Raw genomic sequence first — 57671 nt, 5'->3', positions numbered from 1 at the left:
TTCCTGTTGCCTGAATTGCTTTTACCAAATCTTCCTGAACACCCGGCAAATGCAGATCGCTTCTGCTTTTTGCCTCGCCGCTCATGTCGCGTCTCTCGCCAATACTTAATACAACAACATCTGCTTGTTTTGCTGTTGCAACTGCTTCTGCAAATCCGTCTTTGCTTGTGCCTTCAATTTCACAACCTTTTGCGTATAATAATTTCGTGTTTTTACCGACTTTATTTTGCATTCCATCCCACTGAGAAACGATCCATTTGTTGTAATCGACTTCAGGAAGTTCAACAGACCAGAATCCCATGTTTTCTTTATATTCTTTAACCATCGGACCAATAAATGCAATCGTTTTTACACTTTTAGAAATGGGTAATGTCTGGTTTTCATTCTTCAATAAAACAATACTTTTTTGAGCTACCTCAAGTGCCGCCTTTCTGTGGTCCGGATTGTTTAACGCTTTTTCAGCACGTTTTTCATCAGAATATCGGTAAGGATCGTCAAACAGTCCCATTTCAAATTTCTTACGAAGAATTCTTCTTACGGCATCATCAACCAGATCAACAGAAACTCTTCCTTCTTTTACTAATTGAGCTAAGTTTCCTCTGTAAGCATTACTTTCCATATCCATGTCGCTTCCTGCCGTAATGGCAGAGTAAGCCGCTTCTTTTAAATCTTTAGAATAACCATGCGCTACCATTTCCCCAATAGATCCCCAGTCTGAAACCACGAATCCCTGAAAGTTCCATTTTCCTTTTAAAATATCTCTTTGCAAATGCGCATTTCCAGTTGCCGGAATTCCGTTAATATCATTAAACGAATTCATAAAAGTTGCTGCACCTGCGTCTACAGCGGCTTTAAACGGAGGTAAATAAGTTTCCATTAACATTCTTTCGCTCATGTCCACTGAGTTGTAATCTCTGCCGCCAACTCCGGCGCCATACGCTGCAAAGTGTTTTACACAAGCCATAACAGAATTTAAATCTCCTAATTTATTTCCCTGAAAACCTTTTACTCTTGCGTAAGCAATTTTAGAACCCAGATAAGTATCTTCTCCGGCGCCTTCCATTACACGACCCCAACGGGGATCACGACCTATATCTACCATTGGAGCAAATGTCCAGTGAATTCCGCTTGCCGCTGCTTCTGTCGCTGCTACTCTTGCTGCCAATTCAATTGCTTCCAAATCCCAACTTGCAGCTTCTGCTAACGGAAGAGGGAATGTCGTTTTGTAACCGTGAATAACATCCTGACCAAATAACAACGGGATTTTAAGTCTCGACTGCATTGCCAGTTCCTGATATTGTCTGGTATATTTTGTGCCGATAACATTTAGCATAGACCCAATTAAGCCTTGCTTAATTTCGTTTTGCTTGTTCGGATTAATTGTAATTGGTCCCGTTGCCTGATTGTCTCCGGTGTACTGGTTTAACTGACCAATTTTTTCTTCAATTGTCATTTTTTTCAACAGATCATTTACTTTCTGATCTGTTGTCTGCTGTTGTGCCGACGCAAAGAGCGAAAGCATAAACAGGGTAATAGTGGTTACTTTTTTCATTGTTTAAGTTTTTACCAAACGTAAGTTGCTACTGCACCAGCGTTTAGTGTGGTTGAGGTTTGCTTTTGGTTGTATTTTATATTAAAAGTCTCTGCCGTTGCTCCGTCATTTTCTACAATTAGAACTGTTTGTCCTAACGGAGTTTTAAAAGAAACATTGTGTAAATTTCCTACTATATTGCTTCCTATTCGTACAGAACCTTCCGGAACAAATTTAGAAGCGTGTGCGATTATATAATATCCTACTTCTCTTTTAACATTCTGATGCTGATCAATCATCAAAGCACCTTTACAAGTCGAACATCCGCCGGGAGTAAAAGGTTTGTAAAATTCATCATTTGCCAGTCCCCAGGAAAGTGCATTTTTACTCCAGTTGCGCATAGAACCTATCACGACATTTTTTACGCTCCATTTTAAATCGGTTTCAAAATTAGTTCCTGTTCCCGTATATTGCTCGGTAAAATACAAATCTTTATCTGGAAATGCATTATGAACCGTTGATAAAGCACTAATATCTCCTTCGTACAAATGAAAAGCCGATCCTGCTACAAACGTATTCGCTTTCGCATCTTTTAAAATCGTCAAAGGATATTCCGGTTTGTTGCAATTGTGATCGTAAACTATGATTTTGGTTTTGATTTTTGCTTTCGCGAAAGCGGGACCTAAATGATTTCCGATAAAATCTGCCTGCTGTTCTGCCAGCATTAATAAACTTGGATTATTGCCGGGATGCAACGGTTCGTTTTGAGGCGTAATGGCATCTATGACAATTCCGTGCGATTCCATTGCCTGTATGTATTTGACAAAATATTCGGCATAAACCTGATAATATTTAGGCTGTAAGCTTCCTCCCTTTGAGCTTCCGTTGTCCTTCATCCAGACTGGCGGCGACCATGGAGAACCCATAATCTTAATTTTAGGATTTATAGCTAAAATTTCTTTTAAAACCGGAATTACATCTTCTAAATCCGGACCTAAATTAAAATGTTTCAATTCTAAATCGGTTTGGCCTTCCGGCATATCATTATAAGAAAAAACTTTTTCATTCAAATCAGATGCTCCAATACTTATCCTTAAATAACTCAAACCAATTGCATCATTTTCGCTCGAAAATAATTCCCGCAGTAAAGCTTCTCTTTTTGCCTTATCCAGTTTTTTTATTGCCTGTGCACTGCCGCCTGTTAATGAAAATCCAAAACCTTCAATAGTTTGAAATTTTTCGGCAGTATTAATCTCAATGGTTTGATTCGAATTTGTTTCGGAACTAAAAACTAAATCCGGCTGTTTTTTAAGTTTTGAAGTTTCATCTGAAGTGGTAATCCATGATTCTATTGTGTTAGAATTGTTTAAACCACCTTTTGATGAGCCGCATTTTATCTGTACTGCGACTAAAGGCAGTAATAATAAAATTTGAAGTTTTCTTTTAATGTTTTTCATTTTAATCTATTTCTATTAAAACAGGTAAATGATCCGAAGGATATTTTAAATCTTTCGAATCACTTAAAACTGCATGTTTTTGAATATTGAGACCATTATTTTTAGAAATAAAAATATAGTCTATTAATAAAGTTACGGGTTCGTTATGTTTGAAACCGTTGAAAGTTCCCGAAGGTCCAAAAGGTTTTTCTTTAGAAACCTCTCTGGTGTCATTCATGAACTTTTTTATTTCTGCAATTTGTTTTGTTTCGGGTTCCGAATTAAAATCTCCCATTAAAAAAACAGGATATTTTTTTGTGTTTAAAGCGGCAATTTTCGACAAAACAAGTTCTACGCCTTTTACTCTGGCAACTTCTCCCATGTGATCCAGATGCAGGTTAAAAACCCAAAAAGTTTTCTTTGATTTTAAATCTTTAAATAATCCGTATGTACAAACTCTGTTGCAGGCGGCGTCCCAGCCTCTGGAAACTACATTAGGTGTTTCAGACAGCCAAAAAGTATCCGACTGTTCGAGTTTAAAACGATCCTTTTTGTAATAAATCGTACAAGCTTCTCCAAGTCCGCCCTCTTCTCTTCCTACTCCAAATCTATTGTAATTTGGCTGAGCCGATGCGATATCGGTCACCTGATTTGGTGTTGCTTCCTGAACTCCAAAAATATCCGGACTGTAAAATCTTATCTGAGAATTGAAATACTCTTTTCGCTTTGGCCATGCATTTTCTCCGTCTGACGCAACGTCGAGACGAATATTATAAGTCATGATTTTAAGGCTCTGACCATAAAACGCATTTCCTGCCAAAAGGATTGCCAATACTAAAATAAGTTTCTGTATGTTTTTCATGTTAAAAAATTTTAATCCCGTAAAGCTAGGTTTTCCGGGGCTTTAGAAAAAAAATTTAACTTTAAAAATAGGTTAATTATATACTCTTACGTAATCAACTTCATACGTTGCGCTTTTAAAATTTGGATCTACGGCTCCTCCAAAATTTCCTCCCATGGCAAAGTTTAAAATGACGAAGAATTTTTCATTGAATGGGGTTGTAGCTGAATTTTTATAGGTATAAAACAAATTATCATCTACAAAGAACTTGATACTTTCTGCACTCCATTCGGCGGCATAAATATGAAATTCTGTAGTTGAATTTGCAGCTGTTGTTGTTTTAGTATCGGGAGTATTTCCTGAACGTCCCGGAGAATGCAATGAAGAATGTATCACATTAGGGTTATTTCCAACCGATTCTAAAATATCGATTTCTCCACAACCTGGCCATGGCACTGTATCTATATTGTCTCCCAAAAGCCAGAATGCCGGCCAGGTACCGCCACCAGCTGGTAATTTTGCACGAACTTCTGCTCTTCCGTATTTGAATGAGAATTTACCTTTTGTCAGCATTCTTGTCGAAGTATATTTACTTCCCATATAATCTTCTCTGATTGCTGTAATTTTTAACGTCCCGTTATCTATTCTAACGTTTTCTTTTCGGTCTGTATAATATTGCAACTCATTATTTCCCCATCCGTTTCCAGTTCCGGTATTATATCCCCATTTAGAAGAATCAGGAGCACCGTCAACGTTAAATTCATCTGACCACATTAGTTTTCTTGCAATATAAACAGTTGTAGAAATGGTCGTGCTTACGAATTTGGTTCCGTTGTAAGCAGAAATTATTATAGAATAGGTTTTGGTCCCGGCGCCACTAAACTCATACGGCATTTCTCCGGATGTGATTTCTTTTAACTGCCCGTCAATTAATATTTTAAAAGAAGTCGCATTTGTTGCGGTAATTTTTAAGTTGATTTTTCCGCTTCCGTCACCGTTTGGATTTTCAGTTGTTTTCCCAACAACATCAACCTGAACATTCAGATTTGTTGGCGCCGCAACAACAGGAGTAACATCGTCTCCGCCTTCATTACTGCTGCTGCAGGACTGAAATACAAATAATAATAGCAATGTAAAAATACCGGCCCTGTTTACGAGATTGATTATTTTCATGGTTTATAATTTTAAGTTAGTGGTTAAATTGAAGTTTGAAGATAGATTATTTTTTACTTTCAGCAATTGTAAAGTCATGATAATTAAGATTTAAACTTGCTTTTTAATAAAATAATCTTCCCATTATCAGGAGTAACAAAGAAAGAAACGCCATTTGATTTATATCAAAATATTGTTACTTCCATGTATATGTTCCAACCGATCCCGCTTCAAGGGAAGTTGTAACCCATTTTCCATTAAATTTTATATTAAAAGTTTCTGTTGCTGATCCGTCATTTTCAACAATCAAAACTTTAGAACCAGAAGGTGTAATAAAAGCCGCATTTTGAAGATTTCCTCCAGAATTACTTTCGATTCTAACAGAACCCATCGGAACAAATTTTGAAGCATGAGCAATAATATAATACGCAACATTACGCTGAAAACTGTCGCTGGAAGTTATGGTAATTGCCCCTTTACACATTGTACAGCCACCATCTGTATGCGGTCCGAAATTGGCATTATTGGCAACATTCCATTCTAATGCATTTTTACTGTAATTTCTTGTTGAACCAATAATTACATTTCGAACATGCCACTTTAAATCGCCGGCAAATGATCCATCAGAAGAAGTCCATTGTTCTGTGAAATACACATTTTTTGTCGGATACGAGTTATAAACATTCGTTAGCGCGCTAATATCTCCGGCATATAAATGAAAGGCAGATCCGTCTACAAAAGGAAAAGCATCTGTATCGGCCAAAACTGCTTTTGGATAATTTGGATTATCGCAATTGTGATCGTAAGCGATAATTTTAGTGGTAAGATTTGCTGCCTTGAACGCTGGCCCCAGACTATTTTTGATAAAAGCCGCCTGATCTGCAGCAGACATATACATACTTGGATTGTTTCCATCGTGTAAGGGCTCGTTTTGTGGAGTTACAGCATCAATTGTAATTCCCTCTGCTTTCATCATCTGGATGTATTTTACAAAATATTTAGCGTAAACATTATAGTATTCTGTTTTCAGTTTTCCTCCTTTAAAACTGTTTACATCTTTCATCCAAAGTGGTGCAGACCATGGAGTACCTAAAATCAGGATTTTGGGATTAATTGCTACAATTTCTTTTAACATCGTAACTACAGCTTTGTCTTTTTCCAAACTAAATTTGGCTAAATCCAAATCTGTTTCTCCGGCCGTAAGGTCATTATAAGTAAATGGAGTTGCATTTAAATCTGAAGCTCCAATACTAACTCTGATATAACTTACTCCAATTGAATTTTCGCCAGTGCCAAATAATTCCTGTAATAGAGCAGTTCTTTTAGTTGCATTTAACTGATTGATAACCTCTACACTTCCGCCTGTGAGGGTGTATCCAAAACCATCAATTGTCTGATATTTTTGAGATTCTTTTACTTCAATATTGGTAAAAGCATTTGTTAGTGTACCAAATCCTAATGTACCGGATTGTTTTGTCAATAAAACACTCTGGTCTCCTTTCGTCAGCCAAAAATCTACATCGTTTGTTACGTTTACCGGAGGGTTTACGACGGGCGGATTTACAACTGGTGGATTTTCTACAGTATCATTTGAAGAAGAGCATTTAATTTGTGCCATTACAGCAGCCATAAAGAAAAATGCTTTTACAGAATTATTTAAAGTCAATTTCATTTTTTGTGGTTTTTAGTTAGCAGCACAATTAATATACAATAGTTTGTATGGCATGCGCCGGAATAGTTATAGCAGTTTTTGTGTTTTGATTTTCTAAAGAGTAGATAATCTCTTTGTCAGATTGATTCATTACAATCGTAATCAATTGTCCGTCAGAATTTTTAAAAGAAGTACTTAGTAAAGATTTATCATTTGTTTTTTCTAATACTCTTTTTGCGTTTGGTCTGATAAATTTTGAAAAATGTCCAATATAATAATACATCGGAGTATAAATTAATTCATCTTTTTCAGTATCGGCATGAATGGGTGCAAAACAGAAATTGCCAACATGATTTGGGCCTCCGTTTTGATCTAAAAGGATGTTCCAGTCTGTCCAGGCAACGGTTCCGTTATTAAAATCGTTAATCATGTTAAGACCGTAACGTTCTGCATTTCCCCAAAATTGATACTTTGCAGCATCAAATTTTTCAATACAACCTTCGGTAAAAATTAGATTCTTGTTTGGAAAAGCTTCGTGCACTTTAGCAACAGATTCAAACTGTGGCAGGCCTCCATTCCAGGTTTCATACCAGTGAAAACCAATTCCCCAGGCGTATTTTGAAACTTCAGGATCTGAAAACACAAGATTAGCTCGTTTTTCCAACATGTCTCCTCTGTTATGATCCCAGATAATAACATTTTTATTACTCAATCCTTCTTTTTGTAAAGTCGGTCCCAAATGATTTTTAAGAAAATCCCTTTCGGCTTCCGGAGTATAAATACAAGATTCCCAACTTTGTCTGGCCATTGGTTCATTCTGAATCGATAATCCCCAAACCGGAATTCCTTCTTTCTCGTAAGCTTTGATAAATTTAGTGTAATACAATGCCCAGGAATGTGCAAATTCAGGCAATAAAACGCCGCCGTGTAAAATATCATTATTGTTTTTCATGAAAGCTGGGGGACTCCACGGACTAACAAATAATGTTAGTTTTCCGCCGGCTGTTTCAATTGCTTTTTTAATTAATGGAATTCTATATTTCCGGTCGTGATCGATATTAAATGTTTTTAGATCTTTATCACCTTCTTCAATATAAGTATAACTTTCACTGCTAAAATCGCAGCTGTGAATGTTCGTTCTCGCTAAAGAATATCCTATACCTTTATTTTTATCGTAATAAGCATTTAGAAATTCTTTTTGCTTTTTTGGAGACAATTTTGAAAAAACTTCCGCACTTGCATCTGTAACAGCACCTCCTATTCCTAAAAAAGTCTGATCTGTTTTTTCCTTATCAACAACTATAAATACTGTTGCTTTATTTTGTTCTAAAGTATAGGTACCTGATATAAAATTATTTGATAATGATAATTTCAAATTGGTATTTTCGGCAGTAGTAAAAACCTTTATCTTATTTTTCTGCTGAGAAAAACAATTCAATTGCATGACAACAATTAAGGCTGAGAGATATATTTTGGTTGTGACTTTCATATTGCTAAAAATCAATTTTTAAATTACAAGTAAGAAAAGACTAATACGGATGATTCATATTAGTCCTCTTACTTAACTACAAAATATTAATAAACAAGTGTTTGTATAGCATGAGGCGGTATTTTAACCTCTGCTTTTTCAGCTCCGATAATTAAATTATAAGTCAACTCATTTGCCGATTGGTTCATTACAATAGTTGCCATTGTTCCGTCGGTATTCAAAAATGATGTGCTTAATAATGCGCTTCTGCTCACAGCAGTACTGATTCTTTTGGCATTGAGTCTAATGAACTTTGAAAAATGTCCTATGTAATAATAAGATGGAGTATAAATTAATTCTCCACTTTTCGTATCTGCATGAATGGGTGCAAAACAGAAATTTCCAACATGATTTGGGCCTCCATTCTGATCTAAAAGAATATTCCAGTCTGTCCATGCCACGGTTCCGTTGTTAAAATCGTTTATCATATTGAGCCCATAACGTTCTCCGTTTGCCCATAATTGAAATTTTGAGGCATCAAATTTTTCAACACATCCCTCGGTAAACATTAATTTTTTATCCGGATATGCTTCATTTACTTTTGCTACGTTATCAAACATTGCCGCACCGCCAGACCAGGTTTCATACCAGTGAAATCCCATTCCCCAAACATATTTAGACGCTTCAGGGTCAGAGTAAATTACATTGGCGCGGTAATTCATTAAATCCCGATTGTGATCCCAGACAATAATTTTTTTATCGCCTAAGTTTTCTTTTTTGAATGTTGGTCCTAAATAATTTTTAATAAAATCTCTTTCAGCTTCAGCTGTATAAATGCAGGATTCCCAGGTTTGAACCGCCATTGGCTCATTTTGCGTAGAAGTTCCCCAAATCGGAATTCCTTCTTTTTCATAAGCCTTAATAAATTTTACATAAAAATTTGCCCAGGTTTGATAGTATTCCGGCAAGAGCGTTCCCCCTTTGAGGATGTTATTATTGCTTTTCATAAAAGCATTTGGTGACCACGGAGCAACATAAGTTGTCAATTTTCCACCTGCTTTCTGTATGGCTTGTTTTATTAAAGGAATACGATATTGTTTGTCATGTTCTATAGAAAAGGTTTTCAGTTCTTTATCTCCTTCTTTGATATAAGAATAGCTTTCACTGCTAAAATCAGAACTTTGAATTGTGGTTCTTAGCAAAGAATAGCCAATACCCTTTTGTTGATCGTAGTAAGCATTTAAAAATTCTGCCTGCTTTTCTTTAGAAAGTTTAGCAAATATCTCGGCACTCGCATCTGTAATGGCGCCTCCGATTCCCATAAAAGTCTGGAACTGTTTTGCGGGCTGCACAAAAACCGAAGTTTCTGTTTCCAAAGGTTGTTTTGCAACAGAAAAACTTAAATGATCTGTAGTTGATATTCTCAACTTAGAATTTTCTGCAGTGGTATAAACAGTTATCTTTTTACCATTGGTTGTAAATTCTTTTTTTGCTTTTGGCTGTTGTGCAAATGCGGCAGCAGAAAACAAAATGCATAAAATTTTTAGACTATTTTTTTTCATTGGCTTCCCATTTTATCTTTTTAGAAATTGAAGTTTTGGAGAATCTAAAACTGATTTTCATCTTGTAAAGAATTTAAAAAATAGCCCATACTCATAACGATTATGGGCTATTTACAACCAAACTTAAACTTAAACTTATTTTTATTTACCTCTTAATTCAATTTTGGAAACTGTAATTCCGTCTTTAGTAAATGTATTACCTCCTGAACGAATTAGTAAATAGATTTTTCCTGATTCAGAAAATTTAACAACGTTTGAAACTGAACCGGTTGCATCATTTTTTACACATCCAACTCCAGATAATCTTCCTGAGAATTTTTCTTTTGCGCAACCGTCCCAAGTACTTAGTCCCATTACTTTATTGTCCTTATATTCTACTCCGGGCTGAGGAAATGATTTACCAGCGTAAACTTCAAGCCATGATTCGTCAGAACCGCTCGGACTGGAAACTGTCATATCAATTGTATATTCTCTGTCTTTTACAACATCAATGGCCTGATAAATTCCTTCTTGTGCCCAACCTCCCGGGGAATGAATTGTAGCACTGTTGTTAGCAAAAGACCAAAAAGCGGCACCAGTTGGACTTAAATTTAAAACAGTCCATTTTGCCTGATCAGCCGGAGTTGCAAAAGTTCCACCCTGAACAAGATTTCCCTTTGCCGGATCTGTCTGTGCTACAACAATTTGCTGAGATGTTGTTCCTGTTGCGGCTCCTGCTCCAAATGCTGTATGCGTTACTGTGTAAGTACCTGCATCAGGTAATGAAATAACCTGTTGCATTTTTCCTGTAAAAACACCATCTCCAAGATCCCATTTTGATAAGATAACTCCTGTTGGCTGTGCCGATAAAAGATAAGTATTCATAGCTCCTTCTACAGGAGTTATAGTAAATGATGCATCAACATTGGAGGCGACTAGAGGATTACCATTCACTTCATCATCGCAACTATTTAGTGTTCCTAATGCTAAAACAAGCATTAGGTATACACTTCTTCTGAAATTTATATTTAGGTTCATATATTAGGTTTTTGGTTATTTAGTGGAATTACTTTATTGATAATTAGGATTTTGTTTCAATTTAGTACCATTTAATTCTGTATATGGAATTGGAAAAATTTCATCTGTTCCGGCATCAAAACCTCTATCAGATAATGCAGCACTTGCATCGCCCCATCTTACCAAGTCAAAGAATCTGTGCCCTTCTCCCGCTAATTCTAGTCTTCTTTCATTTTTAATGGCTGCTAATGTTACAGGAACCGAAGGCAAACCAACTCTTGCTCTAACAGCATCAAGTAAAGCTTGAGCTCTTGCTCCCGATCCTAAAGCTTCTGCTTCCATTAAGTAAGTATCAGCAAGTCTAATGATGTAGGAATTTTGTCTGTAGTTTAACTCAGCGTTACCTCCACCTGTACTAACATCTGACTGTCTTGGTAAATATTTATTCAAAAAGTAACCTGTATCCTGATAAGCAGGGATGTAATCTGCTTTTCCAGCAGCTTTTAATGCTTTTAAGTCAAGAATTGTAGCTCCAAATCTTGGATCATTCTTCATTACATCATATAATTTTTCAGTTACAACGTTAAATGCCCATCCTGCAGGAAGATTTGGTGCATCAGAATTTGCCGGTCTTGAATATCCTCTAGGTCCAACCATTTGATTTAATGAGTTTCCTTCATCTCTTCCGGATCCCCAAAAACTCCAATCAGAATTACCTGCACTTGTGTGAGATACTTCTAAAAGTGACTCTGCATTAAATTTATTGGTAGTTACCCATAAATCACTAAAGTTTGGCAGCAATTTATTTCCATATTGATTTGTTGCTCCCGGAGTACCGTTTACTTCTGCTAAAACTGCTGCAGCCTGAGCATTTTTACCTTCAAATAAATATACTTTGCCTAAGATTGCCTGAGCCGTTCCTTTGTTAAATCTTCCAGATTCAGTTTTCGCATCAATTGTATTAGGCAAAGATGGAATTGCTTCTAACAAATCCTTTTCGATTTGTGCATAAATAACATCCGGAGTTACTTGTTCAGGAGTATAAATTGTTTCTGTCGTCAATGGAGTTAAAACCAAAGGAATGTTTTTGAACAATCTTACTAAATTGAAATAGTAAAGTGCACGTAAAGCTTTAGTTTCTGCAGCAAATCTACTTCTCACAGCATCGTTCATTGACGCAGCCGGCAATTTCGATAACAGGATATTCGCTCTTGAAATTCCTTGATAATGGTCGTTCCAAAAACTACCTGGAATACTTATAGAAGTTAAGGAATGTGTAGAGAAATTCTGAATTCCATTTCCATCTGTCGCACTACCGCCACCGGCATAAAAATCATCAGAACCTGCGTTTAACATTGCTACCAGATTTTCGAAACCACTAGTGTTTTTTCTTATCGGATCATAAGTTCCAACTAATGCAGCATAGCATTGTTGTTCGTTAGCAAAATACGTTTCCGTATCAAATTTCCCTTCTGGATTTATGTTTACGAAATCTTCTGAACACGATCCCAGAACCGCAAATGCAATTGCGATAGATATATATTTAAATTTTATAGTCTTCATAATTCTTTAATGTTAAAATTGAACGTTTGCTCCGAACAAAATAGATCTTGCTTGTGGATAAACTCCTTTATCTACACCGTAAACCTGACCTCCAATTTCAGGATCATATCCTGTATATTTTGTAAATGTGATTAAGTTTTCTCCTGTTAGGTAGAAACGAACCTTATCTGCACCTATTTTAGATGATAAATTACTTGGCATTGTATATCCAAGAGTAACTACTTTTAATCGTAAGTAGTTTCCGTTTTCAAGATAAAAATCAGACATGTTACTGAAATTCTTATTCGGATCATTATTTGTCAATCTAGGATAGTCATTTGAAGTACCTTCCCCAACCCATCTGTCAAGTGCCTTTGTCTGGTAATTTGCATTTAAAATATCAAGTCTTCTTAAACCCTGGAATATTTTACTTCCTGCAGATCCTTGAGTAAACGCCATAAAGTCAAAGTTTTTATAATCTAAGTTTAATGTCAAACCAAAAGTGTATTTTGGTAAGTTTGTTCCTAAAAACTGTTTATCATCATCTGTTATTGCACCATCTCCATTTGTATCAGTCCAACGGAAATCTCCAGGTTTAGCATTTGGCTGAATTAAACCTCCTGCAGCATTTTTGTATGCAGCAACATCTGCTTCATTTTGAAAAATACCCGCTGTTTTGAAACCATAAAACTCATTAAATGAATGACCAACCTGTGTTCTTGTTACAGGTCCCATAGATTGGAAGCTGGCGTCTCCAACAATAAAGTTAGTAGATGATCCTACGTAAGTAATTTCATTTTTGAGGTAAGCTACGTTTCCATTAACTCCCAGATTAAATTCTCCAAGTCTCTTTTTATAACCAAGTTCCAATTCAAAACCAGTATTATTCATATCTGCAATATTTGCAGAAGGTGCATCAACAACTCCTACGTAGCCAGGAATAACAATGTTTCTTAAAATTCCAGTAGTTTTCTTTTTGTAATAATCTGCAACAAAAGTAAAATCATTAAAAAGTTTAGCATCAAGACCTATGGTAGTCTGAGAAGTTTCTTCCCATCCTAAATTTGAATTTGGTAAAGTTGAGTTCCCATAACCAGTTGTAATAGTACCATCATTTCCAACAGAATAGTTATATCCTCCAACAACTAAAGCTCTGTATTTGAAATCATCAATATTATCATTACCAACAACTCCGTATCCTCCACGTATTTTCAAAGTATTAACTATATTGTTTTCTTTCCAAAATCCCTCTTTTGAGATTACCCAACCTAAAGAGAATGATGGAAAAACTCCCCATTTTTTATCTTCTCCAAAACGCGTTGATCCATCACGACGAACTATACCTGTAAAAAGATATTTCTCCATGTAGTCATAGTTAGCACGTAAGAACAAAGATGATAATTTATGTTCTGTAAAATCACTTGCTCTGTTTACTCTGTCTGTTTGAGGAATATCAAAATTAAAGGAAGCATCTTTATAACTGGTTATTGGCAATCCAAACATAGAAACTCCAATAGATCCTCCGATGTTTTCAACATATGCACCTTGACCCGCAAGAATGTTTACACTATGATCTCCGAATTTATTAGAATAAGTCAAAATGTTCTCAAGAGTCCATGCAAATGATTTATTATTATTTTGGCTATAGTTATTTTTATCCACTTTAGCATTTGGATTTAAGAAAAATACAGGAGTAAATCCCTGATCTCCCCAATAAGCCAGCTTTCCGCCAAGTGTAGTTCTAAATTTTAAATGGCTTGTGATATTAGCTTCTAAGTAAGCATTTCCAACGAAGTCATCTGACCAGTTAAAACCTCCTAATCTTGTCTGAATATAACCAAGGGGATTTGTCATTTCTTGTTGTACTAAAGAAGAAATTCCGTAAGGGTTTCCATTTGCATCTCTAACGGCGTTTGGATTGGTATAATATCCACTATTAGCTACAGTCGGATCTGTAACAACAAGTGGTGTAAGAGGATCCAAATTAATCGCAGAACTTAAAGGTCCACCAAATTCACTGTTTACATTTCCAATACCTGTAGATTTTTGATGCGTGTAGCCAAAAGTCTGTCCAAAAGTGAAATAATCAGAAATTTTATGTGTTGAGTTTAAACGGAAGTTTTTCTTCGCGTACTTGGAGATATCAGTAGCAACAATTCCTTCCTGATCCTGAATTCCAAAAGAAGCATAGAAAGTAGATTTTTCCCCCCCGCCACTAATGCTTAATTCGTGTGTATATCTAAAAGCTGAGTCATTAAAGATCGCATCCTGCCAATCTGTTCCTTTACCATAAGATGACGGATTAGCATATTTTATTGCACCACCATCAGCAATAGATTTTTCGTTCATAATAGTTGCATACTGAGTCGCATTCAACATATCTAATTTTTTAGCTGGACCAGAAATTCCGGCAAAACCATTATAATTAACCGAAAGTTTTCCAGATTTTCCTTTTTTAGTTGTAACTAAAATAACTCCCGTGGCAGCACGTGTTCCATAAATTGCTGCAGAAGCCGCATCTTTAAGAACCTCGATAGATTCAATATCGCTTTGATTAATAAAGCCTATTGCATTTGCATCTACAGCTATACCATCTACAACCCATAAAGGATCATTTCCACCTTCTCTAAAAGTAGTTATACCTCTAATACGCACTTTAGAATTAGAACCTGGCTGTCCAGAAGTAGCTGCAACAGAAACCCCTGCTACTCTACCTTGTAAAGATTGCTCCACGCGTCCGTTTGGAACTTTTTCAAGGTCAGCCGATCGTACACTAGAAATAGCTCCAGTTACAACAGATTTCTTTTGAGTACCGTATCCTACAACAACCACCTCATTTAACGATTGCGATTCAGGTTTTAACTGAATTGAGATCTTAGTTCTACCATTGACAGCTTCATTTACTGTACTGTAACCTATAAATGTAACTGTTAATGTTCCGTTTGAAGGTACCTGAATCTGGAAATTACCATCAAAATCTGATGCAGTTGATTTAGTTGTACCTTTTAATAAGACAGTTGCGCCTGGAACAGGCATTCCACTTTCATCGTTTATTATTCCATTTACTGTGACATCCTGCGCCATAGCAATAACCGAGAATAACAGAGATGAAATACAAAAAACAAGTAATTTTGTTAATTTCATTTTTCTAAAAATTTTGGTTAATTAATTAGTAATTTGATGCAATACTAATACTAAAATTTTACTTTTCACATTTAAAAATTATTACAAAAACACATCAAAATAAAAAATTTAATATTATAAAAACACATCAAAAAAAAGTTAATATATTGATTTACAAGATATATATAAAATAAATTATAATACTAAAGAAAAGTTAATTTTGGAAATAAACACTACATATTGTTAAAGTGACCACAACTATACAAAAGTTGGCTGAACTACAACGTGATAGTTGAAATTCAAGATAGTATTACTACTTATTACAAACATTATCAGCTACTTACCGTCACAAATCGAATTTTATCCAATAATAGCTATAATGATAATTTTACAATACTTTTTTTACATTATTAATATTTCATATTATCGGCAGAAAATTCTTAAAAAAATATTTATAGTAATAATAATCTGACTTTTTTTATTATTTTCAGAATAATTATGAATGCTATTTAAAGTAAAATGAAAATTTTAATGTCAAATAATATGTTTTGGATTGGAACAGTTCTTCAAGAAGTTATTATAGAACTTATATAAAATCTAACATAATACTAAAAGAGATTTAGGAGGTGGAATTCTATTTAATTCACTACGTTTATTCAAAAAAGTACTCTGCAAACAATTAGGAGATCTTAAATTTGAGCCAATAAGAAGGATTCTGGCAATGTTTCTGTCACTTGTATCAAAATGTCTTCAAAAAAAGGAGATTATTATGTACTACCTGATCAGCACATGCTAGTGCAATTTTAATAACAGCACATTATAATGGAGAATTTGTGGATTTGATCGGAATCATTTAATCCCTTCTATAAGAAGCAATTGATTTTGCATTATTAATGGTATAAAATGACTTGGCTTACTATACAATCAATTATATAAATATATAGCAGCTAAAGATTTATAATATAGAAGTCTTTAAAATGATCTTAAACTGAAACAATCTATTTATTAGATTATTTCCTTTATAACAAAAAAATAGCCCATAATCGAAATTATGGGCTACCCAGGCAATAAACTTAACTTAAACTAACCATAGTTTAAATCTTCTAATACTTCACTTTTTAATGAAGCAGAATGTTTGAAATCGAAAAAGAAAGTTTTGAAGCTTCCTTTTTCGATATAACTAACATGAAATTTTATTCAGGTTTGAATACGAATGTCCAACCAGTACTGTTTGCTTCATTTTTACTTAAATAAAGCACCATTCTTGTTTCTGTAAGTTCAACAATGGTGTAAACTCCATCTTTATTACCTGCAGCGTAACCTAACATTTTAGAACCTGTAATAATAAGTTTCTTGTTTGCAATATCCAATACAAAACTTCCTTTTTCGCCAGCAGCAGTAGGAGTTTCGTAGTGTGTAAAGTTGGCAGCACCATTCAGATCAAAATGCATTTTACCAGTTGCATCACTAGGAGCACAACAATCTCCGGCGTTCCACCAGGCTGTCATAGCGCTATCAGGATTACCGTCCGGAGACATAAACCACCAAAATCTTCCAGAACCCTGCGAACCATCAAAAACCCAGGTTTTACCTGTGTTAGTATTGGTACTAACTAAATCATACCAATCCTGATCTAAAGCTGTGTCAAGTCTGTCAACCTGTACATCTATTGTCTTAGTAAAAAACTCGCCACCCAATGTTCCGTTGAAAGTAAAAGTTGATTTTCCCGGAATAGGATAAACAACGGTCACTTCATTGGTTAAAGCTTTTCCCAAATTGTAATCCCAATAACCTGTAACTCCGGGACTTTTCATGCTCAAAGTAATCTTATTTCCTCCTGCAGGACTTTGTGTTGCTACTAATTCAACTCCCGCAACATCAGTGCTGTTAGTTAAATGCTGTTCGTCTACTATCGGGTCGCAGGCCGAAAAGACAAGCATAAATGCAGCAATTAATAAATATTTTATATTATGAATTTTCATCTTTTCTAATTATTAAGTTATTAAATATTACCAACCCGGATTTTGATTATACACCCCATTTAATAGTCTCATTTCTGTTTCCGGAATTGGCACTAATCCTTTAGTTTCAGGTCTGTATTTAACACTGTAATTGGCATCAACACCAGAATTCCTAACCTGAATTACATCGTTAAATGCAGTATCAACATCGCCCCAACGAACAAGATCGAACCAGTGTAGTCCTTCAAAAGCAAGTTCATGCAAACGCTCCTCTTTTATAGCTTCCAGCGAGTATCCAACCGGTGCAAGTTTTGCTCTTGCTCTTACCGTATTTAAACCGTCTGCTGTTTTAGTAATTTCAGAATGCATTAGCAATACATCAGCAAAACGCATGAGGATAAAATCCTGAGCGTGCATTAATTGCATATCTGTGTTAGCCCAGCCATACATTTGAACAAACATACCAACATTTGAACCTGTACCATTGTCGTGCTGAAGTGAAGTGTATTTCTTATTGAAAAAGCCTGTCTCGTGATCTCCTTTATCTTTAACATAACCGGCAGTTCCCTGATCTGCTCTTCCAACTTCAATGATAGAACCTCTTTTTCTAGGATCAAGATCTGACCAACCTGAATATAATTTCGGGTTAACCGTACACCATCCCCAGCCTTCACCAAACGGAGCTTGTGAGTTACCACGCATTGAGTTAAACAACGCAAGTCTATTTGTATAAATGTTACCATTAGTCCATCCCCAGTCTCCAAAAGAAAATCTTTGTACAAACATACTTTCTGAGTTTCCAGTCCCAAATGTTGGCGCAAGACCATCTTGTCCTACCCAAGACAAACCTTCAGTTGCAGCCCATGGCAGTACGTTATTTCCAGCACTTTTATTCACATAAGAATATGGCCAAAGATTTCTAAAATCTGAAACTAATTTATGTCCGCTATTAGTAACGCAATCATTTAAATAAGCAGCTACTTGAGTAGCAGTTAAAGCACCTCCATCAACTAGCGGTAAATCTGCAGTTGCTTGTTTTTCGATATTCGTCATGTAGCCAGTGTAAAATAAGAACACACGTCCTAAATAAGCCTCGGCCACCCATTTATTTGCATGTCCATAACTCGAAGTAGGAATACTCGTAATTGGTGTCGCTGGCATAGTCTCAATCGCCATTTTTAAATCTGAAGCAATATGAGCAAAAGTTTCAGTATAAGTAGCTCTGGCCACATATCTGTCGGCATCATACGTCATGATAAGCGGAACGCCTCCAAAAAACTTCGCCAATCTAAAATAGAAGAAAGCTCTCATAAAATAGGCTTCTCCAACGGCTTGTTTTTTAAATTCTTCAGCTTCTGCCGGAGTATTGAAGTACTTTGAGAAATCTGCTAAGGAACCTTTTTCGATAATAGCATTTGCTCTTGAAATCCCATTATAAGATTGTCTCCACATATCGCGGTAAGTATCTTCTGCCGGATCCTCAAAATTATCTACCCATTTTGCAGATTTATCATCTGGCCCACCGCCACCAAACATCATGTTATCCATAAGATTGGCTGCTACTTGTTCTTCACTGTGAACATTTGTTGTATATATGGCATTATAAACCCCGGCCATGGCTTCGTTTATATCCGTAGGCGATTTATAATAGCTATCTAAACTTTTTTCTGAAAGATTCTCGGTATCCAGGTATTCATCGCAGCTTGAAGCGACAAAAATTGCTGAAATTGCTATAAGAAATTGTATTTTTTTCATTGTGAGTGTTATTAATATTAAAAATCTGCACTAAATCCAAACATCACTGTTCTGGCTTGCGGATACAAACCAAGATCTATTCCTGAAGCCCAACTTGCATCGTGTCCAAATCGAACCTCCGGATCCATTCCATCATATTTAGTAAAAGTGTATAGGTTATTTACCGCAACGTAAAACTTCAGATTAGAAATAAACTTAATATCTTTTAATATTTCATTAAAATTATAACCTACTGTTAAATTGTTAATTCTCAAATAATCAGCATTATGCATGTAGATGTCTGAAATGTAATTTGAGTTTCTGTTTGATACATTACTCAAACGCGGCATTTTGTTTGAAGTTCCTTCACCATGCCAACGGTCAAACACATCAGATGTATAATTTTGTTTTGGGTTATCGGCAAAAGATCTGTATGACTGCATAATTTGCATTCCATATTTTCCTGCCATTGTGGTATTCAGGTAAACATTTTTGTATTCGAAATTTAATTGAATACCTAATTGGAAGTCAGGATTTGGATTTCCTAGATATACTTTATCTGCTTCGTCAATTACACCATCATTATTCTGATCCACAAAACGAACATCTCCTGGACGCTGATCATTAAAATAAGGCTGTCCGGAAGGACCAACATAAGCATCAACTTCCTGCTGATTTTGCAAAATCCCTGCAGTTTTAAAACCAAAGAATACCCCAATTGGCTGTCCCACTACTGCTCTAGAAACCTCACTGGTTCCCTGAGACAATACGTGACTTGGTCCATGAATAATACCGTCAGCATTTGCTACTCTCGTAACTTTGTTTTTGTTGGCAGCACCACTTAAAGTAACACCATATTTAAAATCTCCTATTTTATCTTTCCAGCTTAAAGAAACTTCAAATCCTTTGTTCTCAATATCTCCACCATTGATAAATGGAGCTCCAGCACCGGCAGTTCCCGGAAGTGCGGCTTCTACCAGCCAGTCTTTAGTCGTTTTGTTGTACCAGTCAAATGTTATTCCTAATCTTGAATCAAACAAACTTGCATCCAATCCAAAGTCTAACTGCTCAGAAGTTTCCCATCCAACACCCGGATTCGGAACTCTTGCAGGATAAGAGGTTGTTCCTGAAACAGGTTTGGTATCTCCAAAAAAGTATCCTGGAAAAGCATAAGCTATACTAGATGAATAGTAGAAATTATTAATAGATTGATTTCCATTTTGTCCCCAGCTTCCTCTCAGCTTCAAGAAATTAAGCCATTTTGAAGAACCAGCCATAAAATCTTCTTTTGTAACAACCCAACCGGCAGATACTGAAGGGAAATTACCATATCTGTTACCGCTTCCAAAATTAGAAGATCCATCACGACGTATTACCGCAGAAAGAAGATATTTCTCTTTATAATCGTATTGCGCTCTTGCGAAATAAGACATTAAACCTCCTCCGCCAGCTGCCCAGTCAAAACCAGTGGTATTAATGTCTGCTATCGAAGTAGGACTTTTGGTATTGTTTAGATATGCATATTTTGGATCATTCGGAAATGTTAAACCATTTCTAGAACCATATACATTTGTATTCACAACATTTTGAAGTAATTCTGTACCTATAACTGCACTAACATTATGATTGCCAAATTGTTTCGAATATGAAACAGTATTTGTCCATGTTGAGTTAGCTCCCAGATATTGAGATTGGGTAGCACCATCAATTGCATCATTATACAAAAGACCTAAATGATACGTAGGATTCATAGATCTGCTGTATCCAAACCAGGAATCTATACCGTAAACAGATTTAATTTTAAGACTTGATAGTGGTTCTATTTCTACAAAAGCATTTCCTGTAATTTTATAATCTTTTGGATAATTATAGTTACTTCTGTAGTACAATACCGCTAATGGATTTGTATGTCCGGTAGACAATCCATCCAAAGTGGGTGTAAAACCATACTCGTTTATGTTTCTGTCAATTGCAGTCTGCCAGTATGCAGGTTGTAATGGATTTTGTGTAAGCGCGTTATGCAAATCATTACCATAAATGTTTCCATTCGAAACGCCTCTGTTTTGAGTACTTGTAAAAGTTATATTCTCGCCAACAGTTATTATACTATGGCTTTCATTCTTTTTTAAAACCATTGTAGTATTTACTCTCGCAGTTAATCTTTTAAATCCAGCATCAACGATATTTCCACCAATAATACCATCCTGATCAAAATATGAAAGTCCTAACGAATAAGTAATATCTTCACTTCCTCCTGTTATATTAAGCGCATGACTTACAACCGGAGCATCTTTTTTAGACATTTCATTCACCCAGTTAGTTCCTTTCCAGCCACTTTGCAGCTTGTCCCAAATTTCATCACCTAATTGCGTTCCGGCACCAGGATAATTATTTTCTAACCAGGTATTGTTAGTCAGAATTGCATGCCAGTCATTTGGGGCAAGTCCGTCATTTACTCTTCCTTCATCCATAATATACATATATTCCTGTGCGTTTAAAGGGTCCAGGTTTTTATACGTATTTTGAATTCCATAGTAAGAATCATAACTAATTCTTGCAGGTTTTCCTTTGCGCCCTTTAACTGTTGTTACTAAAACAACTCCATTTGCTGCTCTTGAACCATAGATAGCAGCAGAAGCAGCATCTTTAAGAACATCAATAGATTCAATGTCTGAAGGGTTTAAATAATCAATATTTCCCACCGTAACCCCATCTACAATGTATAATGGGTCAGAGTTACCAACAGTTCCTAATCCACGAATTGTAACTTTTGTACCAGCACCCGGCGCACCACTGTTTCTTGTAATACTAATACCTGGTGCAATACCCTGGAGTGCTTCCATTGCAGATCCGGTGTTTAATTCCTGTAACGTTTCTCCCTTGAAGTTTGAAGAAGCACCTGTAATTAAAGCTTTCTTTTGAGTACCGTATCCAATTACAACAACCTCATTTAAGCTTTGAGATACTGCTTTTAAGGAAACATTTAATTTTGTTCGTCCGTTTATCATTTCATTGGCTGTTTCAAAACCAACGAAACTAACGGTTAAAGTACCATTTGAAGGAGCGGTAATCTGAAATTTGCCATCAAAATCAGAAGCGGTCGCTTTATTTGTTCCTTTAACTAAAATCGTAGCCCCTGGGACGGGTAATCCACTTTCGTCATTAATGATTCCATTGATCGTTACATCCTGAGCAAATGCGACAAATGAAAACAGTAAAGACGAAACACAAAAAATAAGTAATTTTGTCAATTTCATTTTTCTAAAAATTTTGGTTAATTAATTAGTAATTCAATGCAATTATAATGTTAAATTTTAATAAGCTGAATTTAAAATTCCCTACAAAAACACTTCAAACTATTTTTTATTACACTACAAAAACACAACATTTTTAGTATAATTATTTAATTTTCTATATTTTAGCTTTAGTAAAAATTTGTTATAAAAATGTTAATTAAAAAAAACGTATATTACATTAATTTAACAACAACTATTACGTTATATATTAAAAATAATTGAACAAATGATATCTATCACAATTGATAAATCAACAATGTAAAGCCATTATTACGCATTTCTAATAAAAATACATTTAAAATTTTATGAAATCCATAGTTACATCTTTTACTATTTTTTTAGTATTTTTCACACAAACAGTCAGTTTTTCACAAGTAAAAAATATTGGAATACCGGACATAAAAAATTATAAAAGATCAGAATACAAAGGCGGAACCCAAAACTGGAGTATCGATCAGGACAAAAATGGAAATATATATTTTGCAAACAATAGCGGTCTAATACAATTTGACGGATCCAACTGGCACAAATATTCATTACCAAACAAATCTGAGATAAGAAGCCTAAAAATTGATGCGCAGGGAAGAATATTTGTGGGAGGTAATAATGAATTCGGATATTTTAAGATCAATGATAAAGGAATACTAAAATACCATTCGTTATATAACTTACTAAGTCCGATTGACAAGGAAAATATTAATCTAATTTGGAGAATTCATATTTTTAATGGAGAGGTGATTTTTCAGTCTTTTAGTAAAGTATTTTTTCTTAAAAATAAGAAAGTCACTACTTTAACGGCACCGCATAAATTTCAATTTTCATTTCTGGTTAATAACCGCCTTTATTTTCAGGACAAAACTTTAGGTGTTCTGGAGTATAAAAACAGAAAACTTACGGCAATAAAAGGAACAACAGTCTTCAATGACAAAGAAATATGGTCGCTGTTTCCTTTATCTGCAAACAAACTTTTATACGCTACTTTAGAAAAAGGTCTATTTGTTTCAGAAAACGGAATTATCAAGCCATGGGCTACAGAAGCGAATGAGTTTATCAAAAAAAACACTTCTCTGGGAGGATCTATTATTAAAAATAAATTTATAATCTTAAATTCTGTACTAGACGGGGCCATTATTTGCGATTTGAACGGGAAAATAATACAACATTTAAATCGACAAAAAGGAATTCAGAACAATACTATTCTGGCTTCATTTGTGGATAACAAAAATAATATCTGGCTGGGACTGGATAACGGAATTACCTTTATAAATGAAAATTCTCCTTTCTCTTATTTCGATTATAGTTATAATATAGGAACAGTGTATGCTTCCACAACTTATAAGGGAAATTTGTATGTTGCTACCAATCAGGGCTTATTTTACCACTCTTGGGGCCAATCGTTTAAGGATAGTCCCTTTACACGCGTTGAAGGAACAATTTCACAAGTTTGGAACATTCAGGTGATTAATGATGTCTTGATTTGCGCAAGTAATAGCGGAGCCTTAATTATACAAAATAACAAAGTATCCAAGATACTTGATCAAAAGGGATATTTTGGATTCAAAAAAATTCCCGGTCATGAAAACTTTATCATTGGCGAAAGCTATAACGGCTTTTCCGTTTTTAAAAAATCCGGCACCGGATACGACTACCTTCATCAGGTAAAAGGGTTTGATGAAACTACAAATAACTTCTCTGTAGAAATCGATGAAAATTATTTGTGGCTGAAAAAAAATCCCTTTCTATATCAGGTAAAATTATCCGAGGATTTACAGCGATTCGATTTTATAAAGAAACACGTCAATATATCCGAAAAACTAAAAGGAATTAATAGTATCCAGAATATCAATAATAAGGTTTATTTTCAGGTCAAAAATCACTTTTTCAGATATTCTGTAGAGCAGGAAGCCTTTTTCGAAGATAAGAAAATAACAAATTTATTTAAAGGGATTCCAACAATTAATACCTTAATCGAAGATTCATCAGGAAATTTATGGTATGCCTTTAACGAATCGCTGGGCGTTTTTGTAAAAAACAAAAACGGCTCTTTTGTCAAAAAACAAGCTATTTTCTCAAACCTCACAGGGAATTTGGTCAACAATTATATTTCTGTAAACGCTATTGATCCTCAAAACATTTTCATCGGATTAACAGATCGTCTTGCACATTACAATTCGACTACGCCAAATACTTTTATGACCAAACCAAAGGCATTTGTAGAAAGCTTTTCTTTTCCGGGAGATACTATTTTAACTGGAAATCTGACTACTAAAGAACAATCCTTTAGTATACCTTATAAATATAACCGTGTGAAATTTACGTTTGCCTCACCTACATACGAAAATCAGGAAAATGTAATGTATTCCTATAAGCTTGAGCCTTTTGAAGAAAACTGGCGGGGATGGTCTTCGACAGCGATAAAAGAATATACCAATTTAAGAGAGGGAAATTATGTAATGAAACTAAAAGCCAGAAATAGTTATGGCATCGAATCTAACATTACTGAAGTTGCATTTACGGTATCACCACCCTGGTACAGACATTTCTTAGCGTATCTGTTTTATTTGATTTTAATTTTACTGGGCGCTTATTTGATCTCTGTCAGAATTAAATTAAAAATCAGAAAAAACAGGTATTACGAAACTATAGAGCAAAGAAGATTATACCTGGAAAAGGAATCGAAAATCAGACATGAACAACATGATCTGGAGAAAGAAATCGAAAAACTAAAAAATGACAAACTTCAAATTAAAATCTTAGCAAAAGATAAAGAATTAGTTAATAACTCGTTACAGGTTGTAAAAAAGAACAAAGTTTTAAACGGAATTATTCATAAACTTAAAGATATCGACACCAGCATATTAGATGAAAATTCAAAATCTGAGTTTAGCAAATTACATAAGAGTATTGTAAAAGAAGTAAATACAGACAAAAGCTGGAAAGACCTCGAAAAGCACATTAAAAATGTTCACTTTGAATTTTTAAAACGTCTTAAAGGACAATATCCTACTATATCTCCCAGAGAATTAGATTTGTCAACCTATTTATTAATGAATATGTCTACAAAAGAAATTGCCGAAATTATGAATATTTCGACTGGCGGAGTTGAACTTGCCCGTTATCGTCTGAGAAAAAAATTAGGATTAAACAAAAAAGAGAATCTTATTGGATTTCTAATGAGTATTTAAAAAAAAGCCATTCGTAATGAATGGCTTTTTTTTATGAAATATATTCTAAAGTACGTTCCAGAGCCATCCCCCTCGAACCTTTAATTAAAATGGTACTTCCATTGAATTTAAAAGTTTTCAGATAGTCAGCAAAAGCATCAAATGTTTCGAAGAACTTTACATTTTCGCTGGCTGTACGATTCGTATAAAATGATTTTCCAATTAAAAAACACAAAGCTTTATCCTGATCATTTAGATTATCAACAATAACTTTATGTTCGTTTAAACTTTCGTCTCCCAGCTCGAACATATCTCCCAGAATCATGATCTTATTCTCTTTGTCCAACTGGAGAAAATTGGTAATTGCAACTGCCATACTACTCGGATTAGCATTGTAGGCATCTAATATAATCTCATTTGATCCTTTTTGCATCATTTGAGATCTGTTGTTGGCCGGAATATAATTTTCTATAGCACTTTTTATATCGCTTTCGTCTACTTCAAAATACTTTCCTATTGCTACCGCCGCGTTAATATTATTGGCGTTGTAAAGTCCGATTAAATGAGACTCAACTTCAAAATTATTATAGTGAATTGCTACAAACGGATTAGCTGTAATTTCTTTAATATTTAAATCTGCACTTTCTGTATTAACCCCAAATGTATATGCTTTTATTCCGTTAGATTTTTCAATCTGGATTGGGTCCTGCAGATTTACAAAGACCATTTTCTGGTTTGCAGCCAAATATTTATACATCTCGCTTTTACCGGCAATCACACCTTCAACACCACCAAAACCTTCTAAATGTGCTTTTCCGAAATTGGTGATATATCCAAAATCAGGTTGTGCGATTTCACATAAAAATTCAATTTCTTTTTGATGGTTTGCACCCATTTCCACAATTCCGATTTCAGTTTCTTTTGAAAAGGAAAGCAAAGTTAGAGGCACACCAATATGATTGTTTAGATTACCAATAGTAGCTTTGGTTTTAAACTTTTTTGCCAATACCACGTTAATCAGCTCTTTGGTCGTTGTCTTTCCGTTACTGCCTGTTAATGCAACTATCGGAAGTCCTAAATAGTTTCGGTGAAATTTTGCCAATTCCTGAAGTGTCTGCAAACTGTCTTCGACCAGGATCGTTCTGTCATCAATAAAATAAGATTTATTGTCGATAACAACAAATAAAGCACCTAAATCCAGAGCTTCTCTGGCAAAGGTATTCGCGTCAAAATTTTCTCCTTTAATGGCAAAAAACATAGAATTCTTTTCAATTTTTCTTGTGTCAATTGAAAGAGAACTGCATTGTAAAAACAAGTTATGAATGTCCTGAATATTCATCTGTAATTTTTTAAATAAGTCATAAAAATAGAAAAAAAACAATAAAAAAATTCCAAATTCCAAACTGAATATTCAGCTTATGGAATTTGGAATTTTTTATTGTTAGAATTCCTAAATATTAGTTTCTAGGAGATTTTCTTTTTTCAGATTTTGAACCTACTCTGGACATTGCACATCTGAAACCAATGTAATCAGTTGCCATATCCTGAGGGAAGTATCTTCTTTGAGCAGGATCTAACCAGTAAGCTCTGTCTCTCCATGAACCTCCTTTGTAAACTCTTACATTATCATCAATTAATGTAGTACGCTTACTAGAGTTATCAAATTTTCTAACCATTTTACCTAAACTGTCAGTCGTAACATTATGTTTAGGAGAGTTGTACATTTCCTGATCAGCTTTTTCGCCTGACTCAGAATCACCAAAATCAAAATATCTTGAAGATTGTTTATCACCATCTCTGTAATTGATGTTGTTACTTGTACTGAAATTTGTTCTCAAATAAGTTTCATTTTCATCAACTGGAACCTGAGCAATTTCTCCCGGTAAATTTGTAGCAACTTTTTTACCATTACTTAAAGTTTTGTATTGAATACTATCTTTAGTAACGATTACAATTTTTCCGTCTTTACCAATTTTATTCTTAAGATATTGATTTCCTCTATAGTAGTTAAAATCATTTCCTTCGTTATCAATTATAGGTCTGTAAACGTCGGCAACCCATTCTGCAACGTTTCCTGCCATATCATATAGACCGAAATCGTTTGGAGCATAGCTTTTCACAGCATTTGTAATATCAGCACCGTCATCAGACCAACCTGCAATTCCACCGTAATCACCGTTTCCTTGTTTAAAGTTAGCCAATTGATCTCCTCTGTTTTTACGTTTGCTAGAACGCGTATAATCTCCGGACCAAGGGTATTTCTTTTGTCCTTTGTAAATATTATATTCTCTTTGTCCAACATCTGCTGCAGCAGCATATTCCCATTCTGCTTCAGTTGGAAGTCTGTATTCTGGTAAAATAATTCCAGAAGAACGTTGTGCATACACATTTTTCTCTTCCGGTACTACACCGTCTTTACCTGCTTTAGGTCTTTTTCCTCCAGGATTCTTTTTTAATACAATTTCTTCACTACCACCACGTGCAGTACTAGGAGACATTAAGTATCCTTCTGTATTAAATGCATTGTCAGCACTAACATCATTGGTTTTAGCTCCTTTTTGAAGGTAACCGTTTTTCTCAAGAACAGCTTCATTTACACGGTCTGTTCTCCATTTACTAAATTCAACTGCCTGAATCCAGTTTACACCAACCACAGGGTAGTTAGCATAAGACGGGTGTCTTAAATAGTTGTTAGTCATCGTTTCGTTATATCCTAAACGATTTCTCCAAACTAATGTATCAGGCGATGCACCTTCGTAAATATTTTTGTAATTTTCTTCTGTTGGAGGGAAAACTTTCTTTAACCACTCCAGGTATTCTAAGTACATACCGTTTGTAACTTCGGTTTCATCCATATAGAATGATTGAACGTGTTGTTGAGTTGGTGTGTTATTCCAATCATGCATAACATCATCCTGTACTTTACCCATAGTAAACGTACCTCCTTCAACAAAAACCAAACCAGGACCAGCCTGTTGTTTTTTTCCTGCGTTTCTGGCAGCAGTTCCATTCTGACTGTCTACATCCCAACCAGTGGCTCTGGAAGCGTGAGAGGAACTCGATTTTTTGCTACAACTAGCCGTGCCCAACATCAATACCATTGACATCATTAACTGCAAGACTACAATTTTGTTTACTTTCATACTCATTCTTAGGTGATAAATTTAGGTGCTGCAATATAATAATTAACATTTAATTAGCAACATCTGTTCTAATAATTTTATTTAGCTGTTTTTTTACCAGAAAATAACCTTTAGTTACGAACGCAAAAATATACTTTTTATTATTTACTGTAACATGAAATACTATATTTTTACTTACTATATTTTTTTTAAATAAAACCCGTATTTTTGAGTGATGAAACAAGCTTTATTTCTTTATCTTTTTTTACTCCCAATTATCTCATTTTCCCAGATAAATGGGAGCATTACAATAAATTGGCAAGATAAAAAAGAGATGAATTACGGGGAAAACAAAATGATAATTCCGCACTTTACAGGAAGCAGTTTTCGCTTTGACGGCACAAAAAAAAGCATAACACTGCTCCAGAATTTAAACCAGCAAGGCATTTCAAACGGCAGCTCAGTCCAAATTACCAACCCAATTTACGAGTCTGTTTCGAGAACAGATTTAGGAGATTTGGCTATTGAAAACATACCTCAAAATCTAAATGCATCGCTGATTATTACCAACTCGAGAGATTTAAAGCACACATTTCTGTTTTTAAACCCGATTGTAAAGGATGGAAATGGCTACAAACGTCTTACATCATTTTCTTACTATATTAGTAATTCTTCTGCAAGAAGCTCAAACCCTTCTACTTATCAAAAACCAGCTGCAATTGCAAATTCTGTTTTAGCATCGGGAGATTGGTATAGATTTTACATTGAGAAGTCTGGTGTATATAAAATAAATAAATCATTTCTACAAAGTTTAGGCTTAGATGCCTCTAAAGCTGATCCTCGAAGAATAAAAATCTATGGAAATGGCGGAAGAATGCTTCCTCTGGCCAACAACACCTATTATCCTGAAGATTTAACCGAGAATGCCATTCAGGTTATTGGCGAAAACGATGGCATTTTCAATAACGAAGACTATATACTTTTTTACGCAGAAGGTACAGAGAACTGGAACTCCGAAAGCCAGACTAATTTAAATCTATTCGACAACAAGTCCTATTATTATGTAACCTTTTCAGGAAACGAAGGAAAACGTATTGCAAACCTAAATCAACCAATCGGAATTGCGGGTTTAGAACTGAACACGTTTGATGACTATCAATTTCATGAAATCGATCAAACCAACATTGTTCATCTGGGTCGGCAGTGGCTGGGAGAATCATTTGATATTAATCAGGAACAGGAATTTTCATTTAACTTTCCAAATCTTGACACCACCATTCCTGTAAAAGTCGAAGTTAGCGCGGCATCGGCATCGTTTACAAACACATCATTTGCGATTTCATCGAATGGACAAAATATCGGATCAATAAGCTTTCCTCCCCTTTCTACAGATTCAGAAACCAAATATTACACCGGAAAACTGCCTGCAAACACAACTTTTACCGGATCAGATAATATTAAAATAAAACTTACCTATAATAATAATGGCGTTCCCGGATCTAAAGGATATCTGGATTACATTAATATAGTGGCAAAGCGAAAACTTACCGGAACCGGAAAGCAATTTTTATTTCAATATAATAATGCCGGTTCGACCGCAGGAATTGTCAATTATACTATTACAAATGCAGCTGCTATAAATCAAATTTGGGATGTTACAGACCTATATAATATATCAAAAGTTGAAAATGCCAGTCAGGCTTCTTTTAGTTTTAAAGCAAACCTCGGTGAAATTAGAAAATACATTGCAATAGATCCTGCCGATTATTATATTCCTTTAAAGGAAAATCAGTCCAAAATTGCGAATCAAAATTTAAAAGGCACCATTTTCAGAAACAATCAAAATGCTTTTCAGGATATAGATTATGTAATTGTTACACCAAAATCGCTGTCTTCTCAGGCAGAAAGATTAGCAACTTTTCACAGGACAGTTTCCAATTTAAATGTAAAAGTAATTTCATTAGAAAATATCTATCAGGAATTTTCATCGGGGAAACAAGATATTGCCGCGATTAGAAATTGTATTAAATACATCTATGACAATGCATCTTCGCCAGATAAAAAAATCCGTTATTTAAATTTATTCGGTGATGCTTCTTACGATTATAAAGACCGCGTTACCAACAACAGTAATATTGTACCTATATATCAATCTCTCATTAGCAGTAGTGTCGGAGAAGCTGGATTTGCTTCTGATGACTTTTTCGGATTTATGGATCTTGATGAAGGAGTTGTTATACCTTACTCTGGCGGAATAGACATTGCGGTTGGAAGAATGTTGGTTGCTGACAATGCGCAGGCACAGGAAATGGTCAACAAAGTAATGGACTATTATGATGCAAAATCGTATGGCAACTGGAGAAACAATGTGGTCCTGATTAGTGACGATTCTGATAAAAATGGCGATCAGACGCTGCAATCGAATCAAAATGCACTTGCTGATCAAATCTCAGCAGAAAAACCTTTTTTTAATATCGAAAAAATATTTCTCGATTCGTATACCCAGGAAGCTTCTGCCGGAGGAGCAAGATATCCGAAAGCCAGAACTGATTTTTTCAATGCTTTTGAAAAAGGCGCTTTAGTCTTTAATTATTTAGGACATGGCGGCGAGGACGGATTGGCCAGTGAGCGAATTTGGGAGAAATCAGACAGTCAGAATTTAAACAATCAATATAAATATCCCTTATTTATAACGATCACTTGTGAGTTTTCCCGCTTTGATGACCCAACAAGACCAACTGCGGGAGAATATATTTACTGGAACCCAAAAGGAGGAGCTATTTCAATGTTAACTACAATTCGCGAAATAGGTCAGACCAATGCAGAAGATTTCAACAAAACTTTAAATAAAAACCTTTTATCGTATGGCTCCAACCAATATAACACGATAGCAGAATGCTTAAGAATTTCTAAAAACGAAAATCCCAGCTCTGCAAGTAATGTCGTTTTTTATATCGGAGATCCTGCTTTGATGCTGGCAATTCCGAAACCCCGAATTAATTTAACTAAAGTGAACGACATTGTGATCTCACAGGCTATTCCGGATTTAAAATCGTTATCAAAAATTAAAATTTCAGGAGAAATCACAGATGAAAACAATTCTATTTTAAGTAATTATAACGGAGAATTGGCTACTGCTATTTTTGACAAAATGATTACGAATACCACTTTAAATAATGATGGCTTTAGTCCTCCAATGCAATTTAAAACTTTAGGAGAAACTATTTTCAGAGGAAATGCTTCGGTTACCAACGGGCAGTTTGAATTTAGCTTTGTTGTTCCGAGAGACATCAGAATTCCTGTCGACAACGGAAGAATTAGTTTTTATTCGAAAAAAAATGAAGTATTAGAGAACCAGACCGGTTATAATACTACGATTAAAATTGGCGGAATAAATGAAAATGCTCCTCAGGACAATATAAGTCCAAAAGTGAAGTTATATATGAACGACGAAACTTTTGTATCCGGGGGCATTACAAATGAATCTCCGTTTCTTTTGGCGTTTTTAGAAGACGAAAACGGAATTAATACAGCAAGCGGAATCGGTCATGATATTGTAGCGATTTTAGATGGCGATGTAAGTAATCCTTATATTTTGAACGATTATTATCAGACAAAATTAGACGATTACACTAATGGAAATCTTCGTTTTCCGCTTAGAAGCTTAGCTCCCGGATTGCATACTATAAGTTTTACAGCCTGGGATGTCTACAACAATCCCGTTACAAGTGAGATTCAGTTTACAGTTGTAGGAGATGATTCATTATCATTGTCTCACGTTCTTAATTATCCAAACCCTTTTTCTACTTATACGCAATTTTGGTTTTCACATAATAAACCGTACGAAGCATTGGACGTACAGGTGCAAGTTATGACCATTACAGGAAAAGTGGTATGGACCAAAAATCAGACAATAACAACAGAAGGTTTTTTATCCAGAGACATTACATGGGATGGAAGAGATGATTTTGGAGACAGAATCGGAAAAGGAGTGTATATTTACAAACTGACTGTAAAGTCTAATTTAACAAATAAAAAAGCAGAAAAATACGAAAAGCTTGTCATCCTATAATATTAATTATATTTGCACCACCAAAACATTAGTCCCATAAATGAAAAAACTATCACTTTTACTAATTTGTTTTTTTGCTGTTTTTAGCACGAAAGCCCAGGAATCAAGACCAATTGTTACAGGAGTTCCCTTTTTATTAGTAGCTGCAGATGCCAGAGCAGCAGGTTTAGCCGATCAGGGTGTCGCTACTTCAGCAGACGTCTTCTCTCAACAATGGAATCCCGCAAAATATGCATTCTCAGAAGATGCGCAAGGGCTTTCTATTAGTTACACCCCTTATTTAACAGACCTTGCAAACGACATTTCATTAGGTCAGTTAACCTACTACAACAAAATCAACGAAAAAAGTGCTTTTGCAGCAAGTTTTCGTTATTTCGGTTTTGGAGGAATTGAATTAAGATATACCGGAGATCCAAATGAAGCCGTTAGAGAAGTTAATCCAAATGAATTTGCTCTGGACGGATCTTACTCATTAAAATTAAGCGAAAAATTCTCTATGGCAGTTGCCGGGCGCTTTATCAATTCAAATTTAAAAGTGGCTTCAGAAGAAGTAGATGCTTCATCGGCCAGTTCTTTTGCTGTTGATGTTGCTGCTTTTTATCAATCAGAAGAAATCGCTTATCAGGATTTCAACGGTAGATGGAGAGCCGGAATTAATTTCCAGAATATGGGTCCGAAAATAAGTTATGATAATGATGATGTAAGCTCCAACTTCCTGCCGGCCAACTTAAGATTAGGTGGCGGATTTGATTTTATTTTTGATGATTATAACAAATTAACTTTAAGTGCTGAAATCACTAAACTTTTAGTGCCAACACCTCCGGGTACAGGAACTGCAATAGATAGTAACGGAGATGGTGACTTCGACGATCCTGAAGACATATCCCAACAGGAAGCTACGAATATTGGATATAGAGATTACAATGATATAGGCTGGTTTCAGGGGATCTTTAAATCTTTCGGAGATGCTCCGGGAGGATTCAGCGAAGAAATAAAAGAAGTGACTTACAGTGTGGCTGCAGAATATATGTATCAGGATTCCTTTGCAATGCGTTTAGGATATTATCATGAGAGCCCTGAAAAAGGAGCAAAACAATTTTTCTCTTTAGGAGCAGGATTTAAATACAACATTATGAAAATTGATGTTTCTTATTTATTCTCGGCATCAAAAATCAAAAATCCGCTTGAAAACACACTTCGTTTCTCTTTAACATTTAACTTTGGAGACAAATACGAGACTTATTAACAGATTACATTCAAATAAAATAATTCAATCCAAATTCCGGCATTTTAGGAATTTGGATTTTTTTTCCCTAAAAAACAAATGAGAGAAATCAACATAACAACTTCATTTACGATATTCGACAGTTTAAATGAACTTCCCGGCGAAATTCAGGAATTAATGAATCAGGCAGTCGAAGTCAGAAAAAAAGCATATGCTCCATATTCAAAATTCAGGGTTGGCGCCGCTTTACTCTTAGATAACGGAAAAATTATTTTGGGTTCCAATCAGGAAAATGCGGCTTATCCTTCGGGATTATGTGCAGAACGAACTGCCATATTTTATGCAGGAAGCGCTTATCCGGAAGCCAAAATCTTAAAAATGGCTATCACAGCAGCTTCAGATACTAATCCGACGCAGGCTCCTATTCCGCCCTGTGGTTCATGCCGACAATCAATTGCCGAATATGAGATAAAACAAGACACTCCAATTGAAATCTATTTTATGGGAGAAATTGGTGAAGTTTACAAATCGTCCTCATTGAAAAATTTACTTCCATTGATGTTTGATAAAAAGTTCTTGTAAAAAAAAGCAAAAAGTAGCGTTTTAATTTTACTTCTTAGATGTAATGTCTTATTTTTGCATCCCGACCTTTCGGGCGCAAATTTGTGGGAGGAAACTATTTTGCGTTACAGGCACAATAATCGATAACACAAACAACTTTAGCAAAAGAAAGAATTCAGATGAAAGAAGTTACAAAAGAGGTATATTTAAAGTGGTATGAAGACATGCTGCTTTGGAGAAAGTTTGAAGACAAACTTGCAGCGTTATACATCCAACAAAAAGTTAGAGGTTTTCTACACTTATATAATGGTCAGGAAGCTGTATTAGCAGGTGCCCTGCACGCTATGGATTTGACCAAAGATAAAATGATTACTGCTTACAGAAACCACGTTCAGCCAATTGGTATGGGAGTTGATCCCAGAAATGTAATGGCAGAACTTTTAGGAAAAGCAACAGGAACTTCTAAAGGTATGGGAGGTTCTATGCACATTTTCTCTAAAGAACACCGTTTTTACGGAGGACACGGAATCGTTGGTGGACAAATTCCTGTGGGAGCTGGTTTAGCTTTCGCTGATAAATATTTCAATACCGGCGGTGTTACCATGACTTATTTTGGTGACGGAGCTGCAAGACAAGGATCTCTTCACGAAGCTTTCAATATGGCTATGTTATGGAAATTACCAGTTGTATTTATCGTTGAAAACAACGGTTATGCAATGGGAACTTCTGTAGAAAGAACTGCAAACCATACTGACATCTGGAAATTAGGTTTAGGTTACGAAATGCCTTGCGGACCTGTAGACGGAATGAACCCTGTTAAAGTGGCCGAAGCAATGCACGAAGCTATCGAAAGAGCACGCCGCGGAGACGGACCAACTTTCCTTGAAATGAAAACGTACCGTTACAGAGGACACTCTATGTCTGATGCGCAATTATACCGTTCTAAAGAAGAGGTTGAAGAGTACAGAAAAATTGACCCTATTACTCAGGTTTTAGATGTAATTATGGATCAAAAATATGCTACAGAAGAAGAAATTGAAGTAATTGACCAAAGAGTAAAAGATTTAGTAGAAGAATGTCAAAAATTCGCTGAAGAATCTCCATACCCGGACTTACAACAATTATACGATGTAGTATACGCACAAGAAGACTATCCATTTACACCTCATAAACTATAACATCATGGCGATTAAAGTAACAATGCCTCGTCTAAGCGATACTATGACGGAAGGAACGGTAGCGACTTGGTTAAAAAAAGTAGGCGACAAAATTAGCGAAGGCGATATCCTTGCTGAAATTGAAACAGACAAAGCAACAATGGAGTTCGAATCTTTTAACGAAGGAACTCTTTTACATATCGGAATTCAGGCTGGAGAAACTGCTCCCGTTGATTCCTTATTAGCGATCATTGGTAAAGAAGGAGAAGATATTTCTGCTCTTCTTTCTGGTGGTGACGCTCCTGCCGCTGAAGCAAAAGCGGATTCTCCAAAAGAAGAAGCTGCTCCTGCTACAGAAAAAACTGAAACTGCTGCTCCTGCGAAAGCTTCAACTGAACTACCTAAAGGTGTTGTAGTTGTAACTATGCCTCGTTTGAGCGATACAATGACTGAGGGAACTGTGGCAACCTGGTTGAAAAAAGTAGGTGATGCTGTTGCCGAAGGAGATATATTAGCAGAAATTGAAACAGATAAAGCTACAATGGAGTTTGAATCTTTCAATGCCGGTACTTTATTATATATCGGAATTGAAGAAGGAAACACTGCTCCGGTTGACAGCTTATTAGCGATTATCGGACCTGCAGGAACTGACATTTCCGGAATTGCTGAAAATTATACTGCGGGAGGTGCTGCATCTGCACCAGAAGCTTCGGCGCCTGCTGCTGAAGAAAAAGCTGCTCCAGCTGCTGAAAAAGCACCGGAAGCTGCTGCTGAAACTTCAAACGGAAGAGTGCTGGCTTCGCCACTTGCGAAGAAAATCGCTTCTGACAAAGGAATCCAATTATCTCAGGTAAAAGGTTCAGGAGAAAACGGACGTATTGTGAAAAGCGATATCGAAAACTTTACTCCAGCTGCTCAGGCACAAGCTGCAACTTCTGCTCCGGCTGCAAAAGCAGATGAAGCTAAAGCTGAAGCTCCAAAAGTATTCGTACCTGCCGGAGAAGTTTACACAGAAGAGATCAAAAATTCTCAAATGCGTAAAATTATTGCTAAACGTTTAGCAGAATCTTTATTTACAGCTCCTCACTACAATCTGGTGATCGAAGTAAGCATGGACGAAGCGATGCAGGCAAGAACAACTATCAATTCTGTTCCTGATACTAAAGTTTCTTTCAATGATATGGTTATTAAAGCTTGTGCTTTGGCCTTGAAAAAACATCCAAAAATCAACTCTCAATGGAAAGAAGATGCAATTATCATCAATCACCACGTAAATATTGGAGTTGCTGTTGCGGTTGAAGACGGATTAGTAGTTCCTGTATTGAAATTTACAGATGCTATGAGTTTATCTCAAATTGGTTCTTCAGTGAGAGATCTTGCAGGAAGAGCTAAAAACAAAAAATTAGGACCACAGGAAATGGAAGGAAGCACATTTACAGTTTCTAACCTTGGAATGTTTGGTATTACTGAATTTAATTCGATTATCAACCAGCCAAACTCTGCAATTCTTTCTGTAGGTGCAATTGTTGAGAAACCAGTAGTTAAAAACGGTCAGATTGTAGTTGGAAACACGATGATGTTATCATTAGCATGTGACCACAGAACGATCGACGGTGCAACTGGAGCTCAGTTCTTACAAACATTAAAACAATACATCGAAAGCCCGGTTACAATGTTGGCGTAATCCTGCATTGTCAGTCTGAGCCTAGTCGAAGACCATAATAAAATCCCGTTTTGTTTATTCAAAACGGGATTTTTTGTTTAATTTTCATTCTCAAATTCAATACTTCATAAAATGAAAAAACTAATTCTTGTCGCTTTATTTCTGACAGCTATCGCCTGCCAGAAAAAAGAACAAATCGAAAAAACTAAAGCTGTTGTTGATGAACACAGTTACTCTAAACCAGAACTTGCGGTGGTCAAACATCTGGATTTAGATATCAAAGTTGATTTTGATACGCAAACCATTTCCGGAAAAGCCTCCTGGTCAATTGATAATATAAGCAAAGGAAACGAAATTATCTTCGACGAAAACACTTTAAATATTACGAAAATAACTTTAGGAGACGATGAAAAAGAAACCAAATTTGAACTTGGAAAAGACACCGAATTTCACGGAAAACCACTTCATATTACTATAGAGCCCAATACTACTAAAGTAAATATCTATTACAGCACTACAAAAGATGCGGTTGCATTACAATGGTTAACACCGGAACAAACCGCAGACAAAAAGAAACCGTTTTTATTTTCTCAGGGAGAAAGTGTCTGGTCAAGAACCTGGATTCCTTGTCAGGATTCTCCCGGAATTCGCTTTACTTACAATGCAAAAGTTACAGTTCCAAAAGATTTACTGGCCGTGATGAGTGCTGTAAATCCGCAAGAGAAAAATAATACCGGCGTTTACACTTTCAAACAAGATAAAGAGATTCCTTCTTATTTGATGGCCATTGCAGTTGGAGATATTCAATTTAAGGCTATTGACAAGAGAACCGGAGTGTATGCAGAACCTTCTGTTTTAAAAAACGCTGCATATGAATTTGCTGAATTGGGGAAAATGGTAAATGCAGCAGAAAAATTGTATGGTCCTTACCGTTGGGGTCGTTACGATGTTTTGGTGTTACCGCCAAGTTTTCCTTACGGAGGAATGGAAAATCCGAACTTAACTTTCCTGACTCCTGGCGTAATTGCGGGAGACCGTTCACTGACAAGTTTGCTTGCTCACGAACTAGGACACAGCTGGAGCGGAAATTTAGTTACAAATGCTACCTGGGATGACATTTGGCTTAATGAAGGCTTTACAACATATGTTGAACACAGAATTGGAGAAGCCATTTTTGGAAAGAAAGAATTTGAAATGCAGAACGTTATCACTAACAAAGAATTAGTTGATAATGTTGCTGAATATGGAAATACGAATCCGGATACAAGATTAAAAGTAAGCCTTACAAACAGAAATCCTGACGATGGTATCAGCATGATTCCGTATGTAAAAGGGTATGCTTTCTTGCGCGTAATTGAAAACGCTGTGGGCCGTGAAAAATTTGATCTTTTTATTAAAAACTATTTTGATTCGCACGCTTTTAAATCGATCACCACGGAAGATTTCGTTAAATACATCAACGAAAATCTTATTAAAGGCGACAAAACTTTAGCAGATAAAATCAAACTGGAAGACTGGATTTACAAACCAGGAATTCCATCAAATATACTTCCAGTAAGCGCTGCTGATTTTGATGCGATCGATGCCATTCAAAAAAGCTGGAGAGAAACTGGCGTTACAGATTTAAGCAAAAAAATTACAACAACTGCCGAAAAACAACATTTTATTGATCATCTTCCTGCTGATATTACGGTAAAAGAAATGGAAGCGATTGACAAAGAATTCAACTTTACAAAAGGAGGAAATTTCATTATTAAACGCCAGTGGTTTGTTCAGTCTATTATTCACCAATATAAACCTGCTTATCCTGCTATTGAACAATTTTTAATCGGAATAAGCAGAACCGGATCGGTAATGATGCTGTATAAAGAAATGGTTAAAACACCGCAAGGAAAAGTCTGGGCGAAACAGGTTTTTGAAAAAGCAAAATCGGGTTACCATGCAACGACAATTCAGGCTGTTGAAGGGGTTTTGAAATAAATATTTTTAAAAAATAATTTTACAAATAGGCTTTCTTTTATAGAAAGTCTATTTTTTTACGTCTTGTTTGTCATTTCGACTGAAAGGAGAAATCACACTAGGAACTCCGCAAAGCAAGTCTCCAATCTTTGTGGTTACGAGTGCGATTTCTCCTTTCAGTCGAAATGACAAAGCGCTCTTACGAAAACTAATGCCTCAGCCGAGATTGAAGGGGAAAGCCCGGAGCTCAAAAGCCTAATTTTTCCTGCCAGAAAACAGCGACCAACGGAAGCTCGTTTTATGGTCTGGGAAAATAGTTTTTTGTCCCGATAGCTATCGGGATGACGGAAAGCTGGATCAGCTCCTAAAAAAACAGCAGGGAAAATTGTCCATTACATAGCGTAGATTCTCCATGTTCTAAAATCTGTTATAGTTGCAACTTTGTAATGTCAAAAGACAATAACAAATAATAACTTTAAAAATTAAATAAAATGACACGATTAACAGCATTAAACCCGGAAGAAGTAACAGGAAAAACTAAAGATTTATTCGACGCTGTACAGGCAAAATTAGGCGTTGTACCAAACATGATGAGAACAATGGGAAATTCTCCTGCAGTATTGGAAGGGTATTTAAATTTAAGCGGCGCTTTGAGCCACGGAAAATTAAGTGCAAAAACGGGAGAATTGATCGCTTTGGCAGTTTCAGAAAGCAACTCTTGTGATTACTGTTTAGCAGCTCACTCTTTTATAGGCGAAAAATTGGTAAAAGCAGATCCTGCAGTTTTAAACTCAGCACGAACTGGAAATTCTACAGATGCAAAAACAGAAGCTATTTTGCAATTGGCTAAAACATTAATTAGTAAAAATGGTTTAGTAAATGATGAAGATGTAAATAAAGCAAAAAATGCCGGAATTTCTGATGCTGAAATTGCAGAAACTGTTGCTCATACCGCTTTGAATGTTTTGACAAACTACTTTAACAATTTAGCGAATACTGAAATTGATTTTCCAACAGTATAAGTCAATATCTCAATAATAAAAAACAATGTATAAAGATAGCTGCGAAATTATTTCACAGCTATCTTTATATTTCCAAAATGAATAAACTATGAGTTCTCAAAACGTTTCTACTTTAATAAATCCGCAGAATGGTAATTTGGCTTTTAAAATTCTGACTTTTGATGACAACAGCCATTTTGATCACTTGCAACGCAATAATTATTATTCTCTAATTTGGGTTACAAAAGGAATAGGCAAAGTAAAAGCCGATTTTGCAGAACATCAATTTCAGGAAAATTCACTACTCGCCTTCTCGCCATACCAGCCTTTTATGCTTTGTGTAAAGGAGCCAATTGAAGGCATTGCTATTCATTTTCATCCCGATTTTTACTGCATTCATATGCACCAAAAAGAGGTTTCCTGCAATGGCGTACTTTTTAATAATATTTATCAGCCGCCGTATGTGATAGTTACAGAACAGGCACAAATGACTTTTAAAATGGTAATTGAGCAGATGAAAGCGGAAATTCAGAATGCGGAATTAGCACAGTATGAATTATTAATTTCCTATTTAAAGATCTTTTTAATCACCGCTTCAAGATTAAAAACGGAACAGCTGGAAGAAATGAAATCGGTTCCGGATTCGAAAGAGCCTTTTATTCTTCAAAATTTAAAAGATGCTATTGAACTGAATTTCAAAACCAAACATTCAGCCGGAAATTATGCCGACTTATTAAATATTTCTCCAAAAGCACTGGCAAAATTATCCAAGAATTATTTCAATAAAACCTTAACCGGTTTAATTTCTGAAAGAATTATTATTGAAGCCAAAAGAGAATTGTACCTGACAAATAAAACAGTTAAAGAAATTGCTTATGAACTGGGTTATGATGACGAGCATTATTTTAGCCGTTTCTTTAAAACCAACGCCGATGTTTCTCCGCAAATTTATCGCGAAACGGTAGGATTTGGAAAAATGGATGTTTAATTTTTATTCTTGGCTTCGATCCATTTAGACATGTACATCGTGCTTTTATAGTTATGATGCTGCAGCAGATTACCCATAAAATTATGAAGACGATGATTTGAAGAATCCATTAAGAGCGATTGTACAGAAGAAATCAAACCCTCTGAATAGTCACTTTTTTGGTAACATTTATTAATGATTTTGATTCCATTTTTTTGAGATGTTTTCCAAAGATTTTCATCTTTATAAAGCAAAACAGCTTTTTTGGCAAACTCCTCGGGATCGTTTTCTATAAAACCATTCCAATCCAGATTTTCATGCATGGCTTCAGAACCAATTGAGGTTGTCACGCTGGGTGTTCCGCATTGCATGGCTTCGAGTAATTTCCCTTTTAAACCGGCACCAAAGCGAATAGGCGCCAGAACAACTTTGGCCTTTTTTACAATTGCACCGGCATCTTTTGCCCGTCCCATAATGTAAAAACCGCTTTTGGGCTGATGTAATTGCAATACTTTTTGTGAAGGATAAGCGCCATACACTTCCAGAACAGCTTCGGGAAAATCTTTTTTTATTAAAGGCCAAATCGCTTCTTTCAGATACTGAACGGTATTCCAATTTGGTTCATGAAGAAAATTTCCTATGAAAACAAAATTTTTCCGGTGTTCAAATGAAGGTAAATTTAAAAGTTCTTCTTCTTTCATCTGATCAGCTAAAAATGGAAGATAAAAAAGCAGCTCCTGATTTATTTTGAAAATGTTTTTTAAGATATTCATTTCAAATTCTGAAATAATAAGGGATAAATCACATCTTAAAATACTGGCGATTTCTCTTTTTGCAACCTCTTCAGATAATAAATCAGTTAATTTGAAATCTCTTTTTTCTTTAAATGCTTTTTGTCTTGCGGTTCTCAAAGAATGTAAATCTTCTGTATCTAAAATCCTGATAGCTTTTGGACAATTTTCGGCAACGCGCCAGCCAAATTGCTCCTCGATCATAAAACGATCAAAGAGAACAACATCCGGATTTAACTGAGTTATAAAATCATCAAACCCAGAAGAATTAAGTTCTATGCTTTTTTTAGCGACTCCAAATTCAGATAAATCAACCATAAAATCACTGTCCTGCGCGGCACTGGCAAAGGTCATTTCGAACCCGTTTTCTGCAAAAATCGAGATCAACTGCATCATTCTTCCACCGGCAGCAGAAGAATTTGGCTCAGGCCATACAAATCCAATAATGAGAAGTTTTTTTTGCTGATTCATTGTGAAAATTTTCAACCTGCAAAATAGTACTTTTTTCACCTTAATCCCTCGATATTTCTGATTTTTAGCAATAAAAAACACTAATTTTGCAGCAACTAAATGCTGGGAAATTATGTTGGGATTAAAATTAGCTACAGACCCTCGCTGGGTCACTATTGTTGAGTCAAATATCGAAGAAATTTTAACAGATCATGCGTGGTGCGAACAGAAAGCAGCTTCAAATGCTATTAGTATTGTCACCTATAATTCTGAATTGGAGGAGTTAGTAACCGAAATGCTGGTTATTGCAAGAGAAGAACTGGAACATTTACAAATGGTTCATGATGTGATAAAAAAACGCGGACTTACGTTGGGTCGCGAAAGAAAAGACCATTATGTAAATGAGCTTTTTAAATTTATGAAAAAAGACGGCAGTCGCAGAGATGCTCTTTGCGACAGATTATTATTTTCGGCAATGATTGAAGCCAGAAGCTGTGAGCGTTTTAAAGTACTTTCAGAAAATATCAAAGACGAGGAATTAGCAACGTTTTATCGCGATCTAATGATTTCTGAAGCCGGTCACTACACGACATTTTTAGGATTCGCCAGAAAATACCAGGACAATATTGACATCGATAAACGCTGGAAAGAATGGATTGAATATGAAGGTTCTATTATTACCAATTATGGTAAAAATGAAACCGTTCACGGTTAAATTACGCTCTTTTTTATATTCTTTTTTTTATTTAATACCACAAATTCTTTATGCAAAAAAGTAAATCCAAATCTATCGTATTTAAAATTGCGAAGTATTTCGGAATAACTTTCGCTGTTATTTTAGCCTTATTATTTTTGACGCCTATCGTTTTTGAGGATCAGATTAAAGAGCAAATTAAAAAAACCGCAAACGAGAGACTGAGCGCAGAACTGAATTATTCTGATGTTTCGGTTTCCTTTTTCCGCCATTTTCCTTCTTTAACTTTAACACTCGATAATTTAAGTCTGAATGGGTCATCACCTTATAAAAACGAAAAATTCATCACTGCAAAAGAAGTTTCGTTCGGAATAAACGTAGCGAGTTTAATTTTTAGCAAATCTGTTAAAATCGATCAGATTTATTTATCCGATTCTTTTATCAATGTAAAAGTAAATTCTAACGGAGAAGCAAATTACAACGTTTACAAATCGCAGGAACAAACTTCTCAACCCAAAGACACAAGCGAAGCAGCTTTAAAACTGGAGAGAATTGAAATTGTAAACAGTAAAATTATTTACGATGATAAATCTACAAAAGTTCATTTTGATGCTTTTGGATTTAATTATTTAGGAAAAGGAGATTTAAACAAAGCTGTTTTTGATTTGTATTCGAAAGCAAAAATCGAAAAACTAAATATCGTTTACGAAAACGAACCGTATTTAATGAACAAAAAAATTGATGCCGATTTGATTACAAAAGTAAACATCAACTCGCTTTCTTTCTTTTTCCAGCAAAATAACCTTAAAATCAATCAGTTGCTGGTAGATTTTAAAGGCAAATTTGACATTTTAAAAGACGGTTACAATATGGATTTTGTCATTAAATCTGACAACAGCGATTTGTATGATGTCTTTACTGCTTTTCCTCCTAAATATATTACCTGGCTTTCTGAAACCGAATTAAAAGGAAAAACAGATCTTCTTTTTACTTTGAAAGGAAAATATATTACCTCACAAAACATAGCGCCGGATCTTAACCTGGATGTCAAATTAAAAGACGGATTTGTTAATTATAAAAAAAGTGCATTTCCGGTTTCTAACTTAAATTTAGATATTAAGACAAAAGTTCCTTCCTTAAATCCGGATTTGGTAATTGTTGATGCTCAAAATGTATCTTTAAATATAAAGCAGGATTATCTGAAATCTAAATTCCTGATAAAAGGAATAAATACACCTGATATTAATGCCGATTTTAAGGCTAAGATTGATCTTGAAAAACTCACTAAAGCATTAGGAATTCCTGATATTCAACTAAAAGGATCTTTGGCCGGAGACTTAACGGCACATGGAATATTTGACCAGAAAAACAAACGTTTTCCCGTGACAAACGGATTAATTAATCTGGAAAACGGGTATTTGAAAACGCCTTATTATCCAAATCCAATTACAAACATTACGATTAAATCGAAAATTGAAAATAAAAAAGGAACTTTTCAGGATTTAAAAGTCAGCTTAAAACCAACTCAATTTACTTTTGAAGGAAAACCGGTTTTTGTAGAGGCGTATTTAAGTGATTTTACTGATTTAAATTACGATGTAAAAGCAAAAGGCGAATTGGACGTTAATAAAATTTATAAAGTTTTCTCCCAAAAAGGACTTGATCTCGACGGATTTGTCAAGGCCGATTTGGTTCTGAAAGGAAAACAAAGCGACGCCGAGAAAGGAAATTACAGCAAATTACATAATAGAGGAACTCTTGAATTAAGAAATATCGGAATTGCATCAGAATATCTTCCAAAGAAATTTATAATTAGAGAAGGTGTTTTTAAAATCAATCAGGATAAAATGTCGTTCAATAATTTCCTTGCCGCTTACGGACAATCTGACTTTAAAATGAATGGATATCTGCAGAACGTTTTTAATTATGTAACGACCAAAAACGGTGTTTTAAAGGGCTCATTTAAAGTTTCATCAAGATACATTAATATTGATGAGTTTATGTCTGAAACAAATCCTGACGCAGCTGTTACCCGCAATGAGAACCAACCCGAAACAAAAGCAGCACAAAACACGCAGACGGGAGTAATCATTATTCCTTCCAATTTAAATTTGCAATTACTGGCAAATGCTCAAAAAGTAAATTTTGACAAATTGAATCTGCAAAATGCCACCGGAAATCTGACTATGAAAAATGGCAAATTAACCATGCAACATACGGGTTTCAATCTAATTGGATGTAATGTTACCATGAATGCCAATTACCAGGCGGTAACACCGCAAAACGCCAATTTTGATTACGCGATAAAAGCTGCCGATTTCGACATTAAAAGAGCGTATAATGAAATAGAAGTTTTTAGAAAAATGGCCAGTGCCGCTGAAAAAGCGCAAGGAATAGTTTCTTTGGATTATAAGCTTAAAGGCCGGTTAAACGGCAATATGCAGCCTGTCTACCCGTCGCTTACAGGTGGCGGAATTCTTTCTGTAAAAGATGTAAAAGTAAGAGGCTTGAAAATGTTTAATGCAGTAAGCAAACAAACCAATTCGGAATCTATGAAAAATCCGGACGTTTCGAAAGTAGATATTAAAACCACTATCAAAAATAACATCATGACTGTGGAGCGCTTTAAATTTAAGTTTGCAGGATTTAGACCACGAATTGAAGGAACAACAAGCCTGGACGGGAAAATGAATTTAAAAATGCGTTTAGGATTACCTCCTTTTGGTATTTTCGGAATACCGCTTACAGTTACAGGAACGCAGGACAATCCAAAAGTAAAAGTGGGAAGGAAAACAGAAGATTTGGAAGAAACAAAAGATACGGAGTAGATTTTAGAAATTAAATTTCTTTTAAATTCCAAATCCCAATGATTTAGATATAGAGACCTTTGTCAAAGTTTAAAACTTTGACAAAGGTTTTTTTTCGTTTTTTCCTCACCCAATTACGTCTCCTGAGCGAAGTCGAAGAAAACGCAAGAAACTCCACAAAGCATTTCCTTAGAAAAAATATCGTCCGTTACGCATATTCCTTGACTTCGCTCAGGAAGACAAAAAGTACAAACAAAATCTAAAACTTGAATTTCTTACAACACTCTGTGATGCCAAAACAAAAAACCCGTTCATTTCTGAACGGGTTTTGTAAAAAGTAAATCTTTATAATATTAAGCCTCGAAAGGAATAATAGATACATAAGATTTGTTATCTCTTTTCTTTTGGAACTTAACAACTCCAGCTACTCTTGCGTGTAGTGTGTGATCTTTACTGATGTAAACGTTTTCACCTGGATTGTGTTTTGAACCTCTTTGTCTAACGATGATGTTTCCAGCAATAGCAGCTTGACCACCATAAATCTTAACGCCTAGACGTTTTGATTCTGATTCTCTACCATTCTTCGAACTACCGACACCTTTCTTGTGAGCCATGACGTATAAGTTTAAATATTGTTATTATTCTTTAGTAGCTTCTTTTTTTGCTTTTGGAGCTGCTGCTTTTTTTGCTTTTGGAGCTTCAACTTCTTCAGTTGCTGCATCTTCTGCTACAACCGCTTTTTTAGCTGCTGCTTTTTTAGTTCCTCCTGCTGCAGTAATACCTTCAATTACAATTTGTGTAAGATATTGTCTGTGACCATTTCTCTTTTTGTATCCTTTTCTTCTTTTCTTTTTGAAAACGATAACTTTATCACCTTTTAAGTGTTGTAACACTTTAGCTTCTACTGAAGCACCTTCTATAGCTGGGGCGCCTAAAGTTACGCTTCCGTTATCATCTAATAAAAGAACTTTGTCAAATGTAACATTTGAACCTTCTTCATTAGCTAAACGGTGAACATAAACCTTTAAGTCTTTGCTTACTTTAAATTGTTGCCCTGCTATCTCTACGATTGCATACATATCAAATTGATTTATTGATTTTTAAGGTTGCAAATATACAATTAAAAATTTATTGTGCAATCTATCAAAGCAAAATTATTTTAATCTCAAAAAACACTGTATTTCAAGCAGTTTGACATTCAAAATTACTTTTATTTAAAGGAAAAGATTGTTAAAATAGCAGTTATTTAAAACCAATAACATAATTCATAAGTAAAAAAAACTATTTTTGATGTAACTAAAATCAACTCTGGTCTACCTACTCTTGTTTGATATATAAAATTATTAATCTTTATGAAAAAATCAATAATGATGTTAAGTGCTGCATTAATGCTTGGCGGAGTAGCTCATGCTCAAAAAGTAGTTTTTGAAGAATACAATTTAGACAATGGCCTGCATGTCATTTTACACAATGATCCGTCTGCACCTGTTGTTATAACTTCTGTTATGTATCATGTAGGATCAAAAGATGAGCGTCCTGACAGAACGGGATTTGCACACTTTTTTGAGCATTTATTATTTGAAGGCACACAAAACATCAAACGCGGAGAATGGATGAAAATCGTCACTGCGAATGGCGGTGTAAACAATGCCAATACATCTGACGACAGAACTTATTATTATGAAGTCTTTCCTTCTAATAGTCTGGAACTTGGTTTATGGATGGAATCTGAAAGATTAATGCATCCTATAATTAATAAAATCGGAGTTGACACGCAGAATGAAGTGGTAAAAGAAGAAAAAAGAATGCGTTATGATAATCAGCCGTATGGAAATATCCTGCCGGAGGTTAAGAAAAACATGTTCAAAAAACATCCATACAGATGGACTACTATTGGTTCTATGAAGGATTTAGACGCCGCGACTTTAGAAGAATTTCAGGCCTTCAATAAAAAATTCTATACGCCAAACAATGCCGTTTTGGTAGTGGCCGGAGATTTTGAAAAAACAAAAACAAATGAATGGATTCAGAAATATTTCGGATCAATTCCGAGAGGCGAAGAAGTTAAAAAACAGACTTTCACAGAAGATCCTATCACAGAGCCTATAAAAGCAACTTACGAGGATCCCAACATTCAGATTCCAATGGTTGTGGCTTCGTACAGAACTCCGTCAATGAAAACAAGAGACGCCAGAGTTTTAGACCTGATCTCTTCTTATTTAAGTGATGGAAAAAGTTCTAAACTTTACAAAAAAATTGTTGACGACAAAAAAATGGCGTTGCAAATCGGCGCAGTAGGATTTAGCCAGGAAGATTACGGAATGTACATTTTATACGGTCTGCCAATGGCACCCAACACAACAGCCGATATTTTAAAAGAAATGGACGAAGAAATTGTCAAAATTCAAACCGACCTTATTTCTGAAAAAGATTATGAAAAACTGCAAAACAAATTCGATAATAATTATGTTAACGCTAATTCGAGCGTAGAGGGAATTGCCGAAAATCTTGCTTCTTATTATTTACTTTATGGAGATGTCAATTTAATTAATACCGAAATCGACATTTACCATTCTATTACGAGAGAAGAAATTAGAGAAATTGCCAGGAAATACCTGAATCCAAATCAGCGATTAATTTTAGATTATATTCCTACAGCCAAATCTCAAAACTAAGAATATCGAATCATGAAAAAAATACATACTTTTTTAATCCTTTTATTCCTAACTGGAATTATGCAAGCACAAGATCGTCCACAACCTAAACCAGGAAATGCCCCAGTAGTCAACATCAAAAAACCGCAGACCTTTGTTTTGTCAAACGGAATGAAGGTGTTGGTTGTTGAAAACCATAAATTACCACGAGTGAGTTTTACACTGACACTGGATAATGCACCATTTACCGAAGGCAGCAAAAAAGGGGTTGACGAACTAACCAGCAGCCTTATCGGTAACGGGACTAAAAAAACAACCAAAGAAGCTTTTAACGAGGAAATTGATTTCTACGGCGCCAATATTAATTTCACCTCACAAGGTGCTTATGCAAGTGCTTTGTCCAAATATTCAGGACGTGTTTTAGAGCTTTTGGCAGAAGGCGCTTTACAGCCTAATTTTACCCAAACTGAATTTGACAAAGAAAAAGCAAAGCTTCTTGAAGGATTGAAAGCAGACGAAAAAAGCGTTCCGGCAATTTCTAATCGTGTTGTAGATGTGCTGGCTTTCGGAAAAAATCATCCTAGCGGAGAATACCTTTCTGAAGAAACGGTGAAAAATGTCACTCTTGCAGATGTTCAGAACAATTACAATACTTATTTTGTTCCTGAAAATGCTTATTTAGTGGTTATTGGCGACATTAAATTTAAAGAAGTAAAAGCAGCTGTAGAAAAACTATTCAGCGGATGGAAAAAACAGACTGCACCGAAAAACACATATCCCAATCCGGCAAACGTTTCTAATTTACAAATTGATTTTGTAGATGTTCCAAACGCAGTTCAGTCGGAGATTTCATTGGTAAATACGGTTAATCTCAGAATGAGCGATCCGGATTTTTTTCCTGCCGTAATTGCCAACCAAATTTTAGGAGGCGATTTCAACAGTTACCTAAATATGAACTTACGCGAGCAGCATGCGTGGACATACGGCGCAAATTCAAGTATTGGAAGCGGAAAATATGTTACCAAATTCAAAGCTTCTTCTGCGGTTAGAAATACAGTTACCGACAGTGCAGTGGTTCAGTTTGTAAAAGAAATTAAGAGAATCAGAACAGAAAGAGTTGATCCTGAAGTTTTAAGAAATGTAAAAGCCGGTTATATCGGAAGATTTGTTATGCAGGTCGAAAAACCACAGGCAGTTGCTCGTTACGCTTTAAATATTGAAACAGAAAAACTTCCGGCTGATTTCTATGAAAAATACATCCAAACCATAAATAACGTTACGGCTGATGACATTTACCGCGTTGCCAACAAATATTTTTTATTGGATAATATGCGAATTGTAATTGTCGGAAAAGGTTCTGATGTCATTACGAGTTTAGAAAAACTTCAAATTCCAATTTCTTATTACGATAAATTCGGAAATCCGATCGAAAAACCTGCATCTAAAAAAGAAGCTCCAAAAGATATTACAGCAAAAACAGTTTTTGAGAATTATATCAAAGCAGTCGGAGGAGAAAAAGCAGTTTCTGCCGTAAAAACGCTTTATATGAATGGGTCAACAACAATTCCGCAGGCTCCTACTCCATTAACCTTTACTTCCAAATTGGATTCGAAAGGCAAAATGATGGTTTCGCTTTCTATGGGAACTATGAATTTAATGAAACAGGTTGTGAATGAAAAAGGTGCTTATGTGGAACAGCAAGGTCAGAGAAAAAATCTGGAAGGCGAAGATCTGGCTGAAATGAAAGCGAATGCGGCTCCTTTTGAAGAATTACAGCTTGTAAAAAGAACTGACTTAAAAGTTGAAGGAATTGAACCTATGAACGGAACCGAAGTTTATGTTATAAAAGATGGAAAAACCACCTATTACTATGATGTCAAATCCGGCCTTAAAATAGCAGAATCTAAACTTCGTGAACAGGGCGGAAAATCGGTAACACAAATCACCAATTTTAACGATTATAAAGAAGTAAAAGGTGTAAAAGTTCCTTTTAATTTAGTTCAAAACGTTGGTTTCGAACTGGATATTAAAATGTCTGATATCAAGATTAACGAAGGAGTTTCTGATTCGGATTTTCTTTAGAAGATTCTGAGGTCCTAAGTTGCTAAGTTTATAAGATTCTTATTAGCCTAGAGCCTTAGCAACTTAGAAACTTAAAAAAAGCTTTATCAAGGTTTTAAACTTTGACAAAGCTTTTTTTTACGCTAAGTTTTGTCAGGCTGAGCGTCCCGAAGCTTCGGGAGAAGCTCCGTTCCAATTGGAGCGCCCTTCTCCCGAAGCTTCGGGACGCTCAGAGACACTAAACTATGTAACTTTCTTTTTTGTCAGGCTGAGCGAAGTCGAAGCCCTTTTGCTTTATTTCTTCGCCGACAAATAAACTCCAATTAAAATAATAAATGCTCCAAAAAACTGAATTGTCGTCAGCATTTCATTATCCAATAATCCCCAGAAAAAGGCAACAATCGGAATTAAATACGTAACAGAAGTTGCGAATACCGGAGATGACATTTGTACTAATTTAAAGAAAACAACATTCGCGATTCCGGTTCCCAAAACTCCTAAAATCAGCACAAACATTATGGAATGTTGTGTATCTGCAACATGTATTGTTTGACTGATATTGGTTGTGCTTAAAATAAGCAACGCTGGTAAAAGCAAAATGGCAAAGTTTCCTGTTGTAATACTCAGCGAATTTAAATCGTGTAAATATTTCTTAATTAAATTGACATTAATTGCATAACTCAAAGTAGCAATCACGACCAAAACAAGATAGAGATAATTATTCTCTCCCGCAGCGGAATCGCCGCTTAAAACCAAAAGCAGACATCCAACAAGTCCGACAACAACACCCAAAACCTGTCTTTTTTGAAAGGTTATACCAAATGCTATAATTCCTAAAACTAAAGTATTTAAAGGCGTAAGCGAATTTAAAATTGCCACTACAGAACTATTGACCTCCGTTTCGGCAATAGCAAAAAGATAAGCCGGAATAAATGTCCCAAAAACCGAAGTTATTGCAACAAATTTCCATTGACGACGGGAAATTTTTTTCAGACTTTTAAATCCAATAAGCAACAGAAACAGCGACGCGAAAATAATTCGGAACGATCCGACCTGAAGTGCAGATAAACCGATTAGTCCTTTTTTTATCAAAATAAAAGAACTGCCCCAGATTAGAGAAAGAATGGTGAGGTAAATCCACTTTAATTGTTTTGTATCCATAAATTGCACTTTACTGCAAATTTGTAATAATTTTATGGACTGACCTCTCGGTTTTTATTAATTTTGCAGAAAAGATATTTAGTCATTTAAATCTATATATATGAAGATTTCAAAAATTTTAGTAGTTGCAGCAATCGCTGGTTTGGTATTCGTTGGATGCAAAAAAGAGAAGATAAAAGCCTTCAAGTTGTAAATACAGAAAAAAGTGCTCCGAAAGAACACAAAGCAATCGCTGCAGAAAATTTACAAACTGCGAGTTTTACAATAGACGGAATGACTTGCGCTGTTGGATGTGCAAAAACTATAGAAGAAGAATTAGCAAATCTTGACGGAGTTGACAAAGCAACCGTTGATTTTGATAAAAAAACGGCAACAGTAAGTTTTGACAAAACAATCCAAAATCCGGAATCTTTAACAAAAGTGGTTCAGGAAACTGGAGACGGAAAAACATATAAGGTTTCGAATATGAAATCTTAATTGATTACTAGTTACTAAAAGGCGTTCATATAGAATGCCTTTTTTAATGTAAATTTGCTTGAATATACCGAAATTAAAGTTATCCTAATTAAAAATTTAAAATTTTGAATATCACATCTTGGTAACGTAAGAGCTATTATAGAGAGTGGCAGCCCTGTAATTAAATCTTTTGCTGACTATTATCCTATTGGTGAACAATTGCCATCTCGTAATGCGTTAAGTAATTATCGTTATGCCTTCCAAGGACAAGAAATAGATCAGGAAACGGGTATGGAGGCTTTCCAGCTTCGTCTTTGGGATGGAAGGATTGGAAGGTGGCTATCTACAGATCCTTATGGACAATATAATTCACCATATCTTGGAATGGGAAATAACCCACTTTCTGGAATTGACTCTGATGGGGGTTGGTTTTTTAAATTTTGGGCAAATTATAAAAGAAATCAAGTTATAAGAGATAGAAAAGATCCTTCAGCAATAATGTATAGCGATACCAAAGGTTATTATTTTAATTTATCGTCCACACAACTTGAACTTACTCCTGATGGATTTGAGACAGGATTAACTATTACATCTGTTTCATCTAATAAAGGACTTGATAATTATGGTTGGACACCACAAATTTCTGCTCATAAAGCAAACTTTTTTGAAAATATTGAAACTAATTACTTAAATTCAATGAAAATGATAACTTTGCCACATCTAAGCTAAAAGGTTTAGCAAAAGTACCTTACAACTTATTAGATGATATATGGGTATATAGCACAAGAAATTACTATAAAGATAATTCAGCCAGACATCTCAATGGTTTTGGGGCTAGCCCACAAGAAGTAGTAGAATCTGGTTTGAACACCATACAACTTTTTACTCCTTCACCAATTAAAGGAAGATTTTCCTCAGCACCAAGCTTGGTTAGTAAATATAACGTTGCAACATTTAGCTCAACATTTAAAGGTACTTTTTTAACAAAATTATCACCAGCAACTAGAGGACCAATATTGGTACAAATGAATAAATACATAACTTCTTATACGTCAAGAAGCAAGTTTATTAGATATACAAAAAAAGGGGCTAAAAAAATAAATGAAGAATAATGGATTTAATAGAAATAATATCTGGACGGTATTTAATTGAGCTTCTTGGGGCATGTGTTAGATTTACATATTTAAATGCAATTATTCTTTTTAAAAATCATGACTTTATTGTCTTTTCAGAAATATGGTCTCCTAAGGGAAATATAAATAAAAAGAGTGCCAATAGCGAGAGAAATCATATGATAGGAGTAATTTTTCTAGGAGGAGTAATTTTTCTTTTTATAATATTTAATTAATAAAAAAAGGATCCAAATTCGGATCCTTTTTGCTCTCTTTTATTTCCAATTTAAAGTTTTGCATCAAGGCTACATATCATTCTCAACATAACTACAGCATATACATATCGAGTTAAAATCTGGTTTTTGAGTATAAATACATCTAACCTATTAAAAAAGTACATTTTTTACTATTCGAAATTCAAAATTGAGAATTAGTTATTGCATTTTCGTCTATTTGATAAAACATTTCGTAGACTTTTTCTGCGTATTTAAATATGGCTTCTCCAAAATAAAACTTTCATTGGAACTAACATTCCATTCTTAATTTTTAAATATTCAATTTCAAAATATTTCTACTTTTTTTGTAACTGTTTTCCAACTTTACTTAATTTTTTCTCGTATAATTTACAAACTACATTAAACTATGACAAATATTTTCTATATAACTCTTGCAATAACAAAAAAGGATTCAAATTGAATCCTTTTTATTTTTTTATTTCCACTTCAACGTTTCCATCAACCTCTGCATATCATTTTTAACATAACTTGCCGCGGGCATAATTGAGTCAAAATTGGGTTTTGCATAAAAGTAAACAGACCCAATCAAAAAGTGTTTTGTACTGTCTGTAACGTAAAACTGAGAATTGGTCGCCGCATTTCCGTCAACCTGATAGAACATTCCGTAAACCTTTTTCTCAGGGTTTAAATATGGCTGTTCTAAAATATCGTCGGCTTTAATAACGTGCTCATATGTCAGTTTTTGAGCGTCTTTTAACAACTTATCTATATTATTGTTTACGGGTTTGTAAGTCAGATAGATAGTTGCTTTCATTTTGGGATAAGTAATTGCAAAACCGCATTCTTTTTCGCCTTTTATAATTGCCCCTTCATTCATTTCAAAAGTAAACGGACAATTGTTTTCAAAATTCACATATTTAGCTTCGGGATAATCCAATCGTAAGTAACTAGCCGGTTTTGGCAAAACATCATTTTTGCAGCTTATTACCGTTAGCGAAAGCAAAATTAGGGTGATTGAAAGTATTTTGTTAAGCATTTTTATTTATGGTTACTTTTATTTGTTTTACACGCTTTTTGTCGACTGTTTCAATGGTGAAAATACAGTTTTCAAAAGGCACTTTTTGATCTTTTTTAGGGAAATTACCTAAAATCTCCAGAATAAATCCGGCCAGCGTTTCTGCTTCGCCTTTGTGGGATTCAAAAACATCTTCATCAACATCTACAATTCTGTAGAAATCTTTCAGATTTATCTTTCCTTCAAAAAGAAAATTATTATCGTCAATCTGCGAAAAGTTCAGATTTTCATCATCAAACTCATCACTTATATCTCCTACGATTTCTTCGATTACATCTTCTAAAGAAACCAATCCAGACGTCCCTCCGTATTCATCTACCACAATAGCCAAATGGCTTTTTAAACTCTGGAAATCCTTTAGCAAATTATCCAGTTTTTTATTCTCAGGAACAAAAAAAGCTTCCCGAATTAAGGTAGTCCAGTCAAATTCTTCTTTGTCTATATGAGGCAATAAATCTTTTACAAAAAGCACGCCTTCAATCTGATCAATATTATCACGATAAACCGGAATTCTCGAAAATCCTTTATCAATTATCTTAGGATAAATACAAGCAAACGTTTCAGATATTTCTAATGTAAAAATATCAATTCTCGGACTCATTACCTGTTTGGTATCTGTATTTCCGAAAGAAACAATTCCTTCCAGAATTTTCTGCTCTTCTGTAGAAGTTCCCTCAGAATCTGTTAATTCTAATGCCTGAGAAAGCTGATTGATGGAGAAATTATTTTTCTGTTTTCCTAATTTATTCTGCAAATATAGCGTAAGCGCACGCATGGGCAAGCTTATGGGCGAAAGTATTTTGTCTAAAAAGGCCAACGGATATGCGACACGCTTCGCATAACGAACGCTGTTTCTACTGGCATAAACTTTAGGAAGTACTTCGCCAAAGAGTAAAATTAAAAAAGTAACAAGGACGACTTCAAGAGTAAATTTGAAGCCAGGAGAACTTATACCGGCAAAAATATTCTGTCCCACATAAGCGAATAAAATTACAACTCCAATATTGAAAAAATTATTGGCAACCAACAAAGTAGCCAAAAGCTTTTTGGGCTTATCCAAGAGGTTTGAAATAATTTTCCCTTTTGAAATATTATGGTTTATAGTATCATCAATATCTTGCTGTGATAAAGAAAAAAGAGCAACTTCTGCACCTGAGACGATTGCAGAAAGAAATAGCAAAATAAATATTCCGACGAAACCAATAATTAAATTGGCGTCAAGATTTGCAAGAAAAAGTAAACTGGGCTCCGGGTCCAAATCGCATTAAATTAGTTAAACATCTTTTAGAAAGGCAGATCGTTTATTGGAAGCCCTTCATTTGCAGCATCAAAGTTAGTGTTTTTTGCTGATTCTGTATCCTGATTTTGCTTAGTATGTGTAGTTTCTTTTTTGGTGGTCAGGAAAGTAAATTCTGTAACCTGAATTTCTGTAGTATATTTTGTAGTTCCGTCCTCAGCCTGCCACTGGCGAGACTTTATACGTCCTTCTACATATATTTTATCTCCTTTAGAAAGATATTTTTCGCATATTTCTGCTGCTTTATTGCGAACAACCAAATTATGCCATTCTGTAGAAGTTATCTTTTCATTTGTTGTTTTATTAATGTAAACTTCATTTGTTGCAAGCTGAAACCTTCCTATACAGTTTCCTCCATCAAAATAATGCATTTTTACATCGTCGCCCAAATGGCCTATAAGCATCACTTTATTTAATGTTCCATTCATAGTTTTTGGTGGTATTTCTACCAAAGATACATTTTTTTAGCAAATTATTTCCTGCTTTTCCTAAAAATATAAATCGATTGAGTAAAAGAAATATTTTAATCTTTAAAAAGTTATGGTGTCTTTTTGTCTTTTATTTGAGGTTAAAAAAGCGTAGTTGGAAAATGTATTTGAAATTTTTGGATGAAAAGTGGTGTTAAATTAAATAAAAATGTATTTTTAGTATATGAAAAAAATAGAATTTGTAAGTTGTCACAGATTGCCTTCGAGATCTTTCTTCTACAGAGGAAAGCAATTTCCTTTTTGCGCCAGATGCACGGGGATTTACGTTGGCTATTTTATTTTTATTCCTCTTTTATGGTTTATAAAAATTGACATTTACTGGGCCATTTTAGCAATATTACCCACAATGATTGACGGCTTAACCCAGGCTTACGGCAATAGAGAAAGCAATAATTTCTTTCGTTTTACCTCGGGAATCCTAGCGGGTTATGGCTTGGCAGGCATTTCTGATTTTATTGCATTTTGGATTGTATTCTCTTTCAAATACATTTTTAACTAATTATTAAATATAAAAATCATGTCTGAAAACTCGGAATTCAATGAATTTGAAAACAGAAACAATAAATCTACTGAAGATCTGAACACTGGTTTAAAGGTGTTATCATTTTGTATCCCGCTGGCAGGTGCAATTATTTACTTTATAAAGAAGGAAGAACAACCTGTAGCCGCAAAATCTGCCTGTAATCTGGCACTAATTGGTTTTGCTGTCGGAATTGTAGCCAGAATTATACAGTATGCTGTGGCAGGATCTTAAAATCTAAATAAAGGTTTCTTAAATATAAGAAACCTTTATTTTTTATAATTTCTCTATAAAATTATAAATAACAATCGGAAAAGGAAACGTTTTTAGTTGTTCCTGATCTATACCGTTTTCTATTTTTCCTTTTACTTTTATTTTCCAGAATTGTATGTGCAAATGCTGATGTGAAAGTTTGTGCACAATAGTAGAATTATTGTAATCTTCCATACCTATTATAGTATATTGAGGAAAAGTTACATCTCTGGCAATTTCCAGAACAGATTTGAAATCAATAATGGTTTCTGATTCAATTAACGGAAATTCATATAAATTATGCCAGATTCCTTTTGCAGTTCTTTTTTGGATTAAAGTACTTCCGGCTTCATCTTCCAAAATCAAATAATTAAAATAACGGTTGGTGACTTTTACTTTTTTAGATTTTACAGGAAGCAGGTTCACTTTTCCT

Annotated in this window: 42 protein-coding genes (2 of these 42 only partly in view); 18 read left to right on the top strand and 24 right to left on the bottom strand. The window is 35.0% G+C overall.

All coding sequences use genetic code 11. From position 1 onward, the window contains the following. The 13 genes from ABEB31_RS05645 to ABEB31_RS05585 all read right to left on the bottom strand — a co-directional run. A protein-coding gene (locus ABEB31_RS05645; protein ID WP_347050377.1) for a glycoside hydrolase family 3 N-terminal domain-containing protein crosses the window boundary here: on the bottom strand, positions 1-1552 show its 5' portion. Its footprint begins 677 nt before the window's first position; only the first 1552 of its 2229 coding nucleotides appear in the window; the start codon lies at positions 1550-1552; its stop codon lies beyond the left edge, outside the window. An 11-nt stretch (positions 1553-1563) separates the two neighbouring features. Further along, a complete protein-coding gene (locus ABEB31_RS05640) occupies positions 1564-2988 on the bottom strand; it encodes a glycoside hydrolase family 30 protein (RefSeq protein ID WP_347050376.1) in 1425 nt (474 codons plus the stop codon). A gap of 1 nt (position 2989) precedes the next feature. Further along, on the bottom strand, positions 2990-3829 hold the full coding sequence (locus ABEB31_RS05635; protein ID WP_347050375.1) for an endonuclease/exonuclease/phosphatase family protein: 840 nt from the start codon (positions 3827-3829) through the stop codon (positions 2990-2992). A gap of 72 nt (positions 3830-3901) precedes the next feature. After that, positions 3902-4981: a glycoside hydrolase family 16 protein gene (locus tag ABEB31_RS05630; RefSeq protein WP_347050374.1), complete on the bottom strand. Its 1080-nt coding sequence runs from the start codon at positions 4979-4981 to the stop codon at positions 3902-3904. Positions 4982-5156: 175 nt separating this feature from the next. Beyond that, positions 5157-6632, bottom strand: a complete 1476-nt coding sequence (locus ABEB31_RS05625) for a glycoside hydrolase family 30 protein (protein WP_347050373.1) — start codon at positions 6630-6632, stop codon at positions 5157-5159. Positions 6633-6660: 28 nt separating this feature from the next. Next, positions 6661-8100, bottom strand: coding sequence for a glycoside hydrolase family 30 protein (locus ABEB31_RS05620; protein ID WP_430408226.1), 1440 nt, complete (start codon positions 8098-8100; stop codon positions 6661-6663). Between the two features lie 86 nt (positions 8101-8186). Then, complete coding sequence (locus tag ABEB31_RS05615) at positions 8187-9641, bottom strand: glycoside hydrolase family 30 protein (RefSeq protein ID WP_347050372.1); 1455 nt, start codon at positions 9639-9641, stop codon at positions 8187-8189. 141 nt (positions 9642-9782) lie between these two features. Then, a complete protein-coding gene (locus tag ABEB31_RS05610) occupies positions 9783-10658 on the bottom strand; it encodes a PKD domain-containing protein (RefSeq protein WP_347050371.1) in 876 nt (291 codons plus the stop codon). 33 nt (positions 10659-10691) lie between these two features. After that, positions 10692-12200 carry a RagB/SusD family nutrient uptake outer membrane protein gene (locus ABEB31_RS05605; protein ID WP_347050370.1) on the bottom strand — a complete coding sequence of 503 codons (1509 nt, stop codon included), beginning with the start codon at positions 12198-12200 and terminating at the stop codon, positions 10692-10694. A gap of 12 nt (positions 12201-12212) precedes the next feature. Beyond that, a complete protein-coding gene (locus tag ABEB31_RS05600) occupies positions 12213-15323 on the bottom strand; it encodes a SusC/RagA family TonB-linked outer membrane protein (protein WP_347050369.1) in 3111 nt (1036 codons plus the stop codon). A 1172-nt stretch (positions 15324-16495) separates the two neighbouring features. After that, positions 16496-17284, bottom strand: coding sequence for a hypothetical protein (locus tag ABEB31_RS05595; RefSeq protein WP_347050368.1), 789 nt, complete (start codon positions 17282-17284; stop codon positions 16496-16498). 27 nt (positions 17285-17311) lie between these two features. Next, positions 17312-19018, bottom strand: a complete 1707-nt coding sequence (locus ABEB31_RS05590; RefSeq protein ID WP_347050367.1) for a RagB/SusD family nutrient uptake outer membrane protein — start codon at positions 19016-19018, stop codon at positions 17312-17314. Between the two features lie 17 nt (positions 19019-19035). Further along, the gene (locus ABEB31_RS05585; protein WP_347050366.1) at positions 19036-22254 is read right to left on the bottom strand and encodes a SusC/RagA family TonB-linked outer membrane protein; all 3219 of its coding nucleotides are present in this window, start codon (positions 22252-22254) and stop codon (positions 19036-19038) included. A 344-nt stretch (positions 22255-22598) separates the two neighbouring features. Between ABEB31_RS05585 and ABEB31_RS05580 the strand changes: the two genes are divergently transcribed. Beyond that, positions 22599-25478, top strand: a complete 2880-nt coding sequence (locus tag ABEB31_RS05580) for a helix-turn-helix and ligand-binding sensor domain-containing protein (protein ID WP_347050365.1) — start codon at positions 22599-22601, stop codon at positions 25476-25478. Between the two features lie 31 nt (positions 25479-25509). Here ABEB31_RS05580 and ABEB31_RS05575 read toward each other — a convergent pair whose 3' ends face one another. Continuing rightward, entirely contained in the window at positions 25510-26796 is a 1287-nt protein-coding gene (locus ABEB31_RS05575) for a UDP-N-acetylmuramoyl-tripeptide--D-alanyl-D-alanine ligase (protein ID WP_347050364.1), read from the bottom strand. A 118-nt stretch (positions 26797-26914) separates the two neighbouring features. Beyond that, positions 26915-28600 carry a gliding motility lipoprotein GldJ gene (gene gldJ, locus ABEB31_RS05570; protein WP_347050766.1) on the bottom strand — a complete coding sequence of 562 codons (1686 nt, stop codon included), beginning with the start codon at positions 28598-28600 and terminating at the stop codon, positions 26915-26917. A gap of 214 nt (positions 28601-28814) precedes the next feature. Between gldJ and porU the strand changes: the two genes are divergently transcribed. From porU to ABEB31_RS05530, 8 genes are all read left to right on the top strand, one after another. Continuing rightward, positions 28815-32651 (top strand): type IX secretion system sortase PorU, encoded by a 3837-nt coding sequence (gene porU, locus ABEB31_RS05565; protein WP_347050363.1) that lies wholly within the window; start codon positions 28815-28817, stop codon positions 32649-32651. 40 nt (positions 32652-32691) lie between these two features. Then, complete coding sequence (gene porV / locus ABEB31_RS05560) at positions 32692-33897, top strand: type IX secretion system outer membrane channel protein PorV (protein WP_347050362.1); 1206 nt, start codon at positions 32692-32694, stop codon at positions 33895-33897. A 78-nt stretch (positions 33898-33975) separates the two neighbouring features. Continuing rightward, on the top strand, positions 33976-34458 hold the full coding sequence (gene cdd / locus ABEB31_RS05555) for a cytidine deaminase (RefSeq protein ID WP_347050361.1): 483 nt from the start codon (positions 33976-33978) through the stop codon (positions 34456-34458). Between the two features lie 158 nt (positions 34459-34616). Beyond that, complete coding sequence (pdhA, locus tag ABEB31_RS05550; protein ID WP_347050360.1) at positions 34617-35615, top strand: pyruvate dehydrogenase (acetyl-transferring) E1 component subunit alpha; 999 nt, start codon at positions 34617-34619, stop codon at positions 35613-35615. Positions 35616-35619: 4 nt separating this feature from the next. Continuing rightward, positions 35620-37278 carry a dihydrolipoamide acetyltransferase family protein gene (locus ABEB31_RS05545; RefSeq protein ID WP_347050359.1) on the top strand — a complete coding sequence of 553 codons (1659 nt, stop codon included), beginning with the start codon at positions 35620-35622 and terminating at the stop codon, positions 37276-37278. Between the two features lie 111 nt (positions 37279-37389). After that, entirely contained in the window at positions 37390-39237 is a 1848-nt protein-coding gene (locus ABEB31_RS05540) for a hydrolase/aminopeptidase (protein ID WP_347050358.1), read from the top strand. Between the two features lie 470 nt (positions 39238-39707). Beyond that, positions 39708-40238 carry a carboxymuconolactone decarboxylase family protein gene (locus ABEB31_RS05535; protein ID WP_347050357.1) on the top strand — a complete coding sequence of 177 codons (531 nt, stop codon included), beginning with the start codon at positions 39708-39710 and terminating at the stop codon, positions 40236-40238. Positions 40239-40326: 88 nt separating this feature from the next. Beyond that, positions 40327-41205: a helix-turn-helix domain-containing protein gene (locus tag ABEB31_RS05530; RefSeq protein WP_347050356.1), complete on the top strand. Its 879-nt coding sequence runs from the start codon at positions 40327-40329 to the stop codon at positions 41203-41205. Here ABEB31_RS05530 and ABEB31_RS05525 read toward each other — a convergent pair. Continuing rightward, positions 41202-42446: a glycosyltransferase gene (locus ABEB31_RS05525; RefSeq protein WP_347050355.1), complete on the bottom strand. Its 1245-nt coding sequence runs from the start codon at positions 42444-42446 to the stop codon at positions 41202-41204. The genes ABEB31_RS05530 and ABEB31_RS05525 overlap by 4 nt on opposite strands. 112 nt (positions 42447-42558) lie before the next feature. On the opposite strand from ABEB31_RS05525, the gene ABEB31_RS05520 reads away from it, so the two are divergent. Then, complete coding sequence (locus tag ABEB31_RS05520; RefSeq protein ID WP_347050354.1) at positions 42559-43140, top strand: MiaE family protein; 582 nt, start codon at positions 42559-42561, stop codon at positions 43138-43140. Between the two features lie 50 nt (positions 43141-43190). Next, positions 43191-45947 (top strand): AsmA-like C-terminal region-containing protein, encoded by a 2757-nt coding sequence (locus ABEB31_RS05515; protein ID WP_347050353.1) that lies wholly within the window; start codon positions 43191-43193, stop codon positions 45945-45947. Between the two features lie 332 nt (positions 45948-46279). Here the strand turns inward: ABEB31_RS05515 and rpmA are convergent, their stop codons facing one another. Next, positions 46280-46540: a 50S ribosomal protein L27 gene (rpmA, locus tag ABEB31_RS05510; protein WP_012023622.1), complete on the bottom strand. Its 261-nt coding sequence runs from the start codon at positions 46538-46540 to the stop codon at positions 46280-46282. Positions 46541-46564: 24 nt separating this feature from the next. After that, positions 46565-47005, bottom strand: a complete 441-nt coding sequence (gene rplU, locus ABEB31_RS05505) for a 50S ribosomal protein L21 (RefSeq protein WP_347050352.1) — start codon at positions 47003-47005, stop codon at positions 46565-46567. A gap of 273 nt (positions 47006-47278) precedes the next feature. Here rplU and ABEB31_RS05500 point away from each other — a divergent pair, with 273 nt between their 5' ends. Beyond that, on the top strand, positions 47279-48601 hold the full coding sequence (locus ABEB31_RS05500; protein WP_347050351.1) for a M16 family metallopeptidase: 1323 nt from the start codon (positions 47279-47281) through the stop codon (positions 48599-48601). Positions 48602-48613: 12 nt separating this feature from the next. After that, complete coding sequence (locus ABEB31_RS05495; protein ID WP_347050350.1) at positions 48614-50662, top strand: insulinase family protein; 2049 nt, start codon at positions 48614-48616, stop codon at positions 50660-50662. A 273-nt stretch (positions 50663-50935) separates the two neighbouring features. Here ABEB31_RS05495 and ABEB31_RS05490 read toward each other — a convergent pair whose 3' ends face one another. Next, entirely contained in the window at positions 50936-51802 is an 867-nt protein-coding gene (locus ABEB31_RS05490) for a DMT family transporter (protein WP_347050349.1), read from the bottom strand. A gap of 156 nt (positions 51803-51958) precedes the next feature. Here ABEB31_RS05490 and ABEB31_RS05485 point away from each other — a divergent pair, with 156 nt between their 5' ends. Beyond that, the gene (locus ABEB31_RS05485; protein ID WP_347050348.1) at positions 51959-52279 is read left to right on the top strand and encodes a heavy-metal-associated domain-containing protein; all 321 of its coding nucleotides are present in this window, start codon (positions 51959-51961) and stop codon (positions 52277-52279) included. A 108-nt stretch (positions 52280-52387) separates the two neighbouring features. After that, positions 52388-52987: an RHS repeat domain-containing protein gene (locus ABEB31_RS05480; RefSeq protein WP_347050765.1), complete on the top strand. Its 600-nt coding sequence runs from the start codon at positions 52388-52390 to the stop codon at positions 52985-52987. 64 nt (positions 52988-53051) lie between these two features. Here ABEB31_RS05480 and ABEB31_RS05475 read toward each other — a convergent pair whose 3' ends face one another. Beyond that, positions 53052-53297, bottom strand: a complete 246-nt coding sequence (locus tag ABEB31_RS05475) for a hypothetical protein (protein ID WP_347050347.1) — start codon at positions 53295-53297, stop codon at positions 53052-53054. 72 nt (positions 53298-53369) lie between these two features. Here ABEB31_RS05475 and ABEB31_RS05470 point away from each other — a divergent pair, with 72 nt between their 5' ends. After that, the gene (locus tag ABEB31_RS05470) at positions 53370-53606 is read left to right on the top strand and encodes a hypothetical protein (RefSeq protein ID WP_347050346.1); all 237 of its coding nucleotides are present in this window, start codon (positions 53370-53372) and stop codon (positions 53604-53606) included. 475 nt (positions 53607-54081) lie between these two features. On the opposite strand, the gene gldD is transcribed toward ABEB31_RS05470, so the two are convergent. From gldD to ABEB31_RS05455, 3 genes are read right to left on the bottom strand one after another with little or no spacing between them, the layout of a single operon-like run. After that, complete coding sequence (gldD, locus tag ABEB31_RS05465; protein ID WP_347050345.1) at positions 54082-54642, bottom strand: gliding motility lipoprotein GldD; 561 nt, start codon at positions 54640-54642, stop codon at positions 54082-54084. Next, positions 54635-55939, bottom strand: a complete 1305-nt coding sequence (locus ABEB31_RS05460) for a gliding motility-associated protein GldE (RefSeq protein WP_347050344.1) — start codon at positions 55937-55939, stop codon at positions 54635-54637. Before ABEB31_RS05460 ends, gldD begins: the two co-directional genes overlap by 8 nt. A 26-nt stretch (positions 55940-55965) precedes the next feature. After that, positions 55966-56406, bottom strand: a complete 441-nt coding sequence (locus tag ABEB31_RS05455) for a single-stranded DNA-binding protein (protein WP_347050343.1) — start codon at positions 56404-56406, stop codon at positions 55966-55968. 223 nt (positions 56407-56629) lie between these two features. On the opposite strand from ABEB31_RS05455, the gene ABEB31_RS05450 reads away from it, so the two are divergent. Together ABEB31_RS05450 and ABEB31_RS05445 are read left to right on the top strand one after the other, a co-directional pair. Beyond that, positions 56630-56965 carry a DUF2085 domain-containing protein gene (locus ABEB31_RS05450; RefSeq protein WP_347050342.1) on the top strand — a complete coding sequence of 112 codons (336 nt, stop codon included), beginning with the start codon at positions 56630-56632 and terminating at the stop codon, positions 56963-56965. Between the two features lie 18 nt (positions 56966-56983). Then, on the top strand, positions 56984-57220 hold the full coding sequence (locus ABEB31_RS05445; RefSeq protein ID WP_347050341.1) for a hypothetical protein: 237 nt from the start codon (positions 56984-56986) through the stop codon (positions 57218-57220). A 42-nt stretch (positions 57221-57262) separates the two neighbouring features. On the opposite strand, the gene mutY is transcribed toward ABEB31_RS05445, so the two are convergent. Beyond that, positions 57263-57671: the 3' end of an A/G-specific adenine glycosylase gene (gene mutY, locus ABEB31_RS05440; protein ID WP_347050340.1), read on the bottom strand. It continues 626 nt past the right edge of the window; the window shows 409 of its 1035 coding nt (coding positions 627-1035); its start codon lies off the right edge, out of view; its stop codon occupies positions 57263-57265.

Source organism: Flavobacterium olei, assembly GCF_039749035.1.
Classification (GTDB): domain Bacteria; phylum Bacteroidota; class Bacteroidia; order Flavobacteriales; family Flavobacteriaceae; genus Flavobacterium; species Flavobacterium olei.
The sequence above is the reverse complement of the archived record's forward strand: the minus strand, read 5'-3'. Positions and strand labels throughout refer to the sequence as shown.

Excerpts from the sequence above, each read along its gene's own strand:
- ABEB31_RS05595 (WP_347050368.1), bottom strand. The coding sequence starts at position 17,284 with ATGAAAATTCATAATATAAAATATTTATTAATTGCTGCATTTATGCTT.
- ABEB31_RS05635 (WP_347050375.1), bottom strand. The coding sequence starts at position 3,829 with ATGAAAAACATACAGAAACTTATTTTAGTATTGGCAATCCTTTTGGCA.
- ABEB31_RS05590 (WP_347050367.1), bottom strand. The coding sequence starts at position 19,018 with ATGAAAAAAATACAATTTCTTATAGCAATTTCAGCAATTTTTGTCGCT.
- ABEB31_RS05610 (WP_347050371.1), bottom strand. The coding sequence starts at position 10,658 with ATGAACCTAAATATAAATTTCAGAAGAAGTGTATACCTAATGCTTGTT.
- ABEB31_RS05500 (WP_347050351.1), top strand. The coding sequence starts at position 47,279 with ATGAAAAAATCAATAATGATGTTAAGTGCTGCATTAATGCTTGGCGGA.
- cdd (WP_347050361.1), top strand. The coding sequence starts at position 33,976 with ATGAGAGAAATCAACATAACAACTTCATTTACGATATTCGACAGTTTA.
- ABEB31_RS05485 (WP_347050348.1), top strand. The coding sequence starts at position 51,959 with ATGCAAAAAAGAGAAGATAAAAGCCTTCAAGTTGTAAATACAGAAAAA.
- rplU (WP_347050352.1), bottom strand. The coding sequence starts at position 47,005 with ATGTATGCAATCGTAGAGATAGCAGGGCAACAATTTAAAGTAAGCAAA.
- rpmA (WP_012023622.1), bottom strand. The coding sequence starts at position 46,540 with ATGGCTCACAAGAAAGGTGTCGGTAGTTCGAAGAATGGTAGAGAATCA.
- gldD (WP_347050345.1), bottom strand. The coding sequence starts at position 54,642 with ATGCTTAACAAAATACTTTCAATCACCCTAATTTTGCTTTCGCTAACG.
- ABEB31_RS05490 (WP_347050349.1), bottom strand. The coding sequence starts at position 51,802 with ATGGATACAAAACAATTAAAGTGGATTTACCTCACCATTCTTTCTCTA.
- ABEB31_RS05580 (WP_347050365.1), top strand. The coding sequence starts at position 22,599 with ATGAAATCCATAGTTACATCTTTTACTATTTTTTTAGTATTTTTCACA.
- ABEB31_RS05630 (WP_347050374.1), bottom strand. The coding sequence starts at position 4,981 with ATGAAAATAATCAATCTCGTAAACAGGGCCGGTATTTTTACATTGCTA.
- ABEB31_RS05475 (WP_347050347.1), bottom strand. The coding sequence starts at position 53,297 with ATGTATTTATTCATTTGTACCAATATTGGTCCTCTAGTTGCTGGTGAT.
- ABEB31_RS05620 (WP_430408226.1), bottom strand. The coding sequence starts at position 8,100 with ATGAAAGTCACAACCAAAATATATCTCTCAGCCTTAATTGTTGTCATG.
- porV (WP_347050362.1), top strand. The coding sequence starts at position 32,692 with ATGAAAAAACTATCACTTTTACTAATTTGTTTTTTTGCTGTTTTTAGC.
- ABEB31_RS05615 (WP_347050372.1), bottom strand. The coding sequence starts at position 9,641 with ATGAAAAAAAATAGTCTAAAAATTTTATGCATTTTGTTTTCTGCTGCC.
- ABEB31_RS05470 (WP_347050346.1), top strand. The coding sequence starts at position 53,370 with ATGGATTTAATAGAAATAATATCTGGACGGTATTTAATTGAGCTTCTT.
- ABEB31_RS05445 (WP_347050341.1), top strand. The coding sequence starts at position 56,984 with ATGTCTGAAAACTCGGAATTCAATGAATTTGAAAACAGAAACAATAAA.
- ABEB31_RS05605 (WP_347050370.1), bottom strand. The coding sequence starts at position 12,200 with ATGAAGACTATAAAATTTAAATATATATCTATCGCAATTGCATTTGCG.
- ABEB31_RS05585 (WP_347050366.1), bottom strand. The coding sequence starts at position 22,254 with ATGAAATTGACAAAATTACTTATTTTTTGTGTTTCGTCTTTACTGTTT.
- ABEB31_RS05515 (WP_347050353.1), top strand. The coding sequence starts at position 43,191 with ATGCAAAAAAGTAAATCCAAATCTATCGTATTTAAAATTGCGAAGTAT.
- ABEB31_RS05640 (WP_347050376.1), bottom strand. The coding sequence starts at position 2,988 with ATGAAAAACATTAAAAGAAAACTTCAAATTTTATTATTACTGCCTTTA.
- ABEB31_RS05575 (WP_347050364.1), bottom strand. The coding sequence starts at position 26,796 with ATGAATATTCAGGACATTCATAACTTGTTTTTACAATGCAGTTCTCTT.
- ABEB31_RS05455 (WP_347050343.1), bottom strand. The coding sequence starts at position 56,406 with ATGAATGGAACATTAAATAAAGTGATGCTTATAGGCCATTTGGGCGAC.
- ABEB31_RS05530 (WP_347050356.1), top strand. The coding sequence starts at position 40,327 with ATGAGTTCTCAAAACGTTTCTACTTTAATAAATCCGCAGAATGGTAAT.
- ABEB31_RS05540 (WP_347050358.1), top strand. The coding sequence starts at position 37,390 with ATGAAAAAACTAATTCTTGTCGCTTTATTTCTGACAGCTATCGCCTGC.
- ABEB31_RS05545 (WP_347050359.1), top strand. The coding sequence starts at position 35,620 with ATGGCGATTAAAGTAACAATGCCTCGTCTAAGCGATACTATGACGGAA.
- pdhA (WP_347050360.1), top strand. The coding sequence starts at position 34,617 with ATGAAAGAAGTTACAAAAGAGGTATATTTAAAGTGGTATGAAGACATG.
- ABEB31_RS05535 (WP_347050357.1), top strand. The coding sequence starts at position 39,708 with ATGACACGATTAACAGCATTAAACCCGGAAGAAGTAACAGGAAAAACT.
- ABEB31_RS05600 (WP_347050369.1), bottom strand. The coding sequence starts at position 15,323 with ATGAAATTAACAAAATTACTTGTTTTTTGTATTTCATCTCTGTTATTC.
- ABEB31_RS05520 (WP_347050354.1), top strand. The coding sequence starts at position 42,559 with ATGTTGGGATTAAAATTAGCTACAGACCCTCGCTGGGTCACTATTGTT.
- ABEB31_RS05525 (WP_347050355.1), bottom strand. The coding sequence starts at position 42,446 with ATGAATCAGCAAAAAAAACTTCTCATTATTGGATTTGTATGGCCTGAG.
- ABEB31_RS05495 (WP_347050350.1), top strand. The coding sequence starts at position 48,614 with ATGAAAAAAATACATACTTTTTTAATCCTTTTATTCCTAACTGGAATT.
- ABEB31_RS05625 (WP_347050373.1), bottom strand. The coding sequence starts at position 6,632 with ATGAAATTGACTTTAAATAATTCTGTAAAAGCATTTTTCTTTATGGCT.
- porU (WP_347050363.1), top strand. The coding sequence starts at position 28,815 with ATGAAACAAGCTTTATTTCTTTATCTTTTTTTACTCCCAATTATCTCA.
- ABEB31_RS05450 (WP_347050342.1), top strand. The coding sequence starts at position 56,630 with ATGAAAAAAATAGAATTTGTAAGTTGTCACAGATTGCCTTCGAGATCT.
- gldJ (WP_347050766.1), bottom strand. The coding sequence starts at position 28,600 with ATGAAAGTAAACAAAATTGTAGTCTTGCAGTTAATGATGTCAATGGTA.